56 protein-coding genes and 1 pseudogene (1 of these 57 cut by a window edge) are annotated in these 55,345 nt (G+C 72.8%); 31 read left to right on the top strand and 26 right to left on the bottom strand.

What is annotated here, in order from left to right; genetic code table 11:
* Window positions 1–1,989 carry the 3' portion of an MMPL family transporter gene (locus ABD52_RS07085; RefSeq protein ID WP_047891245.1) on the top strand. It extends 171 nt beyond the left edge of the window, so only the last 1,989 of its 2,160 coding nucleotides appear in the window; its start codon lies beyond the left edge, outside the window; it ends in the stop codon at window positions 1,987–1,989.
* 22 nt (window positions 1,990–2,011) lie between these two features.
* Here the strand turns inward: ABD52_RS07085 and ABD52_RS07080 are convergent, their stop codons facing one another.
* Both ABD52_RS07080 and ABD52_RS07075 read right to left on the bottom strand, forming a co-directional pair.
* A complete protein-coding gene (locus ABD52_RS07080) occupies window positions 2,012–2,674 on the bottom strand; it encodes a response regulator transcription factor (protein WP_030272992.1) in 663 nt (220 codons plus the stop codon).
* Window positions 2,671–3,864: a sensor histidine kinase gene (locus ABD52_RS07075; RefSeq protein ID WP_047891244.1), complete on the bottom strand. Its 1,194-nt coding sequence runs from the start codon at window positions 3,862–3,864 to the stop codon at window positions 2,671–2,673. The genes ABD52_RS07080 and ABD52_RS07075 overlap by 4 nt, the downstream gene beginning before the upstream one ends.
* Window positions 3,865–4,034: 170 nt before the next feature.
* On the opposite strand from ABD52_RS07075, the gene ABD52_RS07070 reads away from it, so the two are divergent.
* Both ABD52_RS07070 and ABD52_RS07065 read left to right on the top strand, forming a co-directional pair.
* Complete coding sequence (locus tag ABD52_RS07070; protein WP_082171235.1) at window positions 4,035–4,607, top strand: DUF1772 domain-containing protein; 573 nt, start codon at window positions 4,035–4,037, stop codon at window positions 4,605–4,607.
* Window positions 4,604–5,056, top strand: coding sequence for a hypothetical protein (locus ABD52_RS07065; RefSeq protein WP_047891242.1), 453 nt, complete (start codon window positions 4,604–4,606; stop codon window positions 5,054–5,056). Before ABD52_RS07070 ends, ABD52_RS07065 begins: the two co-directional genes overlap by 4 nt.
* An 11-nt stretch (window positions 5,057–5,067) precedes the next feature.
* Here the strand turns inward: ABD52_RS07065 and ABD52_RS38125 are convergent, their stop codons facing one another.
* The 4 genes from ABD52_RS38125 to ABD52_RS07050 form a co-directional block, all read right to left on the bottom strand.
* Window positions 5,068–5,985, bottom strand: a complete 918-nt coding sequence (locus ABD52_RS38125; RefSeq protein WP_082171234.1) for an HNH endonuclease — start codon at window positions 5,983–5,985, stop codon at window positions 5,068–5,070.
* A 137-nt stretch (window positions 5,986–6,122) separates the two neighbouring features.
* Complete coding sequence (locus ABD52_RS07060; RefSeq protein ID WP_047891241.1) at window positions 6,123–6,671, bottom strand: GNAT family N-acetyltransferase; 549 nt, start codon at window positions 6,669–6,671, stop codon at window positions 6,123–6,125.
* A 44-nt stretch (window positions 6,672–6,715) separates the two neighbouring features.
* Window positions 6,716–7,615, bottom strand: a complete 900-nt coding sequence (locus ABD52_RS07055) for a phosphotransferase family protein (RefSeq protein ID WP_047891240.1) — start codon at window positions 7,613–7,615, stop codon at window positions 6,716–6,718.
* Window positions 7,612–9,048 (bottom strand): helix-turn-helix domain-containing protein, encoded by a 1,437-nt coding sequence (locus ABD52_RS07050; protein WP_047891239.1) that lies wholly within the window; start codon window positions 9,046–9,048, stop codon window positions 7,612–7,614. The genes ABD52_RS07055 and ABD52_RS07050 overlap by 4 nt, the downstream gene beginning before the upstream one ends.
* Before the next feature lie 310 nt (window positions 9,049–9,358).
* Here ABD52_RS07050 and ABD52_RS07045 point away from each other — a divergent pair, with 310 nt between their 5' ends.
* The 4 genes from ABD52_RS07045 to ABD52_RS07030 all read left to right on the top strand — a co-directional run bounded on the left by ABD52_RS07045 (window position 9,359) and on the right by ABD52_RS07030 (window position 11,039).
* Window positions 9,359–9,589: a hypothetical protein gene (locus ABD52_RS07045; RefSeq protein ID WP_013474174.1), complete on the top strand. Its 231-nt coding sequence runs from the start codon at window positions 9,359–9,361 to the stop codon at window positions 9,587–9,589.
* Window positions 9,586–9,828 carry a DivIVA domain-containing protein gene (locus ABD52_RS07040; RefSeq protein WP_013284289.1) on the top strand — a complete coding sequence of 81 codons (243 nt, stop codon included), beginning with the start codon at window positions 9,586–9,588 and terminating at the stop codon, window positions 9,826–9,828. The genes ABD52_RS07045 and ABD52_RS07040 overlap by 4 nt, the downstream gene beginning before the upstream one ends.
* Window positions 9,821–10,075 carry a hypothetical protein gene (locus tag ABD52_RS07035; protein WP_030272979.1) on the top strand — a complete coding sequence of 85 codons (255 nt, stop codon included), beginning with the start codon at window positions 9,821–9,823 and terminating at the stop codon, window positions 10,073–10,075. Before ABD52_RS07040 ends, ABD52_RS07035 begins: the two co-directional genes overlap by 8 nt.
* Before the next feature lie 136 nt (window positions 10,076–10,211).
* Window positions 10,212–11,039, top strand: coding sequence for an SAM-dependent methyltransferase (locus tag ABD52_RS07030; RefSeq protein ID WP_041784141.1), 828 nt, complete (start codon window positions 10,212–10,214; stop codon window positions 11,037–11,039).
* A 33-nt stretch (window positions 11,040–11,072) separates the two neighbouring features.
* Here ABD52_RS07030 and ABD52_RS07025 read toward each other — a convergent pair whose 3' ends face one another.
* A complete protein-coding gene (locus ABD52_RS07025; protein ID WP_013284292.1) occupies window positions 11,073–11,840 on the bottom strand; it encodes a hypothetical protein in 768 nt (255 codons plus the stop codon).
* A 164-nt stretch (window positions 11,841–12,004) separates the two neighbouring features.
* On the opposite strand from ABD52_RS07025, the gene ABD52_RS07020 reads away from it, so the two are divergent.
* Both ABD52_RS07020 and ABD52_RS07015 read left to right on the top strand, forming a co-directional pair.
* Window positions 12,005–13,321 carry an AAA family ATPase gene (locus ABD52_RS07020; protein ID WP_047891238.1) on the top strand — a complete coding sequence of 439 codons (1,317 nt, stop codon included), beginning with the start codon at window positions 12,005–12,007 and terminating at the stop codon, window positions 13,319–13,321.
* A 213-nt stretch (window positions 13,322–13,534) separates the two neighbouring features.
* A complete protein-coding gene (locus tag ABD52_RS07015; protein WP_013284294.1) occupies window positions 13,535–13,792 on the top strand; it encodes a hypothetical protein in 258 nt (85 codons plus the stop codon).
* Here ABD52_RS07015 and ABD52_RS07010 read toward each other — a convergent pair.
* Together ABD52_RS07010 and ABD52_RS07005 are read right to left on the bottom strand one after the other, a co-directional pair.
* Complete coding sequence (locus tag ABD52_RS07010; RefSeq protein ID WP_047891237.1) at window positions 13,777–14,514, bottom strand: hypothetical protein; 738 nt, start codon at window positions 14,512–14,514, stop codon at window positions 13,777–13,779. The two genes, ABD52_RS07015 and ABD52_RS07010, sit on opposite strands and share 16 nt — an antisense overlap.
* A gap of 8 nt (window positions 14,515–14,522) precedes the next feature.
* Window positions 14,523–15,980 carry an NYN domain-containing protein gene (locus ABD52_RS07005; protein WP_047891254.1) on the bottom strand — a complete coding sequence of 486 codons (1,458 nt, stop codon included), beginning with the start codon at window positions 15,978–15,980 and terminating at the stop codon, window positions 14,523–14,525.
* Window positions 15,981–16,206: 226 nt separating this feature from the next.
* Here ABD52_RS07005 and ABD52_RS07000 point away from each other — a divergent pair, with 226 nt between their 5' ends.
* Genes ABD52_RS07000 through ABD52_RS06980 form a run of 5 tightly spaced genes read left to right on the top strand, consistent with a single transcriptional unit; the run spans window position 16,207 to window position 22,856 of the window.
* A complete protein-coding gene (locus tag ABD52_RS07000) occupies window positions 16,207–17,799 on the top strand; it encodes a nuclease-related domain-containing DEAD/DEAH box helicase (RefSeq protein ID WP_013474179.1) in 1,593 nt (530 codons plus the stop codon).
* Window positions 17,796–20,177 (top strand): pentapeptide repeat-containing protein, encoded by a 2,382-nt coding sequence (locus tag ABD52_RS06995; RefSeq protein WP_047891236.1) that lies wholly within the window; start codon window positions 17,796–17,798, stop codon window positions 20,175–20,177. Before ABD52_RS07000 ends, ABD52_RS06995 begins: the two co-directional genes overlap by 4 nt.
* 50 nt (window positions 20,178–20,227) lie before the next feature.
* A complete protein-coding gene (locus ABD52_RS06990) occupies window positions 20,228–20,533 on the top strand; it encodes a DUF6403 family protein (RefSeq protein WP_030272971.1) in 306 nt (101 codons plus the stop codon).
* A complete protein-coding gene (locus ABD52_RS06985; RefSeq protein ID WP_047891253.1) occupies window positions 20,530–21,879 on the top strand; it encodes a hypothetical protein in 1,350 nt (449 codons plus the stop codon). The genes ABD52_RS06990 and ABD52_RS06985 overlap by 4 nt, the downstream gene beginning before the upstream one ends.
* Complete coding sequence (locus ABD52_RS06980) at window positions 21,876–22,856, top strand: hypothetical protein (protein ID WP_047891235.1); 981 nt, start codon at window positions 21,876–21,878, stop codon at window positions 22,854–22,856. The genes ABD52_RS06985 and ABD52_RS06980 overlap by 4 nt, the downstream gene beginning before the upstream one ends.
* Window positions 22,857–22,883: 27 nt before the next feature.
* Here ABD52_RS06980 and ABD52_RS06975 read toward each other — a convergent pair whose 3' ends face one another.
* Complete coding sequence (locus tag ABD52_RS06975) at window positions 22,884–23,450, bottom strand: snapalysin family zinc-dependent metalloprotease (RefSeq protein WP_047891234.1); 567 nt, start codon at window positions 23,448–23,450, stop codon at window positions 22,884–22,886.
* 116 nt (window positions 23,451–23,566) lie between these two features.
* Here ABD52_RS06975 and ABD52_RS06970 point away from each other — a divergent pair, with 116 nt between their 5' ends.
* The 5 genes from ABD52_RS06970 (at window position 23,567) to ABD52_RS06950 (ending at window position 28,907) form a co-directional block, all read left to right on the top strand.
* The gene (locus ABD52_RS06970) at window positions 23,567–23,956 is read left to right on the top strand and encodes a globin (RefSeq protein ID WP_235437386.1); all 390 of its coding nucleotides are present in this window, start codon (window positions 23,567–23,569) and stop codon (window positions 23,954–23,956) included.
* Between the two features lie 152 nt (window positions 23,957–24,108).
* Window positions 24,109–24,822 (top strand): hypothetical protein, encoded by a 714-nt coding sequence (locus tag ABD52_RS06965; RefSeq protein WP_047891233.1) that lies wholly within the window; start codon window positions 24,109–24,111, stop codon window positions 24,820–24,822.
* Window positions 24,823–24,835: 13 nt separating this feature from the next.
* Entirely contained in the window at window positions 24,836–25,096 is a 261-nt protein-coding gene (locus ABD52_RS06960; RefSeq protein ID WP_013284305.1) for a hypothetical protein, read from the top strand.
* On the top strand, window positions 25,093–25,500 hold the full coding sequence (locus ABD52_RS06955) for a hypothetical protein (RefSeq protein WP_013284306.1): 408 nt from the start codon (window positions 25,093–25,095) through the stop codon (window positions 25,498–25,500). The genes ABD52_RS06960 and ABD52_RS06955 overlap by 4 nt, the downstream gene beginning before the upstream one ends.
* 44 nt (window positions 25,501–25,544) lie before the next feature.
* On the top strand, window positions 25,545–28,907 hold the full coding sequence (locus tag ABD52_RS06950; protein WP_047891232.1) for an AAA family ATPase: 3,363 nt from the start codon (window positions 25,545–25,547) through the stop codon (window positions 28,905–28,907).
* Between the two features lie 45 nt (window positions 28,908–28,952).
* Here the strand turns inward: ABD52_RS06950 and ABD52_RS06945 are convergent, their stop codons facing one another.
* A complete protein-coding gene (locus tag ABD52_RS06945) occupies window positions 28,953–29,807 on the bottom strand; it encodes an ABC transporter permease (protein ID WP_047891231.1) in 855 nt (284 codons plus the stop codon).
* Window positions 29,804–30,817 carry an ATP-binding cassette domain-containing protein gene (locus ABD52_RS06940; RefSeq protein WP_047891230.1) on the bottom strand — a complete coding sequence of 338 codons (1,014 nt, stop codon included), beginning with the start codon at window positions 30,815–30,817 and terminating at the stop codon, window positions 29,804–29,806. The genes ABD52_RS06945 and ABD52_RS06940 overlap by 4 nt, the downstream gene beginning before the upstream one ends.
* 353 nt (window positions 30,818–31,170) lie before the next feature.
* Here ABD52_RS06940 and ABD52_RS06935 point away from each other — a divergent pair, with 353 nt between their 5' ends.
* Window positions 31,171–32,718: a hypothetical protein gene (locus ABD52_RS06935; RefSeq protein ID WP_152748204.1), complete on the top strand. Its 1,548-nt coding sequence runs from the start codon at window positions 31,171–31,173 to the stop codon at window positions 32,716–32,718.
* 45 nt (window positions 32,719–32,763) lie between these two features.
* On the opposite strand, the gene ABD52_RS06930 is transcribed toward ABD52_RS06935, so the two are convergent.
* The 4 genes from ABD52_RS06930 to ABD52_RS06915 form a co-directional block, all read right to left on the bottom strand.
* Window positions 32,764–33,747 (bottom strand): aldo/keto reductase, encoded by a 984-nt coding sequence (locus tag ABD52_RS06930; RefSeq protein WP_047891228.1) that lies wholly within the window; start codon window positions 33,745–33,747, stop codon window positions 32,764–32,766.
* A gap of 107 nt (window positions 33,748–33,854) precedes the next feature.
* Window positions 33,855–34,709, bottom strand: a complete 855-nt coding sequence (locus ABD52_RS06925; protein WP_047891227.1) for an aldo/keto reductase — start codon at window positions 34,707–34,709, stop codon at window positions 33,855–33,857.
* Window positions 34,710–34,826: 117 nt separating this feature from the next.
* The gene (locus ABD52_RS06920) at window positions 34,827–36,002 is read right to left on the bottom strand and encodes an endonuclease (protein ID WP_047891226.1); all 1,176 of its coding nucleotides are present in this window, start codon (window positions 36,000–36,002) and stop codon (window positions 34,827–34,829) included.
* Window positions 36,003–36,042: 40 nt separating this feature from the next.
* The gene (locus tag ABD52_RS06915) at window positions 36,043–37,020 is read right to left on the bottom strand and encodes a LysR substrate-binding domain-containing protein (protein ID WP_013474190.1); all 978 of its coding nucleotides are present in this window, start codon (window positions 37,018–37,020) and stop codon (window positions 36,043–36,045) included.
* A 38-nt stretch (window positions 37,021–37,058) separates the two neighbouring features.
* Here ABD52_RS06915 and ABD52_RS06910 point away from each other — a divergent pair, with 38 nt between their 5' ends.
* Complete coding sequence (locus tag ABD52_RS06910) at window positions 37,059–37,940, top strand: serine hydrolase (RefSeq protein ID WP_013474191.1); 882 nt, start codon at window positions 37,059–37,061, stop codon at window positions 37,938–37,940.
* 140 nt (window positions 37,941–38,080) lie between these two features.
* Complete coding sequence (locus tag ABD52_RS06905) at window positions 38,081–39,082, top strand: MBL fold metallo-hydrolase (protein WP_047891225.1); 1,002 nt, start codon at window positions 38,081–38,083, stop codon at window positions 39,080–39,082.
* A 9-nt stretch (window positions 39,083–39,091) separates the two neighbouring features.
* On the opposite strand, the gene ABD52_RS06900 is transcribed toward ABD52_RS06905, so the two are convergent.
* The 7 genes from ABD52_RS06900 to ABD52_RS06870 all read right to left on the bottom strand — a co-directional run bounded on the left by ABD52_RS06900 (window position 39,092) and on the right by ABD52_RS06870 (window position 45,261).
* Entirely contained in the window at window positions 39,092–39,847 is a 756-nt protein-coding gene (locus ABD52_RS06900; protein WP_047891251.1) for an FkbM family methyltransferase, read from the bottom strand.
* Between the two features lie 13 nt (window positions 39,848–39,860).
* Window positions 39,861–41,702 carry a sulfatase gene (locus tag ABD52_RS06895; protein ID WP_047891250.1) on the bottom strand — a complete coding sequence of 614 codons (1,842 nt, stop codon included), beginning with the start codon at window positions 41,700–41,702 and terminating at the stop codon, window positions 39,861–39,863.
* Complete coding sequence (locus tag ABD52_RS06890) at window positions 41,699–42,520, bottom strand: CDP-alcohol phosphatidyltransferase family protein (RefSeq protein WP_030272941.1); 822 nt, start codon at window positions 42,518–42,520, stop codon at window positions 41,699–41,701. The genes ABD52_RS06895 and ABD52_RS06890 overlap by 4 nt, the downstream gene beginning before the upstream one ends.
* A 124-nt stretch (window positions 42,521–42,644) precedes the next feature.
* Window positions 42,645–42,776 (bottom strand): hypothetical protein, encoded by a 132-nt coding sequence (locus ABD52_RS41385; protein WP_013284321.1) that lies wholly within the window; start codon window positions 42,774–42,776, stop codon window positions 42,645–42,647.
* A gap of 96 nt (window positions 42,777–42,872) precedes the next feature.
* A complete protein-coding gene (locus ABD52_RS06880; RefSeq protein ID WP_047891224.1) occupies window positions 42,873–43,577 on the bottom strand; it encodes a hypothetical protein in 705 nt (234 codons plus the stop codon).
* A gap of 2 nt (window positions 43,578–43,579) precedes the next feature.
* Window positions 43,580–44,365, bottom strand: coding sequence for a hypothetical protein (locus tag ABD52_RS06875; RefSeq protein ID WP_047891223.1), 786 nt, complete (start codon window positions 44,363–44,365; stop codon window positions 43,580–43,582).
* On the bottom strand, window positions 44,362–45,261 hold the full coding sequence (locus tag ABD52_RS06870) for an ABC transporter ATP-binding protein (RefSeq protein ID WP_047891222.1): 900 nt from the start codon (window positions 45,259–45,261) through the stop codon (window positions 44,362–44,364). The genes ABD52_RS06875 and ABD52_RS06870 overlap by 4 nt, the downstream gene beginning before the upstream one ends.
* Window positions 45,262–45,393: 132 nt before the next feature.
* Here ABD52_RS06870 and ABD52_RS06865 point away from each other — a divergent pair, with 132 nt between their 5' ends.
* From ABD52_RS06865 to ABD52_RS06850, 4 genes are read left to right on the top strand one after another with little or no spacing between them, the layout of a single operon-like run.
* Window positions 45,394–46,629: a sensor histidine kinase gene (locus ABD52_RS06865; RefSeq protein WP_047891221.1), complete on the top strand. Its 1,236-nt coding sequence runs from the start codon at window positions 45,394–45,396 to the stop codon at window positions 46,627–46,629.
* Entirely contained in the window at window positions 46,626–47,297 is a 672-nt protein-coding gene (locus tag ABD52_RS06860; protein WP_013284326.1) for a response regulator transcription factor, read from the top strand. The genes ABD52_RS06865 and ABD52_RS06860 overlap by 4 nt, the downstream gene beginning before the upstream one ends.
* Window positions 47,298–47,327: 30 nt before the next feature.
* Window positions 47,328–48,806, top strand: coding sequence for a DUF234 domain-containing protein (locus ABD52_RS06855; RefSeq protein WP_235437385.1), 1,479 nt, complete (start codon window positions 47,328–47,330; stop codon window positions 48,804–48,806).
* Complete coding sequence (locus ABD52_RS06850) at window positions 48,785–49,252, top strand: hypothetical protein (RefSeq protein WP_235437384.1); 468 nt, start codon at window positions 48,785–48,787, stop codon at window positions 49,250–49,252. The genes ABD52_RS06855 and ABD52_RS06850 overlap by 22 nt, the downstream gene beginning before the upstream one ends.
* A 186-nt stretch (window positions 49,253–49,438) precedes the next feature.
* Here ABD52_RS06850 and ABD52_RS06845 read toward each other — a convergent pair whose 3' ends face one another.
* The gene (locus tag ABD52_RS06845; protein WP_013474201.1) at window positions 49,439–50,218 is read right to left on the bottom strand and encodes a D-Ala-D-Ala carboxypeptidase family metallohydrolase; all 780 of its coding nucleotides are present in this window, start codon (window positions 50,216–50,218) and stop codon (window positions 49,439–49,441) included.
* 257 nt (window positions 50,219–50,475) lie between these two features.
* Between ABD52_RS06845 and ABD52_RS06840 the strand changes: the two genes are divergently transcribed.
* Entirely contained in the window at window positions 50,476–51,117 is a 642-nt protein-coding gene (locus ABD52_RS06840) for a hypothetical protein (protein WP_030272928.1), read from the top strand.
* A 32-nt stretch (window positions 51,118–51,149) separates the two neighbouring features.
* Window positions 51,150–51,614 (top strand): PPOX class F420-dependent oxidoreductase, encoded by a 465-nt coding sequence (locus tag ABD52_RS06835; RefSeq protein WP_030272926.1) that lies wholly within the window; start codon window positions 51,150–51,152, stop codon window positions 51,612–51,614.
* 16 nt (window positions 51,615–51,630) lie between these two features.
* Here the strand turns inward: ABD52_RS06835 and ABD52_RS06830 are convergent, their stop codons facing one another.
* Together ABD52_RS06830 and ABD52_RS06825 are read right to left on the bottom strand one after the other, a co-directional pair.
* Window positions 51,631–52,272, bottom strand: a complete 642-nt coding sequence (locus ABD52_RS06830; RefSeq protein ID WP_013284332.1) for an NAD(P)-dependent oxidoreductase — start codon at window positions 52,270–52,272, stop codon at window positions 51,631–51,633.
* A gap of 54 nt (window positions 52,273–52,326) precedes the next feature.
* Window positions 52,327–53,559: a serine hydrolase gene (locus ABD52_RS06825; RefSeq protein ID WP_047891220.1), complete on the bottom strand. Its 1,233-nt coding sequence runs from the start codon at window positions 53,557–53,559 to the stop codon at window positions 52,327–52,329.
* A gap of 56 nt (window positions 53,560–53,615) precedes the next feature.
* Between ABD52_RS06825 and ABD52_RS06820 the strand changes: the two genes are divergently transcribed.
* The 3 genes and pseudogenes from ABD52_RS06820 to ABD52_RS40650 all read left to right on the top strand — a co-directional run.
* Window positions 53,616–54,209, top strand: coding sequence for a pentapeptide repeat-containing protein (locus ABD52_RS06820; RefSeq protein WP_013284334.1), 594 nt, complete (start codon window positions 53,616–53,618; stop codon window positions 54,207–54,209).
* Window positions 54,210–54,263: 54 nt separating this feature from the next.
* Window positions 54,264–54,716: a pyridoxamine 5'-phosphate oxidase family protein gene (locus ABD52_RS06815; RefSeq protein ID WP_047891219.1), complete on the top strand. Its 453-nt coding sequence runs from the start codon at window positions 54,264–54,266 to the stop codon at window positions 54,714–54,716.
* A gap of 324 nt (window positions 54,717–55,040) precedes the next feature.
* Window positions 55,041–55,345, top strand: a pseudogene (locus tag ABD52_RS40650) (hypothetical protein); the annotation flags it as partial.

Below are 55,345 nucleotides of genomic sequence, written 5' to 3'. Positions count from 1 at the left end.
CTGGGCGCGAAGTCGTTCCCGCAGGCCGCCACCGCCACCGCAACGGTCGTCGTCAAACGCAGCGACGGTAGACCGCTGACCGCGGCCGACGAGGCGCGCGTGGGGCAGCTGGCCGCCGCGCTCAAGGCCCGGAACATCCCGCAGACCTCCGGCTACCTCACCGGCCCGCAGGCCGTCGCGCCGGACAAGTCCGTGCAGGTGGTCACCGTCGGTCTCGACGCCGACAGCCCCGACGACCCGGGCCTGCTCGACGCGGTACGCGACCTGCGCGCCGCTCTCGGGCCGGACCTGGCCGGCAGCGGGCTGACCGCCGGAGTGGCAGGCGACGTGGCGAGTTTCGTCGACAACGAGGACACGTTCAACGAGGCGTTCGCCGTCGTCGGCGTCGCCACCATCGTCCTCATCATCGGGCTGATCCTGATCATCTTCCGCAGCCCGATCGCCGCGCTGCTGCCGGTGGTGGTCATCAGCGTCGTCATGTCCGTCACCACCGGGCTGGTCGCCGCCGCCGGCAAGGCGTTCGACCTCAACGTCAGCCAGGACCTCCAGACCATCCTGCTGATCGTGCTGTTCGGCATCGGCACCGACTACATCCTGTTCCTGCTGTTCCGCTACCGCGAGCGGCTGCGCGCCGGAGACGACAAGCGCACCGCCATGGTCGTCTCGGTGCAGCGGGTCGGCGAGGTCATCACCTCCGCCGCCGGTGCGGTCATCGTGGCGTTCCTGGTGCTGCTGCTCGCCTCACTCGGCTTCTTCGGGTCGCTCGGCCCGGCGCTCGCCATCGCCGTCGGCGTCATGCTCGTCACCTCGCTGACCCTGATCCCGGCGCTCGTGTCGCTGCTCGGCCGGTGGGTGTTCTGGCCGTCGAAGGCGTGGCAGCGCCCGCCCAAGGCGACCCTGTCCCGGCGGCTCGGCGCCGTCGTCGGCCGCCGCCCGGCCGTGGTGGCCGCCGCTTCGGGCGCGCTGCTCGTCGCGCTCGCCGCCGGTGTGCTCGGCTACAAGGCCGACTACGACTTCGGCGCGGGCTTCCCGCAGGACACCGAGTCGGCGCGGGCCGCCCAGGACCTCCAGCGCGGGTTCGCCGCCGGGGCGCTCGCGCCCACCGAGGTCTACCTGACCACCGGCAACGGCACCCCGCTCACCGAGCAGCAGGTGAACGACTTCGCCGCCGCGTCGGCGCGTGCACCCGGCGTCGGGCAGGCACAGCCGCCGGAGCGCAGCGCCACCGACCCGAGCGTCGTCCGGATAAGCCTGCTGCTGAACGAGAACCCGATGTCCAACGAGGCGATCACGCTCGTACGCGACGACCTGCGGAAGTCCCTGCACGAGGCGGCTCCGCCGGGCACCAGGGCACTCGTCGGCGGCACCACGGCGATCTTCGCGGACATCAACTCGGCGAACAACAGGGACCTGTCGGTGATCCTGCCGGTGGCCGCACTCCTGATCGCGATCATCCTGGCGCTGCTTCTGCGCAGCCTCGTCGCGCCGGTCTATCTGGTTATCGCCGTGCTGCTCAACTTCGCCGCCACGCTCGGCGCCACCGTCTACGTGTTCCAGGGGCTCCAGGGCAACCCGGGCGTGACGTTCCAGCTGCCGATCATCCTCTACCTGTTCGTGGTGGCGATCGGCACCGACTACAACATCCTGATGATCGCCCGACTACGCGAGGAAGCGCGCGAGGGCCACGAACCGCACCAGGCCGCCGCGATCGGGGTGGAACACGCCGGGCCGACAGTCGCCGCGGCCGGGCTGATCCTGGCCGGCACGTTCGGGGTGCTGATGCTCGCGCCGATCTCGTTCCTCCAGCAGATGGGCTTCGCGGTGGCGATCGGGATCGTGCTGTCCGCGTTCGTCATGTCGATGTTCTTCGTGCCGGCGCTGACCGGGCTGATCGGCCACAAGGCGTGGTGGCCGGGGCACGGCGACGAACGGCGCAACGGCGGCGGCCGGCACGCGGCACCGGCACCTGCGGACGCGGCGTCGACCTGACTGTGACCCGCCCCGGCGCGGCTCAGCCCTCGCCGGGGCGGACCAGCCCGCTCTCGTACGCGATCACGACGAGCTGCGCCCGGTCGCGGGCGTTCAGCTTCTGGAGCAGCCGGCTCACGTAGGTGCGGGCGGTGTCGGGGCTCAGGAACAACGCCTGCCCGATCTCCGCGTTGGACCGCCCGGCGCCCACCTGCGCGAGCACGTCCCGTTCCCGTGCGGTCAGTCCGGCCAGCCGCGCCGGGTCGGCCACCGGTGAACGGGCCGCCGCGGCGAGCACCCGCCGGGTGACGGCGGGGGAGAGCAGCGCGTCGCCACCGGCGACGGTCCGGACCGCGTCCCGCAGCGCGTCGGGCGGGGTGTCCTTGAGCAGGAAACCCGCTGCCCCGGCGCGGATCGCCTCGAACAGGTACTCGTCGTCGTCGAACGTGGTGAGCATGACGACCTGCACGCCGTCCAGCATCGGGTCGGTCAGGATCCGCCGGGTCGCCTCCAGTCCGTCCCCGCCGGGCATCCGGACGTCCATCAGCACGATGTCGGGCCGCTGCTCCCGTACCACCGAGAGGCCGCTGCCGCCGTCGCCGGCCTCGCCCACCACCTCGATGTCCGGCGCCCGGTCGAGCAGCGCGCGCAGGCCGGTACGTACGAGGTGCTGGTCGTCGACGAGCACGACGCGGATCGGGTTCACGCGGCGACTCCCGTCAGTGGCAGGTGGACCGACACCCGGAAGCCGGCGGTGCCGCCCGTGCCGGTTGCGGCGGTTGCTCCGGTGCTGCCGGTTTGGATGGTGCCGGTTTCTACGGTGCCGCCGAGCAGGGCTATCCGCTCGGCCATGCCGCGCAGGCCCTGGCCCGTCCCGTCCCTGCGCCCGGCGGGCGGGCCGCCGCGGCCGTCGTCCACCACCTCCAGCGCGAGCCGGCCGGGCGTGGCGCGGACCGTGACGGTGACCCGGGTGGCATCGGCGTGGCGCAGGACGTTCGTCAACGCCTCCTGCACGACCCGGTAGACGGTGCTGCCCACGACTGCCGGCAGCGTGTCCACCGGACCTTCGATCCGCAGGTCGACAGTCAGCCCACCCCGGCGTACGCCGTCCACGAGCGCCGGGAGCCGGTCGAAGCCGGGGGCCGGTTCCCGTGGACCGGGTTCCCGGCGCAGCGTGCCGAGCGTCGCCCGCAGCTCCGCCATCGCGCTGCCGCTCACCGACCTGATGGCGGCCAGCGCATTCTCCGCCTGCGCCGGATCGCTGTCGGCGAGCGCCTCCCGGGCGACTGCCGACTGCAACGTGATCACCGACATGGTGTGCCCGAGCGTGTCGTGCACCTCCCGGGCGATGCGCAGCCGTTCCGCTTCGACCTGACGGGCCGCCTCCCGGTGGCGCTCCTCGTCGGCCGCGACCGCCTGCCGGACCAGCGCCGCCCGCAGCGACCTGCGGTTGCGTACCGCGTCACCGAGGGCGATGACGGCGAGCAGCAACGCCGCCTCGGAGCCGAGTTCCGTACCGACGACCACCGCGATGTCGTCGCCCTCGGCCAGCCGGGCGACCACGGACACGGCCAGCAGGCTCCCGGCCACCACGGCGGCCGGGACGACACGCCCGCGCTCGGACACCCGGTAGAGGACGGCGGCGGCCGGGGCGGCCACTCCGACGGGCGGCAGGTCCAGCGCGTAGTACCCGAGGATCACGACCGCCGTGGCGACCAGCGCCGGCAGCGGCCACCGCCTGGCGCACAGCACCAGCCCGCCGAGCACCGCGCCGACCACGACGGCGAGCGCCGCGCCGCCGGGCGAGGGCCGGTCGGCCGCCACGGCCACCGCGACCAGGCCGAGCGTGGCCGCCGCGAGCAGCACATCGGTGCGGGTGGGCGAGGTGTCGGGCACGCCTTCGAGCCTAGGTCCGCGCGGACCCTCACCGCTGTCGTCCGCAGGCGTCAGGGACGACCCCGAGGCGTACGCCGAGAAGCGACATCCGGTCGCGCGGCCACGCGGACGACGGCCGGGGACAGCCGACCTAGCGTCGATGGCGTCCCCGAAACGTGAGGAGAACCCTCGTGGTACGCACAAGACTGACCTGGCTCGCCCTTATTGTCATGGTGTGGGCGGCAATGATGTCGTTCGGCGGGGTCGCCGCCGAGACCGTCATGCTCTACCCGAACATCTTCAGCGACGCGCCCGCCTCGCTCGACCGGGCCCGCGAGTTCCTCGTCCACGGCGGCCCGCACGACTACTTCCCGCCGCTCGGCGCGTCGGTGATCCTCAGCAGCGTCGCCGCGACGCTGCTCACCTGGCGCGACCGCCGGCTGCGCTGGTGGGTCGCCGGCGCCACGGCCGTGTTCGTCGTCTGCGAGTTCGTGTTCTCCGCTGTCTTCTTCTGGCCGCGTAACGAGATCATGTTCGTGGACCCGGTGGGAACGCATTCGCCGGAGTACCTGCGCCAGGTCGCGGCCGAATTCGTCGCCGGTCACTGGGTGCGCTTCGCCGGGGGCGCGGTGACGGCCGTACTCGCGTTCGTCGCGCTGCTGAAGTTCGTGCGCTCGACCGCGCCGGGCTCGGCGTCGGCTCCGGTGCCCGCTTCGGCGCCGGCTTCGGCATCCGGCTCCGGGTCGGCGGAGGTGACGCGATGAGCGCCGGTCGCCGTACCCTCGGGTTCGCCTGGCCGGCGTTGGTAGCGCTCGCCGCGCTTGCCGCCCCGCGCGTGGCGCTGCACGACCTGGACGTCGTGCCGGAGGGCACGGTCGTGGCTGCGCTGCTGGCGGTCGGGCCGCCGCTGTGCTCGGTGGCCGCCGTGCTGTGGCGGCGGCCACCGCGCCCGTTCCTGACGATCGTGGTGATCGGGGCGCTGTACGGGGTGTTCCTGGCGGCCGGTCACCAGGTGTTCTGGGACTCGTCGCTGGGGATGGATGCGCCGGGGCTGGCCGGGCTGGAGCCGGGGGCGCGGGAGGCGTTGTTGCGGGGTGCGGCGGTGATGTCGAGCCTGGTCACCGGGACGATGGTCGGGGTGGTCGCGGGTGGGGCGGCGGTGCTGCTGGGCCGGGTGCTGCCAGCGCCAGCCCGGCCGACAGAGCCCAGTTAACAGGCGGTCTTCTAGGCAGCCGCCCGAAATTTCTCGTAGCGTGCCTCAAGCCTTTGACGATGGGGATGAGCAGAGCGCTCCCTAGGCAGCGCAATGTGGCATCCATGCATCTCCTGGATTCCATGACGCAGCATCGGTCCATCGACTTCCTTCAGGATGTCGGGACGCACCTCGACTCGGTGGTCGGGTCGGATTCCGATGATGTTCTGATCGAACGCCGCGTGATGAATCTTGCAGAGGGCTAGGCCGTTGGGCACGATCGGATCGCCCGCCGGTTGGCCGTCAGGGATGATGTGGGCAGCATCCAGCAGCGACCGGTGGCGTAGCCGGCAGATCGCGCAGGGCGTCCCATAGGCCTGTATCACCCTAGCCCGGAAAACCGGCTGGTGAAGACGTAGCTTCGTCAGACGTTCGACGTACCTTCGCCTATCCGTATCGACTGCGCTTCCCGGTGGGATCAATCGCTGTGCTTCGTCAAGCGCAACCGCGAACTGCAGTTGTTCTGGCTCGTCCGCGATCAACCACACCGGATACCGCGGCAGGTAGAGAGCAGGTGCGATGCCAACGAACCAGATCAGTGGTAGACGGTGTTCGTATGCGCGGCGCAACGCGACATTCTCATGGTGGTTGGGGTCGTTTCCACGGTACTTGTATCGGAGGAGCCCGTCCGGTCCCTCTCGGTCCTCGTAGGGCGGTGGGTGGCCCGGCGGGGTGAACGTTGTGCGGATGGACAGCGCTGCATCAAGAAACGCAGGCTTACGGATACCGCGCTGTGGATCCAGGAGAGCGACTCGTCGGCCTTCAAAGGCGAACTGCGCTAGCTCTGCCTTCGTCGCCAGTTCCTGCTGGCGTTGTGCTCGTTCGGTCAGCCAAGCAGCAGCTGCTTTGCGAAGGCGGAGATCGAGAGCCGCATCTGCCATGATCGACATACTGTCATGCCAATCACGGCCCTCCTTCCACTGAACGGCTAGTGATCGGGAACCACGTAGGTCCGACCGGACCGCGGCGACTTATGGCATGGCGTCGCAGGCTGGAAGAAGGCTCTGCGGCTTGTGCTCTGAGGGCTCTAGGAACTCAATGTGAGTTCCTTCGTGCGGACTTCGAACAGACGCGCGCCCTCGCGCGTCGGCTGGAGCCACCCGGCCGGTCGCCAACCCCAGGAGTCATACGCCTGCTGAGCGGCGGCGTTGTCAGGCCGTACGAGCAGCGTCGCCCTCTCTTCCCGCCGGGTGCTCAGGAGCCGGTCGTGGAGCGCCCGCGCGATACCCCGGCGCTGCCACGATCGCCGCACCAGCAATTCGCAGACTGCGAAAGTCCGGCGGCCGTTCTCGTCCGTGAAGCCGTCCTGCACCGGCTCGTGGATGCCGTCCCACCAACGCGTATCGGCTCCGAGCGGGAAGCCGTAGACGTAACCGACCAGCTCGTCATCGACGCGGGCCGTCACCAGCTCCCAGCGTTCCTGGGGCATGTGCGCCGCGAGCTGCCGTTCGTACCGCTCGGCCGTGTAGCGCGGACCGTCGTCGGCGTGCGCGTCGAGGTACACGTCTAAAAGCTGGTCCATCAGGCTCTCGGCCTCTGCTGCGGTCTGGCGGCGTAGTCGCAGATTCTCCCGCACGAGACCAGCATCCCACCGAGCCGCAGCCACTCGGTGAAGGGCGATCAGACGAGATCAGCGAATGGCTTCCAACGCAGACCGTGATCGCTTTGTGTGACCGACTTCAATCGGTTGGCGAATTCGGCCGCCACGCTCGCCGAACTTGCGAGAAGCGGCGTAGCAGCAGCGATCATCTTGAGCTCGCGGGCCTCGCGCAGTAGTGGCCAGTCGCGGTCGGACGTCACGTCGTACCCGTACGCATCGGCGAGCGCCCGATGCTCCCCAGCCTTCCCGAAGCGGGCCTCGCCCACGGCGACCGCTGCCAGGTCCACCTGCCAAGGTCCGAGACAAGTGGCGTCGAAGTCGCAGAACAGGATGCCGCCCGACGCATCCCGGAGCAGGTTGCCGACGTGCGCGTCCCCGTGGATGAGCGAGTGGGACGCCCTCTGGTTGAGGTCGGCGATCTGGGGCTCCAAGCGGTCGCACCACTCCACCAGATAGTCGTAGTCGTGGGCGCTCAGCCCGTCGGCATCCGCCAGGCGTCGACGCGCATCCCCGATCGGATCCCAGACGGCCAGCGGGAAGGGCGGGGGTCCGAGCGCATGAAACCGCCGCAGCGCCGAGCCGAGGTCATCCACCGTCGGAGTAGGCCCAGTGGGTGGCACGTAGGCCCATACCGAGGCGGCCAAGTCACCGACCGCAACCGGCTGCGCCACGCCAGGCGCCAGCCGGATCGTGGGCGCGTCCAGCTCGGCGAACCATCGCGCGAGCTGAACGACCTTCGTCACCCGATCCCGGAGCCGGTGCGTCCGCGCGATGCGGATGACGAGCCCGGAATCCGGCAACGCGAACACGGCGTTGTTCGTCAGCCGCAGGAGGCGGGCATCCTCGGTCTGAACCTCAAGCCCGCTGGCGATCTCCCGCATGGCGCGGGTCATCGCTTCTTCCGAGAACCGTCCGCTCATACCGTGGCCGCAGCTCGTGCGGTGAGTGTCCGATCGAATTCGGCAACGACAGGAAGGTGGCGGTGCCGTCCGAGATCGCGCCGCAGGTTGAGCACTCGATCAACCACTCGACTGGAACTCAGCGCACGCGACTGCTCGACCACGCGCGTGCCGACAGCGACCGCCCGCTCGGGCTCATCGGCGAGGAAGAGCGCACTACACAAGCCGACCTCGTTCAGGACCATGCTGCGGACGTTCGCCGGGCCGAAGGCGACGATCGCCTCTTCGACGCTCCGCACCGCCTGTGCCGCGTGCGTGCCGGTCTGCCGGGCCATGTCGCGGTACACGCGGCCGTACTGGGCTAGCAGTTCGCCACGGTCGTAGAAGGCCATCCAGGTCGGCTCGCGTTCGGGATCTACACGCTCGAACTGATCACTCGCGCGACCGAGGAGGGTCAGCGCGCTTCGGTGGTCGCCGAGTGCGGCTGTCGAGGCGGCCTCCGCGCCCCAGAGCAGCGCCCTCACCGCCGGGGTCGCCCGCGATCCCAGCTCTGAGTGGGCCAGCCTCAGCGCGGCCAGAGCATCGTGGTTGTGCCGAAGGTGTTGTAGCTGCTTGGCTTGCGAGTAGCGGATCAGGGCCGCCAGCGGGGCATCGTCAGCGGACATCGCGGCCCGCTCGCCGGCGGCGAAATGCCGCTGAGCGTCCGCGTGCCAGCCGGCGTCCAGCGCGGTCCAGCCGGCCAACTGACGCGCCGCCGCGACCGCCGCGACGAGGCGGGGTGTCAGCCCGGGCGCGTGTGACCAGTCGAGCATCCCGTACACCGACTCCGCGAACCGCGCGACCTCCCGATAGAGCAGGCCGCCACCGCATTCGTAGTCGACCGACCGGTAGAGCTCCAAGACCGCGTTCAGCCGAGAGACGTCCGCACTGCCGATAGGCCGGGGCCGGGGCTGCTCGGCGACCCCGACCAGCCCGGCTCCTGCCGACACCGCGGCGATGCCGGCCAGGAGGGTTCGCCGACCCAGGTCTGGTGTTGCGCCGATCCCGTCGGCCGGAGCGCTGGCCGGGGAGTCTGGACCGACTGAGAACCAGAGAGACACCGGCGGGATGCGGAGCACGGTCGCCCAATGCGTCAACCGGTCGAGATGCACCAGGGCTGGCCCGTTCTCGATCCGGCTCAACTGCGCCTGCGTGATCCCCAGCCACCCCGCGACGACGCTCTGCGGCAGCGGGCTCCGCCCGTGGTACGGGTGGTGGCGGTACGCCCGGATCACCTGCCCGAGATGCCGCCGGGCCAGCGCCGTTCGTACCGGTTCATGGTCCCAGAACGAATCGGGTACGGCGGGCGGCGTGCTGAGGCGGTCGCGTTCGGCGGCCTGGCAGGGCGCGCAGCGTCCCGTGCCGTTGTCGCGCGCCAGGCGGCCGCCGCAACGGGGGCAGTTCGCAGGTGTCACCGGCAACCTCGCCGTTCGCGGAGAACCTGTGTCCGAAGTCGAGCCTAACCATTCAACCCGTTCCGGAGCGGCCCGGTATACGCACCGTGCATATCGCCCTACGTCTCGGATGGTGACCGAGCGTATGCAGTGTGTGTATGGCGGCCACGATCAGCAGGGCATGCGTCTCCTGCCGAGGAGGACTGAGGGTCAGCACATGGCCCGGGGCGGGTGCCGGGCTCCGGTGGCACCGCGTCCCCCGATCGCGGCTCCGCCGTCTCCGCCCGCCCCGGCGCCACTCCACGAGACCCCGACCCGGAGGCGCCCGCCGATGTCCGCCGTACTCGCCGACTTCCCCGTCCTCACCCCTGTCACCGACGAGGAACTACTCGTCGCCGCGCTGGCCGTGCGCGTACACGTGCCCGAGCACTGGCCGCAGGGACCGCTGTGCCGCAGCGAGCGCGTCCCGTACCCCTGCCGGCTGGCCCGGTGGGGGAGGGCGACGCTCGCCGCGGCCGGGCTGCCCGACGAGGCCGTGGTGGTCGGGGCGGTGACATCGTGATCTACGTGACCGGGGAGCGGGTGCAGGCGTACCAGGTGCGCAGCGCATTCTTCGACACCCGCTGGCGTGGGCTGGACCCGGCGCAGGTGCACGACTACCTGTGCCGGGTCGCCGACGAGATGGACCGCCTGCACCGGGAGCTCACCACGGCGCGCACCGAGTCGGAGCGGATTCGCCAGGCGCTGCGGCAGTGGCAGTCCCGGCACAACGGCTGCCGGCGGCGCGGCCACGATGACTGAGCCGCGCTGGATAATCCACCTGCCGACCACGCTGACGTGCCGGGACGCCGCCGTCGAGCTGGCAGCCGCGCTCGCGCGGTCTCTCGGGCACCTGCCTGCCGTCGACTTCGGCGAGACGACGCTCAGCGAGGAGGACGCCCAGCACCTGCGGTACCGGGTCTGGTGTGACGTGCGGCTGCCCGGCGGCGGGCGCTGCGGACACCGGGATGGTCACGACGGGTGGTGCGGGGCGGCGGAGCTGCGATGACCTCGGCGTGTCGATGAACGCCCTGGTGACGGGCCGGACCGGTGGGAGCGATCCCAGACGGGGCGACCATCCACCCTGTACGGTCGCTACACTCCCCGAAAACGCCCGGAACCGCCCACGGACTCTGGAGAAGCCTGTGACCCGCGACAAGGCCGCACCGCCCGGAATCGACGTCACCGTTCCCAGCGTGGCCCGGGTCTACGACTACTTCCTGGGCGGCAAGGACAACTTCGAGGTCGACCGGAAGGTCGCCGAGCACGCCCTGCGGATCACGCCGGACGGGCCGGCCGCCGGTCAGGCGAACCGGGCGTTCCTTCGCCGGGTGATCCGCCACCTCGTGACCGAGGCGGGCATCGACCAGTTCCTCGACATCGGGTCGGGGCTGCCCACCCAGGGCAACGTGCACGAGGTCGCGATCGAGCACAACCCGGCTGCCCGTGTCGTGTACGTGGACAACGACCCGATCGTCCTGGCGCACGGGCGGGCGCTGCTCGCCGCGGAGGGCACCGCGACGGTGATCCAGGCCGACATCCGCGAGCCGGAGGAGATCCTCAACGACCCGGACGTCCGCCGGTTCCTCGACTTCGACCGCCCGATCGGGCTGCTGCTGTTCGCGATCCTGCACCACATCGGCGACGACGAGGACCCGCGATCGGTGGCGGCGGCGTTGATCGACGCGCTGCCGTCCGGCAGTTACGTCGCGATCTCGCACTTCCGTGACCCGGGTGAGCGGGATCCGGAGGGTTCCCGCAAGGCCCGCGAGGTCGAGCGGGTGTTCAACGAGTCGCTCGGCACCGGTCGTTGGCGTACCGACGAGGAGATCCTCGCCTTCGCCGACGGGCTGACGCCGCTGGAGCCGGGCCTGGTGCCGCTGGCCGAGTGGCGTCCGGACCCGGACGCGCCGGCCCCGCAGCAGACCGACACCTACCACACCTTCGTCGGGCTACTCGCCCGCAAACCATAGGCGGTACGAGGCGGTAAGTGGGGTGCGGACACGTCAACCGGACTCCTCCTCGCCCTCCTCGAAACGTCCCAACGCGGCGGACAGGTCCCGCAGGAACGCGTCGACCCGGACGCGGTCGTAACCGTGCGCGACGAGCGGCAACTCGGCCAGGGCGAGTTCCACCTCTGCCTTCGCCCCCAGCCGCCCCAGGAAATCCTCCGACCGCAGCGCCTCCCGGCCCTTCTGCACGAGGGCGTCGACGGCAGCCCGGTCGTATCCGCGCGCTTCGACCGGGAAGCGGGCTGAGTCGAAACGCTGCCGGACGAGCTGGCGGTGGTCGGTGAAACGGCTGCCGCCGTACCGGGCGAGGGCGTCGGCCACCTGGTCCGTCTTCTCCCGGACGTCGTGCACTTCGAGCAGGAGCAGGCAGGGCCGGTCGTCCAACGGGCTGCGGTGGGTCAGCGGGACGTCGAGGGTCGACCCGGGTGCGGGTACGAGCAGCAGCAACGGCGACGGCATCCGCTTGCCGGCCAGCACCGGAGGTGGCTGGTACAGGACCAGGTGGTCGATCTCCGCCCAGGGCAGCAGCCGGTTCAGCTCGGCCGTCCGGACGGTCAATCCTTCGAGGCTGATGTGGAACCGGAACGGCCGGACCGCCTCGACGACGCCCGCGACGCCGGCGAGCATGACGAGTCCGCCGAGGATCAGCCCGCCGATCAGTCGAAGGGTGCTCCCGCCCAGCCCGAACAGCACCATGCAGAGACCGAACGGCAGCAGGACGAAAGCGATGACACAACCGATGCGACTGCGGTGAAGGTCCATCGTCTCACCTGCGATTCCCCCGTCGTCCCTGACGGCGAGTGTGGCAGCCGGGTGCAAGGTGATCGATGGGTGATGAACTCCCTGGCGTCGCCGCGCAGTCCTATCCCGTGGCGTGTTAAGAAGGGGCCCCGCCTCTACCGGAGACGTTAAAAGGGGGCCCTTCCTTGCACGAAGCCGAGCAGGTGATCCAGCGTGTGCTGCGGGATCTGCGCGACGGCACGCACCGCGGCGTCGTCGTGGACTCGCCACCCGGCGCCGGGAAGTCCACCCTCGTCGTCCGCGCCGCCGTCGAGACCGCTGCCACCGGCGATCCGCTGATGATCGTGGCGCAGACCAACGAGCAGGTGGACGACCTTATCGACCGGCTCGGCCGCAGGGCGCCGGAGCTGCGCGTCGGGCGGCTCTCCGCCACCGACTACCGGCCCACCGAGCGGGTCACCGCCCATCCGGCGGTCCGGGTCGCGGCGAAGGTCGCCGACCTGGGCGGCCCGGCGGTCACCATCGGTACGGCGGCCAAGTGGGCCACTGTCACCGAGGGGAGCTGGCCGTGGGCGATCGTGGACGAGGCGTATCAGATGCGCGCGGACGCGCTGCTGCGCGTGGCGGGGCGGTTCGAGCGGGCGCTGTTCGTCGGCGACCCCGGTCAGCTCGATCCGTTCAGCACCGTGGAGACGTTCCGCTGGACCGGTCTGACCTGGGATCCGATGCAGTCGGCGGTGGCCACGCTGCTGCGGCACAACCCGGAGCTGCCGGTGCACCGGCTGCCGGTGTCGTGGCGGCTGCCCGACTCGGCCGCCCCGGTGGTGTCCGCCGCGTTCTACCCGTTCACCGGGTTCCGCGCCGGGACCGGGCCGTCCGACCGGGCGCTGACGTTCACCGAAGCGGGTGCGGGTGACGCCTACGACGCCTCGGTCGAGGTGGCCGCCGCCACCGGCTGGGCGTTGCACGAGCTGCCCGCCCGGCACACCGTGCGTACCGATGGAGAAGCCGCCGCGGCTTGCGCGGAGCTGGCGTTGCGGGTGCTGCGGCGCGGCGCGGTCGCGGTGAGCGAGGCCGCGCCGGGCGGCGCGCCGGTCACCGCGGACCGGATCGCCGTCGGGGCCGCGCACCGCGACCAGGTCGCGGCCATCCGGTCCCGGCTGGGCGCGGCCGGGGCGGGCATCACCGTCGACACCGCCAACCGGCTCCAGGGCCGGGAGTACGACGTGACGATCGTGCTGCACCCGCTCTCCGGCCGGCGCGACGCCACCGCGTTCCACCTGGAGTCGGGGCGGCTGTGCGTGCTGGCGTCACGGCACCGGCACGCGTGCGTGGTGGTGGCGCGGGCCGGGATCGGTGAGCTGCTCGACGCGTATCCGTCGACCGAGCGGGTGCACCTGGACGTGCCGGTGAAGTTCCCGGACGGCTGGGAGGCCAACCAGACGGTGCTGACCCACCTCGATGCCCACCGGGCCGGACGAGGGGTTGTTCGGATGGCATGATCGGCGTCCCAACTCGTACGGGTGACCGAGTTGACGCTTGCGGAGGGTGACCCTAACCTTGCTCATAGGGGAGATGGTGGCTGGCGACGATGAGCTGACATGTAGTCGTTGTCCGAGCCGTCTCAATACCCGGCCCCAGCCTCGTGCTGGGGCTTTCCCCTTTCCGGCCGTTCGGGTGTTCCGGCGATTGCGGTCGGTGGGCACGATGGCCGGATGCACCCTCACGACCCGTACTACCAGGATCCGTACCAGCCGGATCCGTACCAGCAGCAGGCGCACTACCCGCCGCCGCAGTACCCGCCGCAGGCGTTCGTGCAGCCGCCGCCGGCCCAGGAGAACGGCAGGTGGGCGATAGTCCTCTGGGTCGCGGTGCCGGCGCTGCTGGTGATCCTGTGTTGTGCCGGATGTGTCCTCTCCGGGTTCGCGGGCGGGTTCGTGGAGGGCTTCAACGAGGGCTATTCGTCGTCGTAGGAGTGCTGCCACGCGCCGCGTCCCCGCGGGTCGAACAGTGCGGTCGTCCGGCGGGCGTTGGCGAAGACGTCGACGTAGTGCAGGTCGAGCTGGTAGGCGATGGCCGGCCCGGTGTCCCGCGCCACCATCGCCCGCAACCGCTCCGGTGTCGGCCGCCCGTCGTGGCTCAGCACGGCCGCCAGCACGCCGCTCCGGCCCGCGCCGAGCGCGGACACCCCGGTGACCGGGCCGCTGCGGCCGTCCGAGCACCACAGCGTCCCGCTGACCCGCAGCGCCGGCCCCTCGCCGACGTTCTCCACCGGGACGACCAGGTGGTTCTTCGTGATCGCGAGGAATGCGTACGCCGGCTCCGGCGCCGAGGCGAGCGCGAACCGGTCCTCGGCGGGCGGGTGGTGCGTCACCATGCCGCCGGAGTCCGGAAAGGCCACCGCCTGGTGTACCGGGAGCAGCAGCGGGTACCGGCTCAGCACCAGTGAGCGGCGGGTCTCCTCCAGCTGCCGGTCGGTGCGGGCCAGCGCCTGCCGGGAGAGGTGGATCGCCGCGAGCGCGCCGACCGTGGAGGCGATGACGGCGAAGGAGCCGACGATCGGGGCGGCCCGCTGACCGGGGCCGGCGACCGCCACCACCACGGCGGCCACTGCGGCGCAGGTCGCCACCGCCCCGGCGAACACCAGCCCGTGGCGTCCGACGGCGTTGAGGCGGGCCCGGACCCGGCGGAGCACGACGGCCCCTAGGCGAACGACGATCCGGCGTCGCCCCATCGGGTACGCGGAACGGTGACCTTCTCGTCCCGCCAGGTGAGCGCCCGGGACTGGGCGAGAACCCGCAGGATCCGGTGCCGGTCGCGGGAGTCGTAGCCGAACACCGGCTCCGCCCGGGTCCGGTCCCGCACCGTCATGAACTCCAGGATCTCGTTCTCCGGCACCGGGCTCGGGCCGCGATCGGCGAACGCGCGGTACAGCTCGTGGTAGGCGTTCTCGATCGGCCGGACGAACGCCGAGTCGGTGGCGATCGCGTGACGGTCGCCGTCGACCGCGACCGCGTCGATCACGCCGGCCGTGGCGGCGTACCGGATGGCCTGGCTGACCGCGCCGGCGGCGCGTCGGTTCGGCCCCTGTCCGACACCGCCGGCGCCGATCAGCCCGGACAGCTTCCGGTACGGGATGGAACGCCGCTGCTGCCGGAAGGACTCCATGGTCAGGGCCGCGTGCACCCGCCACAGCGGCTCCAGATAGCCCAGTGCGAGATCGTCGGTGGTCACCGAGTACGTGTCGTCGGCGCCCCTGCGCACCAGCCGCACGGCGGTGAGCGCGTCGAGCACGCGCAGCAGCCGCGATCCGTCGTCGGACTGGAACGGCCCGCTGCGGAGCTGGGTGGCGGTCAGCCCTTTCGGCCGGGCCGCCAGGCGCCGCACGGCGTAGTCGACGGCGACGAGATCGGTGAACCGGCCGGCGTTCAGGTCGACGTAGACGCGGGTCATCGGGCGGGGCAGGAAACCGTCCTTGGCGCGTACCGCCGCGTCGGTGCGGGTGACCTTCTGCCCGATGGACTCGATGAGCGCCCAGTACCGCAGTTCGTCCTCGTCGGGCAGGACGCCCCACTGCGCCAGCGTCGCGGTGCGCTCGGCCTGTTCCCGTCCGCCCAGGATGACACCGCGTCGTTGCAGTTCGACCAGGCCGAGCAGGGCCTTGCAGCCGGCGGCGGGCGGCTGCCGGAGCGAGTAGATGTCGTCGATGCAGATCGAGTCGAGCCCCGGCAGCGTGAGGATGCTCCGGAACTGCGGGGAGAGCCGGTCCGGATCGCCGTAGACGACCGTCACCCGGCAGCCGTCCCGCAGCAGGCGGCGGATCAACGGGATGAAGTCCTGGTCACCGGTGACCAGCACGAACTGACCGCAGCCCTGGTGGAGGTAGTCCATGGCGAGCACGGTGAGGTGGATGTCGGCCTGTTCCTTCAGGCTGACCACCACCTCGGCGTCGATGAGGTGCTCCGTCATGGCGGTGGTGATGCTGCCGTCGAACCGCACCGCCGCCATGTGCTTGTACTGGAGGTGGCCACCGCACCTGGTGGTCGCGTCGCTCCAGAGCGCGTCGACGATGCCCCGCTCGACCAGGTGGCCACGACCGATGACGGCGCCGGCCAGGTTGTCCCAGTCGACGAGCAGGACGCCCGTGTTCCCGACCGGCATGCGCATTCCTCCCCGAGCTGATCGAGGTGCTTGTATCCGAATTCTGGCCCCCCGTCCTGCCGTTGCCGCTTCATCCGTTCGGGCACGATGCCTGTCAGTTCGGTGTGCGGTGCGTGACCTCCAGGTGACCGATCGTCTACAGAAGACGGTAATTCAGGTGGTGGAATGCCTGGCTGCCGCCCATCGACAATGAGGTTTCCTGTTCGTCTTCCGCCCGGAGGCGGTCTTGGCGCGCTTCTTCCCGCGGCATCAGCGAACGAACGCCACGCGCGGCGAGCGGGTCGTCTTCGAGCGTCTCCGCTCCCTGAACGACTCGTGGTGCGTGCTGCACAACCTGGCGTACGTCGACTCCGGCCAGGCCCGGCTCCGGATCGGTGAGACCGACTTCGTCCTGCTCCATCCCCGGCACGGGCTGCTGATCATGGAGGTCAAGGACGGCGGCTACCGGGTCACCGACCGGCAGTGGTTCGCCTCCCGGCGCGGCGCCGACGTGCCGCTCGGCGATCCGTTCGACCAGGCGGTGCGCAACAGGTACGCGCTGGCCAACTGGCTGCGCCGCAGCACCGGTATCCGGCAGGTGCCGGCCGGGCACTGCGTCGTGTTCACCGACGGGCGGCCGTCGGGCAACCTCGGTCCGCACGCCCCGGACACGATCGTGCTGACCGCAGCCTCGCTGGAGCATGCGCCGGTCCTGGTGGAACGCGTCATGGCCCACTGGGACCAGCGCGGATGGACCAGCCGGTCGGACTTCGAGCAGGCGTTGGCGGCGCTGGCGCCGAGCGCCGTGGTCGCGCGCACCCTGCGCTACGACGTCGACCTGGCCGCTGACGACCTGGACCGCCTGACCCGGCGCCAGATCCAGCTCACCGGGCGGCAGTTGGAGGTGCTGGCGGGCACGTCCCGCCGCCCGGCGTCGCTCGTACTCGGCGCGGCGGGCACCGGCAAGACCCTGCTGGCACAGGAACGCGCGCGGGAGCTGGCGGCCCGCGGGCTGCGCGTGGCGGTGATCGGGCAGCAGCGTGACCTGCGCCTGGAGATCCGCCGCCAGTTGCGGGTACCGGGGGTGAGCTCCGGCGATCCGCAGGACGTCCTGTGCGACCTGTTCGGGGCCGACCGGATCGGCGGGTACGAGGGCGAGCCGTTGTGGGCCACCGTGCTGAGCCTGGTCGAGGCGTACGGGCGACCGCTGGACTGCCTCATCGTGGACGAGGCGCAGAGCCACGACGAGGACCTGCTGGTGGCGTTGCGCGAACTCGTCCGGCCGGACGGCTCGGTCGTGCTGTTCGCCGACCCGTACCAGCGGGACCGGTCCGGCACGTGGCGTCCGGACGGGGCGTTCAACGAGTTCTGGCTGACCGAGAACTGCCGCAACACGCTGCCTATCGCCAAGTTGGTGGCACGCGTCTCCGGGGCGCACACGCCGTTCACCGGCCCGGACGGCCGGCGGCCCCGGTTCACCGACGGCACGGCGGATCTCGTCGGGGCCTGCGTGGACGCGGTCGTGGAGATCGTGAAGGACCTGGCGACCAGCCAGGCGGTCCTGGTGACCGCGACGCAGGGCAGCCATGCCGCGATCCGCCGGGCGCTGGCCGGCCAGGGCGTGCGGGTCAGCCCCGGACTGCGCGGTGACGGCCTGGCGGTGTGCACGGTGCGTCAGTTCCACGGGTGCGAGGCACCGGCCGTTGTCTACGCCGACGACGGGGACGAGGACTGGACGACCAGCTACATCGCGGTCAGCCGGGCCTGCGCGTTCCTGCACGTCGTCGGCGGTCACGACAGATGGGAACCCTTCCGATTCCTGATGGAGGATGATCGATGACGCTCTACGACGAGGCGGTGACGTTCCTCGAGTCGGAGGGGTGGTCGGTTCCCGTGCAGACGCGGGCCGAGGTGGTCCGGGCCCGCCGTGCGGCGTACGCGGACAACAGCGAGCACATGACCGTCTGGTGCCCCGCGGTCCCGGACGCCGACGACCTGCACCGGCGGGAGGCGAGCCTTCTGCAACGCTTCGCCGAGGAGGCTCGTACGCCGGGGGCGAAGTTCCTGCTCGTGGAGTCCACCCAGGGCCTGTCGACGGAGTTCCGCAGGCTTGCCAAGCACGAGTTCAACGTGGACATCCGGGTGCCGATCCAGTTTTTCGACGCCCGGTTCAAGTGGGACGACTCACCGATGTCGGCGATGGCCGGCACCGCCGCGCAGCAACTGTCCCGGGACGGGGAGTCGGCGGCCCGCCGGCGGACACCGCAGCCCTTCCGGGCGGTGGGTACCGGCGCGGTCGGCGACGACCTGATGACCGAGCTGGCCCGCAGGTTCGACAGCCAGAGCGGATGGGACCGCCCGATCGTCCTGGTGACCGCGCCCGCCGGTTTCGGCAAGAGCGTGCTGTTCCAGTCGCTGTTCGCGACGCTCTACACCAACTTCCAGAAGGCGAAGAAGCAGCTCCGCCGTGCCTACCGGCCGTTGCCGCTGCTGCCCGACTACGCCGCGCTGGCGAGCGCGCCGGCGTTGGGCCCGATGGTCGACGCCCTGTTGCAGACCGAGGTCGCCCGCCCGGTCAAGCAGCCCACCTTCCAGTGGATGCTCACCCGGGGCTTCGCGAGCTGGCTGCTGGACGGGCTGGACGAGGTCATCGCCCAGGACCCCGACTTCTTCGAGTACATCCGTGAGATCGTGGCCCGGCCGGACAACCCGACCACGCCGCGCATCCTGCTCTGCGTCCGGGACTCGCTGCTCAGCTCCAACCAGGCACTGCGTGACTTCCTCGCGGTGGCGCACGAGTACGTCGAGGAGTTCCGCCTTTTGCCCTGGCGGCCCGAGTCGATCCGCACGTTCGCGCGGATCCGCCTTCAGGACGACGACCACCGCCTGCTCGACATCGTCGACGCGAAGCCGCAGCTGATGCGGCTCTGCGGTACCCCGTACTACGCCGAACTGCTGGCCGAGCGGGTCGCGCTCGGCCAGACCGACGGCATCCCGGACGACTACTCGGAGATGGACCTGGTCCACGACGCGGTGGACGCGATCATGGACCGGGAGTACAAGAAGGAGCAGTTGCAGGAGAACGTCGTCAACCGGGCGGATCTCCTCGACATCATCAGCGACGTCGCGGTCGCCGAGCTGGAGAACGACAACCGGGGTGTGCCGGTCCACGAGATCGGCGAACTCGCCGCCTTCGTGCTCCCGGCTGACCTCTCCGACGTGGAGCGGGAACGCTGCACCGACGCCATCTGCCGCCTGCCGGTCTTCCGTGCCGCGTCGGAGCGGCAGCGGGTGCGCTTCGCCCAGGACGTCATCTTCGAGCATCAGATCGGCGACCGGGCCGCCCGGTACTTCGCGGTGAACCCGGTGCGATTCGCGCAACTGCTGGACTGCCGGCCCTTCCCGCCGGACTCCTTCGCCATCCGCGTGTTGTGCGCGCGGATCAGGGAACTCGCCGCCGGCGAGGAACTGCTCACCCGGCTGGCGAGCGCGACCACGGCGCCGACCGCGTTCCGCAACATGCTCCAGGTGCTGCTCGGGCTTCCCGACTGCGACCGGCTGCTGCCGCACGCTCCGCTGGAACGGCAGAACCTGTCCGGGCTGACCTTCGCGAACCTGTCGCTGGCCGAGGTCAGCTTCCGCGGCGCGAACCTGGAGTCGACCCGCTTCCAGAACTGCGAGATGGCCGGTTGTGACCTGTCCGACGCGACGCTGCACGGCACTCGCTTCGACGCCTGCCTGCCGAGTCTGGCCGAGGCCGACTTCGGGCAGCTCACCGGCTTCGTCTCGGTCGAGATCGACAGCCGTCCGGCGATCGAGGACGTCAACGACTTCGTCCGCCTGCTCGGCGGTGACGGCCGCCGGGAGCGCCACTTCGTCGGTCCCTGCCCCACCGCGCTGCAACTGCGGTTCCTGTTCCTGAAGTTCGTCCGGCCGGACGGGCACTACCGGCGCGATTCGCTCGACGAGAAGGGCCTGCTGTCGGGCCGTCGCATCGTCGACCCGGCCTCGGTGCTCAACGGCGCGGTGCGGGCCGGTTTCCTCACCGCCATCCCGAAGCGTCGCCGCTACGAGCGCACCCACAACCAGCTCTACGCGGACATGGTGGGCTTTGCGCAGAACCTGCGGGTGACGCCGGCCATCCGCGCGTTGCTGGAGGACACCTGCCGGGTGGAGGGGTGCCCGCACGTGGTCCACGAGAACACGGGCGCCGGCTGAGCCGCCGCCCTCGGCGCGCGGCGCTGGCGGCGGTGCGTTAGACAGGGATCATGACCGCGAGCGTGCTGCCCTGGCTGGGCGGGGGAGTGGTGGCGGTGGCCGCCGGTTTCCTCGCCGTGTCGCTGCCCCGGCGCCGCGTCCGGGCCGAGGGCCGGCGGGTCGCCTGGTCGTCGGCGCGGGCGGCGATCCACGACGCCACAGTCAGCCGGGACGCGTCTTCGACGACGGTGCCGGAGGCCGAGCGGCTGCTGGCCCACGCCGAGATGCTCGCCGCCGCCCGCGGCGGCGCCGACGCGGCCCGCGCGGCGGCCGAGCACGCCCGCCGCGCCGACGAGCTGTGGCGGGCCGGGCGGTGACGAGGGTACGCAGGGAGCTGTTGCGCTGGTCGCTGCTGGCCGCCGCGGCGGCGGTGCTCGTGGTGTTCCTGGTGGCGCAGCGGCAGAGCGTGGAGGTCAGCTACGGGCGTTCCCCGTCGACGGCCGCGCTGCCCGAGGGCTCGGCCGGGGAGTTGAGCGACGCGAGCGTGCCCTCGGTCGAGGAGATGACCGCGCTGGTCGCCGCCGATCCGGTGGTCCGGCTGCCGGGCGCGGTCGCGCGCTGGGACGAGCAGCGGGTCCGGGCCGCCGTCGGTGACCGGGGCACCCGCATCCTGGTCGCCCCGCCCGGTCTGGACGAGGCCGAACGCCGGCGGGTGAAGGACGTGGAGAACGCCGAGATCCGGATCGTCGGCACCGAGGTCAGCGGTGGCCTCTACGTGGCCTCGCCGGACGACCTGCCGGGCTGGCGGGCCCGGTTCGCCACCGGCGACGTGACCGGCTCGGTGCTCGCGCTGCTGGCCGCGCTGCACGACCAGCCGACCCCGCCGGACGGCGACGACCTGCGCTGGCGGGAGCCGACCGGCCCGGACCTGGCCCCGGTGGTCGCGGCGCTGCGCGCCACCGGCCGGTACGTGGGCCCCGGCGCCACGCTGCCCGAGCTGCCGGAGAAGGCGGCGAGCGCCGCGTTCCCGGACGGCGCCTGGTTCGTGGTGCTGCCCGCCCAGCCGTACGGCGAGCCGTTGCCCGCGTACGGGCCGGCGCTGCACCGGCTCGCCCCGGACCAGCCGCTGGTGGTGATGTACGGCGACTGGATCGAGTACCACGGTCCGGGTGCGGCGTCGTTCGCCGAGGTGGCGGGCGCGAGCTTCTACGCCCAGTTCGGCGGGCGGCTCGGCCGTTACGCCTATCCCCAGCAGAACGTGCTCGGCGCGTATCTGGCCCAGGTCACCGACGTGCGGTACGCGGGGCTGTTCGACCGCCCGCTGCCGTACCGGCCGTTCGACCCGCTGCGGGTGGCGTTGCCGGCACTGCCCTGGATCTTCGCCGGGTGCGTGGCGGGTTTCGTGGTGCTGTCGATCCGTACCGTGCGGGGGTCCGGCCGCCGTCCCGCCGACGTCGGTCCGGGTGGCACGCCGGCCCGGCTGGCCGGGCTCTCCGCGCTGGCTGTGGAGTTGTCGCTGCTCACCGATGCGCGCAGCGACCCGGCGCTGGTCCGGGGGGTCGGCCGGTTGCGGGCGGCCCGGGACGCGTTCGACGAGGGGTTGCCCGACCGGCACGTACGCGAACTGCTCGCCGACGCGGCGGCCGAGCTGGACGACGTGGCCCGGGACGTGCGGATGCCCGGCTACCGGCCGGACGTCTACCTGCGGGCGAGGCTGTCGTGAGCCGCGTCGCGGCCCGTCCCGAGCGGACGGCGACCCGTCGTGGCGTGGCGGCGACCGGCCCGCGCCGGCTGCTCGGCCGCCTGGTCGGCACCGCGTTCGGCCGGGCGGTGCTCGCCTGCCTGGCGCTGGCCGGCTGGGCGCTGTGGACCGGAGGCATCCTGGACGGTCCGGCCGCCCGGCAGGTACGCGGCTCCTCGGTCTACGCGGCGCCCGGAGTGGACCTGGACCGGGCCGCCGCCGAACGGGTCATCGGCAACCGGCGGCTGGTGGTGCTGATCATGGAGCCGGGCGCCGACCTGCGGGAGGCGTGCGACGACACCGAACGCGCCACCCAGGGCACGCTGGTGCTGGCGATGAGCCGCGACGGCGAGGACTGGGACACGTACGGCTGCTCCCGCCTCGGCGGCGACGGCCCGCGTGACCTCGGGCGGGCCATGGTCGCCGAGACCACGATCAGCCGGGGCGCCGATGCGTTCGTGGACCGGCCGGTCGAGGCGCTGAAGGTGATCGTGCTCAACTACGACCGGCTGGTCCGGGCCGGTCTGGTGCCTGACGGCGCCCGTACCATCAGCCCGTCGCTGCCCCGGTATCTGCTGGCCGGCGGCGCGGTGGCCGGGGTCGTGGCAGGTGCGGCGGTGCTCTGGCTGGGCGGCCGGCGGGCCGGACGCCTGGCCGACGCGCGCCGGGCCGGGCGGGACGCACGCGCCGACGAGCGGGCCGCGCTCGGTGCCGCCACCGCGGTTCTCGCCCAGCAGATCATCGACCTGGACCGGTACGTCGGGCCGGTCGCCCCGGCGCACCGGCGGCTGGCCGCCGACTACGTCGGCCTGCTCGACGAGGTGTCCGACGTGGACGGGAACGCCGAGGCGCTGCGCCGGCTCCGGGAGCGGGTCGAAGGGCTGAGCCGCCGCGCGGCGGATCTCGCCGACGACGCCGCGTCGGGTCGGCGCGGGACGCGCGGACGGGGCCGGCGGTGACCCGCCGACCCCGTCGTCACTGCGTCGTCAGCGCTGGGCGCCCACCGTCGAGGCGGCCGGCCAGCTGCCGGTGAAGACCTGGGCGGGCGTCGCGCTGCGGGCGGCGAAGCCGAACAGCGAGTCGACCCGGGCGGCCTCGGTGGAGCTGGGGTACGGGTTGGTGCAGCTCGTGCCGGCGCTGCCACCGGACATCAGGATGGCGCAGTTGCCGTTGTAGTTGTCCGGCAGGCCGAGGATGTGGCCGATCTCGTGCGTCATGATGCGCAGCGCCGAGTACTGCTGGGCCTGGTAGTAGTCGATCACCACGCGGCCGTTGCCGAGGCTGGTGCGCTGGGCGTACGAGCCGCCGCCGTAGGTGTAGGTGATCCGCAGGTTGGACCCGCACTGGGCCATGTTGATGTTGTTCGTGTAGTTGTTCCAGATCGCCGCCGCCTGCACCGCCGTGTTGGCGAACGGGCCGGCCTGGCTGATGTTGTAGCAGACGTTGCGGACGGCGGCGGAGGCCGGAGCCGGGTTGACGGCTACCGCGCCGAGCGCTGCCAGCGTCGCGGCCGCGAGGGTGGCGAGGATCCGGGACAGCTTGGGCTTACGCATGGTTCACACTCCTTGGGATGGGGGGTGAGCGGAACGCCGCAAGCCTATAGATAGGTATTCATCGATATCAAGGGTTGCGGTGAACTGACCGGACTCGATCATCCGTACCCCTGGTCGTGCGGACCACGGAGGTGGCGACCTGTTCCCGCGAGCCCCGCGACCGGCTCGGCCCGGTCGCCGTGCGCGCGGCGGTGCACCGCTGGCTGCGGCTGATCGCGGCCGACGCGGAGTTGGCGCCGTACCTGATCGGGGTGGACCGCCAGCGGCTCGCCGCGCTGTTCACCGCCCGGCTGGGCGCGGCTCTCGGCGGGGCGCGGCGGGGTTCGGACGGCGACCCCGCGGACGTCGGCGGACCGGCCCTCGGTGGATCGCGGCGCCCGCCGCTGACCGGGGAGCAGCGCTGGCGCGTCCTGGACTACCTGGCCGCCGCGCTCTGGGCGCTCGATCTGCCGGCGGCGACGGTAGTCGACGCGCAGCGGGCCGTCGCCGGGTTGCTCCGGGCCTGAGCGACGGCGGGTCGCGTGAATGCGGCACAGGAACAGTCGTTCACGCCGCCGGGTATCCCCGGCTTTCCTGTCGACCTCCCGTCACACAGGGTGTTTTCCTGATCGCTTCCGGTCGATAACGTCGGGCCACTGCCGTCGACGAAGGGCCGACGATGAACGACAACGGACACCTATTCGACCGTCGGCGGCTGCTCGCCGGCGCGGCGGCGGCCTCGGCGGTCACAGTGACCGGCCTGGCCGTCGCCTCCACCACCGGCGCCGCGGCGGCCGCTCCGAGCCGCCCCGCGACGCCGCTCATCACCAGGGACCGCATCGCCACCGCCGCGCTGCGCGCGCCCGACGGGTCCGCGCTCGCGGTCGCCGTCCAGGCCGACTTCCACGCCCGGCTCGCCGCCTGGCTGGCGTTCTGGTCGGCGAACTCGCCGTCGGCCTGGAGCGTGCCGGTGCAGGTGGTCGCCCGGATCGAGGCGGCCGGCGACGCGCTGGTGCTGCACGGGATCCGGCACCGCCGCGACGACGAGCTGCGCGCCGGCTTCGCCGCCGGCCGGCGGGACGCCACCCACCTGGCCACGCTGGCCAGCCTGCACCACCACTTCCCGAGCGTGCGGGTCCGCCCGGACGGCACGATCCGGGTCGCCGACGGACCCGCCGGGTTCACCGGCGCGCCGGAACAGGTCGCCTTCGCGGTCGCGGCCTGCCGCGAACTGTGGGGCGACGCGGCGGCGACCGTCCACCGCTGGGCGGAGCACGCCGCCCGGGTGCTCGCCCGCGCCGGGCACCGCACCGACGCCGCCTCGCACGCCGGCTGGGCGGCCTTCACCCGCACCAGCCTGCGTCGCGGGCTGGGCACCGAATCGTACGAGTGACCGGAGGTAGCACATGGCCCGCAACGAGTTCCGCTTCGTGGTCGACGGCGTCGATCTGAGCCCCGAGCAGCAGACCCTGATCGCCGCGGAGATCCAGAAGGCCGGCCTGGCCGCCCTGCGTACCGCCGACGCCAAGCTGACCAACCCGCTGACCGTCGGTCACGGCAACATCAAGCTGCGTCCCGAGTGGTACGGCCTCTGGGTCATCGACGGCCCGTTCGCCCAGGACCTCGGGCAGAAGATCAACGACATCGGGTTCTGGATCCAGCGGTGACCGACGCCGCCCGGCCGGCCGGCACGCCGGAGCGGATGTGCCCGAGCACCCCGGCGTCGAACGCCACCGTGTTCCTCGGCATGATCACTCCGGCGGGCCGGGTGGCCTACGTGACTCCGGCCGTACCGGCCGAGGTGGCGCTCGCCGGGCTCGGTGACTCCGACGAGCCGATCGAGTCGCGGGCCCGGCTCGCCGGCCCGTGCGTCACCTCGTCCTGCGGCTTCTGGACCGGCTCGCACTGCGGGCTGGGCGCCCGGATGGCCGCCTCGTACGCCGAGACCGCCCCGCCCGCGGAGGAGACGCTGCCGAAGTGCGCGATCCGGCGTACCTGCCGGTGGTTCGCCGAACAGGGACCGGCCGCCTGTCCGGCGTGCGCGCACGTCGTCACCGACGCGCGGATCTGAACGCTCCCCGGTTTGTCGGACCCTTCGACTAGCGTCGTGAGGTCATGGAGCCGAGGTTCGGCCAACACATCATCGGGCGGGAGCATCCCGCTGCGCTGCTGCGCGCCGAGGTGGCCCGGCTGGTCGACAGCCACGGCGGTCTCGTCCTGGTCACCGGCGAGCCGGGCATCGGCAAGACCACACTGGTCTCGGCCGCCGCCGACGAGGCCCGTCGCAGCGGGGCGCTGGTGCTCGGTGCCGCCTGCTGGGACTCCGACACCGCACCCGACTACTGGCCATGGGTGCAGGTCCTGCGGCGGCTGGCCCGGTCCGCCGACGACCGGCGCGGGGTGCGGGAGGCGGCCGACGCGGGCCTGGCGGCACTGCTCGGCGAGCGGGCGGCGGGTGACACCGCGGAGGCGACCGAGCCGGGCGACCCGACCGAGCCCGGCGACACGCACGTGGCCGAGCCGGGCGACGCGGGCCGGGCCGAGTTCGACAGGCACGACGCGGTGACCGCCGCCCTGGTCGCCGTCGCCCAGCACCGCCCGGTCGCCGTGGTCTTCGACGACCTGCACTGGGCCGACCCGGCGTCGCTGCGGCTGCTCCAGTTCGTCACCCAGCACGCCTGGTTCGAGCGGTTGCTGCTGATCGGTACCTACCGGGACGCCGAAGTCGAATCCGTCGAGCACCCGCTGCGGCCGTGGCTGCTGCCGCTCACCGCCAAGGCGACCACAGTCACGCTCGCCGGGCTCGATCGCGCCGAGGTGGCCGCGCTGATGGCCCGCACCGCCGGCCGGGAGCCCGACGCGAGCCTGGTCGCCGAGGTGCACCGGCGCACCGGCGGGAACCCGTTCTTCGTGGAGCAGACCGCCCGGCTCTGGCACACCCACGGCCTCACCGACACCGTCGCCCCCGGCGTACGGGAGGTGGTGCGCCGCCGGCTCGACCAGCTGCCCGCCCCGGTGGTCGAGGCGCTCACGGTGGCCGCGGTGCTCGGCCGCGAGTTCGACAGGCTGACGCTCGCCGCCTGCGTACCCGCCCCGGTCGCGCAGGTCGACCGGTTGCTCGGCCGCGCCGCCGCGGCCCGGCTGGTGCTGCCCCGGAGCGACGGACGCTTCGTCTTCGTGCACGACCTGGTCCGCGAGACGCTCTACGACGGGCTGGCCGACGACGATCGGCGGGCCCGGCACGCGGCTGTGGTCCGGGCCGTCGACCGGTCGGACGCGCTCGCCGGCGTGCTCAGCCCGGCCCACCTGGCCCGGCACGCCTGGCTGGCCGGCGCCGAGCTGGAGCCGGAACGCGCCGGTGACCTGCTGCTGGCCGCCGCCCGCGACGCCGGGGGCCGGATCGCTGTGGACGAGTCGGTACGGCACTACCGGCGCGCGCTGGAACTGACCGGCGAGCCCGGCCGGCGGGTCCGGGTGCTGCTGGAACTGGCCGGGCTGTTGCACCACGCCGGCCCACCGGCCGAGGTCGAGCGGCTGCTGGCCGAGGCCGCCGCGCTGGCCCGGGAACTGCCCGATCCCGGCGTGCTGACCCGGGTGGCGCTCATCGCGCACCGGCAGCACTCCGCCACCCGCCGCAGGCTCGACGCCGCCGAGCTGGTCCGGGAGGCGTACCGGCGGTTGATCGCGGAACCGGAGCCGGAGCGGCCGGTACGCGCGCTGGTCACCGACCTGATCACGGCCACCGAGACCCTCGCCCGGCACGGCCGCGACGACGAGGCGCTCACCTTCAGCCTGTGGGCCCGCCACGACACCACCTGGGGGCTCGGCACCGCGCACGAACGAGCCGTGGTGACCGCTGAGATCCGCGAGGTGGCCCGTCGTAGCGGCGACCGGGAGACCGAGCTGTGGGCCACGGCGCTGCGCTGGGTCGCGTTGCTGGAGCTGGGCGATCCGGGCTACCGGCACGAGCTGACCGCGTTCGTGACCGGCGCGCGACGCGGCGACGTGGCCCGGCAGCGGGTGGCGGCGACCGCGGACAGCGCGATCATCGCCGCGTTCCGGGGTGACCTCGCCACCGCCGAGGCGTGCTTCGCCGAGGCGGAGAGCTACCGCGAGTCGGCGCACTCCGACCACGCGTTCATGACGCACCACATGCGCTGGTCGGTGCTGCTGCTGTACGGCCGCCTCACCGAGGCCGAGGCGGTGCTCGACCGGGTGGGCGCCGCGCACCCGCAGGCCGAGCTGCTCCGGGCGATCACCGCCGCCGAGCGCGGCGACGCGGCCACCGTGCTTCGGCTCACCGCCGCGATCGAGGCCGCGGGCACCGCGTACCCCCGGTCGGTGTCGCCGCTGTGGCTGCGCCTGCGGGCGCAGGCGGCGGCCGTGGACGGCGACCCGGCCCGGTGCGCGGAGGTGCGGGCCGCCCTGGCCCCGCACCGCGGGCAGTGGACGGCGGCGCTGTTCGGGTGCGACATCGGTGGCCCGGTCGACCTGTGGCTGGCCATGGCGGACGCGGCCGAGGGCCGGTGGGACGACGCGATCGACTGTTACCGGGCGGCCCGGGACGCCGCGGACCGGCTGGGCGCCCGGCCCTGGTCGGTGCTGGCCCGGGCCGGGCTGGTGGGCGCGCTCGCCGGGCGCGACGGGCCGGGCGACGCGGCCGAGGCGTGGCGGCTGCGGGCCGAGACGGTGGCCGAGGCGCGGACGCTGGGCATGGTCCAGGTGGTGGACCGGCTGGGCGCGACGGCTCCCGCCCCGGCGGCGGCCTCCGCCGTGGTCGCGCCGGTGGCGGTCCGGCTCGGCGCGGGCGCCCCGGCTCTGGTCGCGTCGTCGTCGCCCGGCCGCCGCGCCGCGTCGGGTCTGTCCCGGGCGGGTGCCGTCCACGGCAACGCACGGCCGCCCGACCCCGGCGCGGGCGGCGCGGACGTGATCCGGCCCGAGTTCCGGCCGGACGGGCCCGTGTGGCGCCTCGCGTACGACGGCGTCGTGGTGCACCTGCCCGACGCCAAAGGGCTGCACGACCTGCGGCTGCTGCTGAGCCGGCCCGGCACGGACGTGCCCGCCGTCGAACTGCTCGACCCGGCGGCCGGCCCGGAACTCGCCGCCGCGCGCCGCCTCGGCGCCGATCCGGTGCTCGACGACGAGGCGAAGGCCCGCTACCGACGGCACCTGCGGCGGCTCGACGACGAGATCGACCGGGCTGCGACGCGCGACGACGGGCGGCGGCTGGCCGAGCTGGACGCCGAGCGCGCGGCGCTGCTCGACCAGTTGCGTGCCGCCGCCGGGCTGGCCGGGCGCAGCCGGCGTCTCGGTGACCAGGCGGAACGGGCGCGCAAGGCGGTGACCGGGCGGATCCGGGACACCCTGCGCCGCATCGGCGAGCGGCATCCGGCGCTCGCCGCCCACCTGCGCGAGTCGATCACCACCGGCGGCGCCTGCCGGTACCAGCCGGCCGAGCCGGTGCCCTGGCGGCTCTGACCCGCGAGGTGGCGGGGCCGTGTGGACCCCGCCACCGGTGTCACGTCAGCGACGGTTGTAGCGGTACATCGTCAGCGTGCCGAACACGACCACGAAGAGGGCGCTCCAGAGCAGCATCCACATGGTGCTCGGGCCGTCCATCGAGCCGGCCATCGCCGCTCGGACCGAGGTGACGAGCTGGGTGATCGGGTTGACCTTGACGAACGCCTGCAGCCAACCGGGCATGGTGGACGGGTCGACGAACACGTTGCTCAGGAACGTCAGCGGGAACAGCACCATCATGCTGGTCCCCATCACCGACTTCTCGCTGCGCAGCACCAGGCCGAAGAACGTCCACACCCAGGAGAACGCGAACGAGAAGACCACCAGCAGCCCGATTCCGGCCAGCACCCCGAGCAGCCCGCCGTCGGGACGGAAGCCGAGCACCATGCCCACGGTGAGGATGACCACGGCGGCCAGGACGTAGCGCAGCACGTCGCCGAAGATCATCCCGACGAGCGCCGACGGCCGCCAGACCGGCAGCGTACGGATCCGGTCGAAGACGCCCTTCTCGATGTCGCTGTTGAGCCCGATCCCGGTGTACATGGTGATCATCACGACGCTCGTGACCATGATGCCGGGCAGGAAGAACTGGAGGTACGCACGCGGGCTGTCGGCGAGCGCGCCACCGAACAGGTACGTGAACATCAGCACCATGATGATCGGGAACGCGGTCACGTCGAACAGCTGCTCGGGCACGTGCTTGATCTTCAGCAGCGCGCGCCAGCCGAACGTCAGCGACGCCGACAGCGCGCCGGGCCGGGCCGGCCGCTCGGCCGGGGCGAGCACAGTGGCCAGCGCCTCGGCGGACGGCATGTAGACGGACGGCGCCCGCCCGGTGGTGATCGCGGTGTCGCTCATCGCGCCGTCTCCAGTTCGTCGTCCCGCTCGTCCGCCGGGACGGCCGGGTGGTCGGTCAGGGCCAGGAAGACCTCGTCCAGGCTGGGCTGGCCGAGGGAGAAGTCGTCCACCACGATGCCGGCGGCGGCCAGCTCGCCGAGCGCCCGCGCCGCCTGCGTACCCGCCTCCAGGTCGGTGCCGTGCTCGCCGACGCGGGCGGTCAGCGCCGCCGGGTCCGCGGCGAGCTGCACCGGTACGCCGAGCGACGCCCGCAGCACCTGCTCGGCCTGCGGCCGCTGCCCCGGATCGCGCAGCCGGATGTGGACGCTGCCCGCGCCGATCGACGCCTTCAACTCGCCCGGGGTGCCCTCCGCGATCACCCGGCCGTGGTCGACCACAGCGATCCGGCCGGCGAGCTGGTCCGCCTCGTCCAGGTACTGCGTGGTCAGCAGCACCGTCGTGCCGTACGCCACCACAGCCCGCACGATCGCCCACACCTGGTTGCGGCTGCGCGGGTCCAGCCCGGTGGTCGGCTCGTCGAGGAACAGCAGGTCCGGGGTGTTGAGGATGCTCGCGGCGATGTCGATGCGCCGCCGCATCCCGCCGGAGTACTTCTTCACCTGCCGCCCCGCCGCCTCGGTCAGCCCGAACGCGGCGAGCAGCTGCTCGGCCCGGTCCCGGGCGCCGGACCGGCCCAGCCCGAGCAGCCGGCCCAGCAGGACCAGGTTCTCCGCCCCGGTCAGGTCCTCGTCCAGCGAGGCGTACTGGCCGGTCAGGCTCACCCGGGAGCGCACCGCGTCGGCGTCACGCACCACGTCGTGTCCGAAGACCCGGGCCGCGCCGCCGTCCGGGCGCAACAGCGTCGCCAGCACCCGTACGGCGGTGGTCTTCCCGGCGCCGTTCGGGCCCAGCACTCCGTAGACGGTGCCGGCGGGAACCCGCAGGTCCAGCCCGTCGAGTGCCCGGGTCGAACCGAAGGACCGGACCAGGCCCTCGGCCTCGACGGCCAGGCCGGTGTTCCGGTTGCTCATGAATCGCTACCTCTCCTCGTCGGTGTTCTCGACAGCCGTACGGGTGTGCCGCCCGACCGATCGCCTGTTTCAACGAGGCCGGGAAGCTGTGGTGTTGTGCCGGCCTCACCCCGAAGGCGCCAGACGGCCCGCCAGATCCGATCTGGCGGTGGCGATTCCCGGCCGACGACGGCCGGTACGGGAGGAAGGCGGGGTTATGACCGTTCCCGCAGCAGCCCGCCGGATGACCGATCGTGGACAGTGCTTGATCGATCGCCTGCCATATGCTGCGCCGGCATCCGACGCACGGGGGCGCGTCCCGGTTGTGGTTACGCGGGCGCCTCTCTGCGCATTGAAACCGAGAGGGGTCCACCGTGTCCATCGTCCGAAGAGTGCTCGGCGCACTCGCCGTGGCGGCCCTGGCCGTCACCGCCGCACCCACCGCCGCCGGTGCGGCGGCGGATCCGGCAGGCGTGCTCCACCTGACCGTCAGCAGGCTCGACGGCAGCCCGGCCGCCGGTAACGTCGCCGTGACGGCCGCCGACAGCAGCTACGACAAGGACCTCCTGCCGCTGGACGAGTCCGGGCAGCTCAGCGTGGAGGTGCCGGCCGGCGACTACAAGATCGCTGTCACCCCGGTGTACAGCGACGGCCAGGACGACGAGGTACTCAGGCAGTGGGTGCCGGGCCGGACCAGCTGGGCGCAGGCCGGAACGGTCCGGGTGTCCGCGGGGGACACGACGGAGGTCTCCGAGCGCCTGCTCGCGCCCAGCGGGTCGACTCTGCGGGCGCTCGACGCGGTCACCGGCGCCGCGGTCGACGGGCTGTGCGTGTTCCTCGACCACCGGCGCAATCCGTGCGGCGACACCCGGGTGACCGTCCCGCCGCTGATCCCCGGCCCGCAGGAGGTGTGGGTCTATACCCGCGACGACACCCACCTGCCCCGCTACGCCACGGTGAACGTCCTGGCCGACGGCAGCGGCACCGCCGTGGTCGTCCTGACCCCGGCCGCGAACGTGGTCTCCCGGGTGGTCGACGCGGCGACCGGCGCGCCCGTCGCCGGGGCCTGTGTGACGCCGGCGCCCGCCGGTACCGGCGAGCTCCCCGACAGCCCGGGACGGTACTGCTCCGACGCCTCCGGGAACGTCCGCGTCGGCCTGGTCGCGGCCGGCTCCTGGAACCTGTTCGTCCGTCCCGCCGGCGGATCGGCGTACGGCGCGCAGTGGGTCGGGGCGACCGGCGGCACCGGCGACGCGAAGCAGGCCCGGGTGGTCACTCTCCGGGCCGGGCAGACGGTCACCGTGCCCCCGATCCGGCTCGACCGCGCCGGTCTCGTCACCGGCACCGTGACCAGCGCGGCCACCGGCAGGCCGGCGACCTCCGGCGCCGTGACGCTCGCGCCCGAGTCGGGCTTCTTCCTGGACTGGGGTGTGAAGCTGGACGCGCAGGGCCGCTACCGGATCGACTGGCTCGGCCCGTACGCCTGGCCGCTGCTGTTCACCACCGCCGACAACGCCGCCCAGTGGTCCGGCGGGTTCGCCCTGCGGGGCAAGGCCGTGCCGGTCACGGTCCGGGCCGGCGCCACCACCGTCTACAACCTCGCCGTGCGGCGTGGCGTCCTGGTCACCGGCCGGCTCGTCGACCCGGAGGGCCGCCCGGTGGTCGCCGAGCTGACGGTGCGCAACGCCCGTACCCGTGAGGTCGTCGGCTATTCGTTGGATCTGGATCGCGACGGCGAGTACGCGCTGCGCGTGCTCGGCCCCCAGCCGGTCACCGTGGCGTGGCTGTGGACGCCGCCCTACGTCCTGTACGCCGGCTGGTACGACGGCGCGGCCCGCCCGGCCGACGCCACCGAGGTGACCCTGCCGGGCACCGGCACCCTGCGGCTCGACGTCGCTGTCGACCGGTTCCCCGCCGCTTGAGCGGCACGGGCCGGGTGGCGTGCGAGCCACCCGGCCCGGCGCCGGTCAGCGCACCGAGTCCAGCCGGGTCCGCTGCTCGGCGGTCAGCTCCAGGTCGACGGCGGCAAGGCTCTCCTCCAACTGCGCCACCGAGGAGAAACCGACGAGCGGGATCGACGGGATGTCCCCGCCCGTCAGCCAGGCCAGCACCACCTGGCTGACTGTGGCGCCGGTCTCGGCGGCCACCGCCCGCAACGCCGCCAGCCGGGCCGGGGTGGCGGGCACCACGTACTCCTCGCCGAGCCGCTCCGGCCGGACGTACGCGCCCTTCAGCAGCGGCGAGTACGCGACCAGCGTGAGCTGCGGCTCCGTGCGCAGGTAGCTGAGCAGGTCGGGGCCGACCCAGCCGACGTCGCCGTCCGGGTCCAGCTCGCTCGGCACGTCCAGCCGCCGGGGCAGGTAGCTGCGGTGGTACTGGAGCACCTCGTACCCGGGCAGGCCGGCCGCGGCGGCGAGCGCACGGGCCCGCTCGACCCGCCAGGCGCGGTGGTTGCTGGCGCCCAGCAGCCCCACCGTGCCCTCGGCGACCAGCTCGGCGAAGCCCTCCACGGTCTCCCGCATCGGGATCGTCCGGTCCTCGATGTGGGCGTAGAGCAGGTCGATCCGCTCGACGCCGAGGCGCTCCCGGCTGCGCTCGGCGGACTCGCGGATCACCTTGGCCGACAGCCCTTCCGGGTTGTCCACATAGCTGGTGCCGGGCGCGAGCGGCCGCGCGCCGAGCTTCGTGGCGATGACCACCTCGCCGCCGATTCCGCGGCTGCGCCGCCAGCGGCCGAGCAGCTCCTCGCTCTCGCCACCCTGGCCCCCGTTGTGCCAGAAGGCGTAGTTGTCCGAGGTGTCGATGAAGGTGCCGCCCGCCTCGACGTACCGGTCGAGGATGGCGAACGAGGTGGCCTCGTCGGTGGCGGTGCCGAACAGCATCGCGCCGAGGCTCAGCACACTGACCTCGCGACGCGTGGCCGGGTCCGTGCCGATGGTGCGGTAGCGCATGTCTTCCTCCCCGTCGGAGCTCTGCCGGTCACCCTGCCCCTTCGAGTGCGCGCGAAGTCAACAACGGAGGGGCCCCGGGATTCCGGGGCCCCTCCGACGCGTGACGCTCAGCTCGGGATGTAGTCGAACTCGTCCGGGTTCGGGCCCGTCCGGCCGGCCTCGCCCCGGTCCAGCGAGGTGAGCCGCTCCATCGCGGTGTCGTCGAGCGTGAAGTCGAAGATCGCGAAGTTCTCCTCGATCCGCTTCGGCGTGGTCGACTTCGGAAAGACGATGTCGCCGCGCTGCACGTGCCAGCGCAGCACCACCTGGGCCGGGGTCCGGCCGACCTGCTCGGCCACGTCGACGACTGTCGGGTCGTCGAGCACCTTGCCCTGCGCGATCGGCGACCACGCCTCGGTGAGGATGCCGTGCGCCCTGTCGTACGCCCGCACCTCCTCGTTGCCGAGGTAGGGGTGCGCCTCGATCTGGTTGACCGCCGGCACCACGTCCGCCTCGGCGGCCAGCCGCTCCAGGTGGGCGACCTGGAAGTTGGACACGCCGATCGACCGGACCGTGCCCGCGTCACGCAGCTCCTCCAGCACCTTCCAGGTGGAGACGAAGTCGCCGTCGTAGCGGGTGGGCAGCGGCCAGTGGATCAGGAACAGGTCGAGGTAGTCGAACTTCAGCTCCCGCAGCGACTGCTCGAACGCCTTGCGGGCGTCGTCCGGGCGGTGGAAGCCGTTGTTCAGCTTGCTGGTGACGAAGACCTCGCCGCGGTCCAGCCCGGAGGCACGCAGCGCCTGACCCACCTCGGCCTCGTTGCCGTACATCTGGGCGGTGTCGATGTGCCGGTAGCCGACCTCCAGCGCGGTGCCGACGGCCCGGACGGTGTCCTTCGGCTCGATCTGGAAGACGCCGAAGCCGAGCTGCGGGATGGTGTTGCCGTCGTTGAGTGCGATGTCCGGAATGTCGTTCTGGGCCATGAGAGCCTCATCTCCGATCGTGCGGTGCCCGGGGGCGCGTCCGTGCCGACCGCCCCCGGCCGTGCCAACCGGATGTCTCTACCCGCTCGCGACGCTTCCTCACATCGGGGACGAGCGTCAACCCCAGATCGACCGTGCCCACTCGGGGTGGTCGACGAACGGGTTGCGGTTGCCCTGCCAGCGCTCGTAGATGCGCTGGTTGCGGCGCTTCTCGAAGGCGTCGGGCGGATCCTGGTCGTTCCAGGCCAGCAGCTTCGACAGCCGCCCGAGGCGGGGCGCGGAGCCGTTGGAGACCGAGTCGTTCGGTTCCAGGTCCGGCCAGCCGTCGCCACCCTCGTACCGGATCGCCATGTAGAGGATCATGCGGGCCACGTCGCCCTTGACCGCGTCGCGCGGCTCGAACGAGTCGGCGTCGGTGTAGCAGCCGGGCGCCTCGGCCACCGTGCCGCCGCCCGAGTCGAAGTCCTTGTTGCCGCGCGACGAGTTGACCGACACGTCCTCCGGGCGCAGGTGGTGCACGTCGGTGCCGGGCCCGGTGGCGGTGCCGAAGTCGCCGTGCGACTTGGCCCAGACGTGCTCCCGGTTCCAGTCGTTCGCGCCGCCGCCGTTGCTCGTCTTGCTCTGCGACCGTCCGCTGTAGAGCAGGACCACGTTCGCCGGGTTGGCCGGATCCTGGTCGGTGTCCTTGAGCGCGTCCCACACCTGGTCGTAGCTGAGCTTCGTCTGCACCTTGATGATGCCGTGCAGCGCGGTGCGCAGCGCCGGCCCGCTCTTGCCGGCCGCGCTCGCGTAGTACGCGTCCGGCACGGTGGTGCCGGTCGGGCTCGGGGTCGGCGTGGGACTCGGCGTGGCGCCGCCGCCGAGGCTCATCGCGGTCGGGTTCTTCAGCCCGCCGTGGCTGAAGTACGCGGTGAGCGCGCCGGTCGCTGTCACCTGCCGCTCTCGCAGCGACGGGTTGGTGAGCAGCCCGAAGGTGCTCCGCCAGGCGGCCGTCACCTGCACGTACAGCATCCGGCCGGTGCCGGTCTCGCCGGCCTGGTCGGCGAGGGCGATCGCGGTGTCGGCGGTGAAGCCGGACGTGAGCACCGTGTTGGTGGCGGTGGGCTGGCCGATGACGTAGCCGGTGACGGTGGCCGTCCGGCCGTCCTGGGCGGCGAGCGCCTGCGCCACGGTCAGGGGTGTCGCGGCCGACGCGGCGCCGGTCACGCCGAGCGGGATACCGACCGCGACGGCGAGCACGACCGCCGCGATCAACCGCCCGGGTCGCGAGCGGGTGACACGCTTCATATTCATGATCAGCGATGTTAGTCGGATCGAGGTGAACTGCGGGAGGTCAGCGGGCCAACTTTTCGTCCCGGCCGGCCTCGAACAGCACCGGCCACGGCCGGGCCGCCGGGGCGAGGAGCGCCGGCCCGCCCGGTTCGTCGGGCGCGGCGAGCGTCTCGGTGGCGAGGTGGCCGAACATCGGCGCGGCCGGGTGCGCCGCCCGGATCGGCCAGGCCGCGGAGATCCGCCGGACCAGCGGCGTACCGGTGATCGGTCGCCACGCGACACGTGGTTCCCGGCGGGCCAGCGCGGCGGGCTCGACGGCGACCGCACCGCCGGCCAGGAGCAGACCGAACAGGAACTCCGGGTTGCGCGCGGGGCGGACCCGGGCCGGGGCGAAACCGTGCTGCCGGCACACGGTCAGCAGATGCTCGTGCCAGCCGGGCGCGGTGACCGGTGGCGCGGTGACCAGATCCATGCCGGCCAGATCGGCGAGCGCGATCTCCCGCGGCCGGGCCAGCGGCGAGGCCCGGGGCAGCAGCACACCCACCGGTACGTCCACCGGCTCACCGAAGCGCAGCCCGGCCCCGTCGACCGGATGGTGCAGCAGGCCGACGTCCAGCCGCCCGTCCGCGAGCATCCGGTGCTGCTCGGCGCTCGTCAGTTCGTGCAGGTCGAGGGCGAGCCCGGGCGCGCGGGCCGCGAGCGCGTCGAGCAGCGCGCGCAACGTCACGGCCGGGGTCTCCGGGGGTACGCCGGCGCGCAGCACCCCGAGCGCGCCCCGGCGGACCCGATCGGCGAGGTGACGCAGCCGGCGTTCACCGGCCAGCAGCTCGTCGGCCTCGCCGAGCAGCAACTGGCCGGCCGTGGTGAGGCCGACCTGGCGCTGTGACCTGTCGAACAGGGTGACGCCCAGCTCCCGCTCCAACCGCTGGATCGACTGGCTCAGCGGCGGCTGTGCCATGCCGAGCGTCTCGGCGGCCCGGCCGAAGTGCAGCTCCCGGGCGACCACCACGAAATGCCGCAGGTGCCGCAGCAGATCCATCCGGGCACCCTAGCGTCGCCGCTGGTTACCGTGTCGGCGTGGATGTGGCGGAACGGATCGGGGAGATCTTCGGGCGGGCCGGGGTGCGGGGTTGCCTGCACGTCGTGGACGTGGACGACCCGGCCGGCGGTGAGGTGGCGCTGCGCGCCGACGAGCAGATCGTCATCGCCTCCATCTTCAAGATCATGGTGGTGCTGGAGTTCGCCCGGCAGGCGGCCGCCGGCCAGCTCGACCCGACCGAACGGGTGCTCGTCGGTGCCGCCGACCGGCTCGGCGGCTGGGGTGTGGCCGGCTGTGCCGACGACGTGGAGGTCTCCCTGCGCGACCTCGCGTACCTGGCCATGTCGGTGAGTGACAACACGGCGGCCGACCTGCTCCTGCGCCGGATCGGGGCGGACGTGCTGCCGATGCTGGCCGCGGAGCTGGACCTGCCGCGTACCCGGATCGTCGGCGGCCCCCGGCAACTCGTCGAGACGATGCTCTCCGACGTGGGCGCACGCACCGAGGCGGACTTCGCGCGGATCTTCCCCACCCTGTCGCCCGAACGGGTCCGCGCGATGCGGGTCTTCGACCCCGAGCACACCAGCTCCAGCACCGCCCGCGAGCTGACCCGGCTGCTCCGTCTGGTGTGGCGGGACGAGGCCGGCCCGGCGCCCGCGTGCGCCATGGTCCGGGAGCTGATGGCACGGCAGCTCTTCTGGACCCGGCTGGCCGCCGGCTTCCCACCCGGGGTCCGGGTCGCCGGGAAGACCGGCACCCTGCCGGGACTGCACCTCGAAGCCGGCGTCGCGGAGTACCCCGACGGCCGCAGGTACGCGATCGCGGTGGCGGTACGCACCGAACGGCTGGCCGCCCGCCGGATCGACGTGGACCTGGCGATGGGGGAGGCGGCCCGGACCGCCGTCGATTCATTGCGTTGATCCGGACCGGGCCACCGGCCTGGCCTGCGGTGATATCGGTCCGGATATCGGTCGTTGCGCTCGTCGATCTTGGACATCGACGCCGGCGGGGTGGTGGTCTGGGCCTACCGATCACCGATCCCGAACGGGGAGGACGACACATGCCCGAGAACCGGCCGTCCGGCTACGCCCGCCGTCGACTGCTACGCGACACAGCGGTCGGCGCCGCCGCCGTCACCACCGCCGGACTCGTCGCCGGCGCCCCGGCCCGCGCCGCCGGGCCGAGCCCGGTCGCCGCGCCGAGCCGCGCCGCCGGCGGTACGCGACGCGGCGGCGCGGTGAGCTTCCGCTGGTGGGGGACCTCCGGCTGGCGGATCGACATCGGGGACCGGACGGTGCTCGTCGACCCGTACCTGAGCCGGTACGACACCGGGCTGTTCCGGAAGCCGTTCAACCCCGACACCCGGCTGACAGTGGCCGCCGACGTGGTCGACCGGCTCGCCGACCGGGCGGAGAACATCTTCGTCACCCACACCCACTGGGACCACTTCAACGACGTGCCGCACATCGCCACCCGGACCGGTGCCCGGGTCTTCGGCACGCTCACCGCGTATCACCTCGGCCTGGCGTACGGGCTGCCGACCGGGCAACTGGCCCCGGTCAAGGGCGGCGAGGTGCTCGACTTCGACGGGTACACGGTGGAGGTGGCCGGCTCGCTGCACAGCCGGAACCCCACCTGGTCGATGGCCTTCCCCGGGGTACGGATCAGCCGGCCGCCCCGTCCGGAGACGATCGCCGACCTGCCCGAGGGCGACACGCTGGCGTACCAGATCCGGATCGACGGCGGCCCGGCCGTGTTCTTCATGGGTGCCAGCGACTTCGACGAGCGCAAGCTCAGCGGTCTCGCCCCGGACGTCGCGATGGTCGCCTCCGCCGCCACCACGGCGACCGCCGACTACGTGCCCCGGCTGATGGCCGCGCTGGACCGTCCGAAGGTCGTGGTTCCGGTGCACTGGGACAACTTCGAGACGCCGCTCACCAACCCGCCGACTGTCGCCGACAGCGACCGGGAACGCCTCGACGCCCTCGTCGCCGAGGTGCGCCGGGTCTCGCCGCGCAGCCGCGTGCTGGTGCCGGAGTACCACACCGCGTACCGATTCTGACGGCGCCGCTCAGGAGGCCGCCAGCCGGGCGTAGACGTCGCCGGAGCGACCGGCCGGGCGGTACGTCTCCAGCAGGCGTACCAGCCCGGCCGCGTCCAGCCACCGGTCGCCGGCGAACCGCATGGTCTCCACCGGCGAGTAGTTGTAGCGGTAGCCGCCCGCCGTCGCGCCCAGCCGTTCCACCAGCTCCAACGCGGCCAGCGCGGCGTCGTGCGCGGGCGGCAGGTACTCGAAGGACAGCCCGCGCACCGGACGACTCAGCCCGGCCAGCACGTCGACCTCGAAGCCCTCGACGTCGACCTTGCAGAACGCCGGTACGCCGTGCCGCGCGATCAGGTCGTCCAGCGTCACCACAGGCACCTCGACCCACCGGTCCCAGCGGACCCCGGCGAAGCTCGGATCGGCTGTGACCGACTCGATCCACGACGACGACATGGTGGACACCGTCGGCGTCGCGCTGGACAGCTCCAGCCGCGCGCTGCCGGACCGCGCACCGACCGCCGTCGGCTCGATCGTCACGTCGGCGTCCCGCCCGAAGCCCAGGCGCAGCACCCGCAGGCAGTCCGGCTGCGGCTCCACGGCGACCACCCGCGCGCCCAGCCGCCGCCAGGTACGCACCCGGCCGCCGACGTGGGCGCCGATGTCGAAGCCGAGGTCGCCGGGGGAGAGGAACTGCCCGTAGAGCTGCCGGGCACGCCGGTGCTTGGCCGGCTGACCGTGGTAGACGGCCAGGGAACGGGTGATCCCCCAGGCCCGCGCGAGCATCGTCACGACATCCCTAACTGTGAGTGGTGGACTTCGGTCCGAACGCGTGCAGGAACCGGTCACGGAACGACTCCATCGGCCAGACCGGGGCCTGCGGGTCGGGGTTGAGGCCGTCCTGCCAGCCCCACCCGGCGATGCGGTCGAGCACTGCCGGGTCCTTGGCGACGACTGTGATCGGCACGTCCTTGCCGGCGCCCTCACCGGTGACCGCCCGGGCCGGCTGGTGGTCGCCGAGGAACACGAGCACCAGGTTCTCGTCACCGTACCGCTGCACGTAGGAGATGAGCGTGCGCAGCGTGTAGACCACCGACTGCCGGTACGCCTCCCGGGTGCCCTCCTTGGCGCGGTCGGCGCGCGCGGTCCCCTTGTACACCGAGCCGTCGCCGACGTCGTCCCAGTCCACCAGCGGCGGCACCGGCGTCCACGGGATGTGGCTGGACAGCAACGGGATCTCGGCCATCACGGGTGCGTGCCCGGGTCCGCGCTCGCGGCGCTGGAACGTCGACAGCGTGTACTGGTCCGGCGGTGAGGAGAAGCTGAACAGCGGCCCCCGGTAGCCGAGTTCCTTCACGCCGTACACCTGGTCGGGGGAGAAGAAGTCGGCCTCCGGCCAGGCCCGGGTGAGCGCCGGCATGACCAGCGTGGTGCGCCAGCCGGCGCGCTTGAACGCGCCGTTGAGGGTCAGGTGGTCGCTGCGCACCAGGTTGGTGTAGCGCAACTGGTTGTCCGCCCGGATGCCGCTCATCAGCGTGGCGTGCGCGAGCCAGCTCCCGCCGCCGGTGGTGGACGAGGTGAGGAACGCGCTGCGGCTGCCGTATCCGGCCGCCCGCAACTGGCGGGTTCCCTCGTCCAGGACGGCGTCCACCTCCGGTGCGAGGTCCGGGTCCTCCAGCGCGACCCGGCCGTAGCTCTCGACGAACGTGAACAGCACGTCCTTGCCGCGCAGCGCGGTCAGCAGCTCGTCGCCCGGCACGTTCTGGAACGGGTCGCCGGCGAGCTGCGTGTTCAGCGTCTCCTGGTCGTTGAGGCCCGCCCGTACCTGCCGGGCACGGTCGTAGAGACCGGCCGCCACCGTGTCTGCGGCGACCGGGACGCCCGGCACGATCTGCGCGCCGAGCACGGCGCAGACCACCCAGGCGGCGGCGAGCGCGGTGGTCGCGCGCGCGGAGACCATCCGGTGGCCGGCCACGACCCGGGCCAGCCGCCGTGCCGACAGCGTCACCAGCAGCGGTACGGCGAGAACGGCGACCACTGCCAGCGCCACCGCACCCACCTCGGCGGCCGGGCCGTACGACTCGGACAGGAACTCCGCGCCCGCGCCGAGGAACGTCCAGTCGGCGATCAGGTCGAAGGGGCGGTCCAGGACCAGCGAGAACCCGAGGTCGGCGACCTTGAGGACGAGGACCAGGCCGAGCAGCGCGCCGAGGATCGTGGCCACCACCCGGCGCGGACGTGCCGGCAGGACCAGCAGCAGGGCGACGGCGACCAGCCCTTCCACCGGGATGCGCAGGAACGCGCCCGGGCTGAACCCGTTGACGTCGCTCGGCGCGACGAGCGCCACCAGCACGAGTGCGGCGGCCAGCGCGGTGACCGTCGCGGCGAGCAGCCGCCGGGCGCGCGGTCGGCCGGGCGTCGCGACGCCGTCGTCCCCGGCCCCTGTGTGGCCGGGGGTGCGGTCGACCGGGCCGGCGTCGGACGCGGCACCGTCGCCCGGGTCGCTCGTGGCGCGGTCGCTCTCGGCCGTCGTGCCGTCGGTCGTGATGCCGTTGTTCGCGGTGCCGTCGGTCGTGGTGCCGTTGTTCGTCGTGCCGTTCGGGGCGTCGTCGCCGTCCGCCCGGCGGGACAGGTCGGTCACGGGCGCCGCCCGCCGACCTCGGCGGGCTCGCGCGCGATCCGCGCGCCCGGCGTCCACTCGGAGCGGTGACCGGCGGGCGCGGGGGACACCGGCGCGGCCGGGAGCGCCACCGGGCGCCGCCGCGACGGTACGCGGTGCCGCCACAACCAGGCGACGTCCCGGCCGAACGACTCGACGAGCATCGCGAGCGCGCCGAGAAGCACCGCGACGGCCGGCAGCCGGGGCAGGACGCCAGCCGCCACCACCGCCAGCGCGATGCCCTGCGTGGCGGCGACCACCTTGCGCCAGTAGCGCGGAGGCAGCGAGCCGCGCATCCACGGCAGCACCCAGCCGGCGGCGACGAAGACGTACCGCATCGCGCCGATCACCAGCACCCAGGCACCGACCTGGTCGGCGACGTACCCGCAGAGGACCAGGACCAGGAAGGAGTCGACCTCCATGTCGAACCGTGCGCCCAGCGCGCTCACCGTGCCGGTACGCCGGGCCACCTGCCCGTCGACCCAGTCCAGCGACAGCGCCACCGCGCTCAGGACGACGAGCACCGGCACCACGATCGGCTCGCGGAACGAGTCGACTGTCAGCGCGGCAACCCCGCCGGTGAGCGTCGCCCGGGTGAGCGTCACCCAGTCGGCCGGGCCGAGCCGGTCCGCGCCCGAGCGGCGCAGCCCGTATCCGAGCGCCGCGACCGTCACCACCCCGAAGAGCAGACCGGCAAGCCAGCCGTACGCGCTCAGGCCGACCGTGCCGGCCAGGGCCGCGAGTACGCCGACCTGGAGAATCGCCCCCGCGAATGGATCAGTTCGAAGTGCGGACACCATGCCTCCGAGGTAGACGTCACGAACCACACGTGTGTACGGAGAACATGCCCGAACAGTTCGTTCTGATGCCGGAAACGCGCCAGCGGATGTGGCATGTCACGTCGGCCGGCGGGGCGGCGCGCGGTCAGCGCGCCCGGTCGGCGGTGTCCTCGTCGCGCCGCGCCAGCGCCGAACGGCGGTAGCCGTACAGCGCGTAGACGAGCGCGCCGAGCAGGAACCAGGCGCCGAACCGCCATGCCGGTCCCTCCCGTCGCACCGACGTACTCCGGCCGGGCCGCCGCCGTCCGGCGAGCCGCACCCGCATGGACGAACGTAAATCCTCGGCGCGAAGATCGCAGCCCGGCGGCGGCGGTCACCCCGGCGGCGGGCCGGCGACCAGCCGCCAGTACTGCCGCTTGCCCTCGTCGCGGACCACCACGCCGAGCCGGGCCAGTTCCCCGTGCAGCTCCCGGGTCTCGGCGTCGTGGCCGCCGTCGAGCGCCCGCTGCCGGGCGCGCAGCAGGGCGTCCGCGCCGGACGGCAGGCCGGGCAGTCCTTCCACCCACCGCCGGTACGCGTCCCGGTGCGGGTCCTGCCCGGTCCACGGCCAGCCCTGCCGGGTGAACGCCTCCCGCAGCCGCTCGGCGTCCAGGTCGGACTTCTCCCGGGCCAGCTCGCCACCGGCGGTGTCCAGCAGCACCAGCGCCTTGCCGTCGACGAACACCCCCGCAACGTCGGCGCGCGCCAGATCCCGCCCGTGCCCGTCGCGGTGCAGCCGTACCGTCCGGTGCCCGACCGTGACGGTCAGCCGCTCGCGGACCGCCACCACCGCCAGGAACAGGCCGCCGAGCAGGCCCACCCCGGCCCCGATCGGGTACGCCCGATCGTCCGGCCACCGGTCGAGCAACTCGAACAGGCCCTGGAACGGGAACCAGGCCAGCCCGGCGATCCAGCCGGACACCGCGGTCAGCCCGGCGCCCAGCCCCGCCCCGAGCAGCGGGAACCCCGCCCACATCAGCACCAGCTCGCCGCGTCCGCCGTCGACCACGACGTCCTCGCCGGGTTGCCGTGCGGTCACTGTCAGGACACCTCCCGGCGCATGGTGCGGACCAGGCCGGCGACCAGTGGCAGGAGCACCCAGACGGCGAGTGAGACGCCGAGCCGGCCCCACTGCCCGCCGTTCATCTCGGCGCCGAGCAGCGGCTCCATCGTGTACGAGGTGTCCAGCCAGCGGGCCGGCTCACGCAGCGCGGAGATCATCGCGGCGAGCAGGCTCCACACGGTGGGCAGCAGCAGGTAGGTGACGATCGCCAGCGGCGTGTTCAGCAGCAGCAGGCCGAAGGCGGCGCCCATCAGCACGCTCGCCACCTGGAACACGGCCGCGTGCGGCAGCAGTTGCCAGTCGAACGTCCAGGCGCCCGCCCCGCCGCTGGCGCGGGCGGCGAGCGTGCCGGCGGCGGCGACGGCCAGGCTGACGAGCACCGAGGCGAGCGCGGCGAGCACCACCGCTGCGAGTTTGGCGACGATCACCCGCTCGCGGCGGGGCACCAGCGCGAACGTGGTGAGCGCGCTGCGCTGCGACCACTCGCCGGTGATGGAGAGGATGCCGAGCACCGGCAGCAGCAGCCCGACCGGCAGCAGCGACGGCGTGAAGAAGGCGGTGAACGTCTGGTCCGGCGCGTCGACGACGAACAGTTGCACCACCACGATCGCGGCGGCGATCAGCCCGATCGTGATCAGCAGCCAGCGTCCGGCCCGGGTGTCGGCGAGCTTGCGCAGCTCCACGGCGGTCAGCCGGGCCAGCGAGGGACCGGCGACGGCCGGCTCGTGCCGCGGCCGGGCGGTCGGAACGGCAGTCGTGGTCATCGGACGGCCTCCTTGGTCGACGCGCCGGCGGTGAGGGTGAGGAAGAGCTGCTCCAGGCCGCCGCTGCCGGCCGGGCGCAGTTCGGTGAGGACCAGTCCGGCGTCCGCCGCGGCCTGACCGACCTGGCCCGGCTCGGCCCGGACCACGAAGCCGCCGTCGGTGCCGGCGGTGGCGGGCAGCGCGGCCCGGTCCAGCGTCAGGCGCAGGGCGTGCGGGTCGCGGGCGCGCACGAGCGTGCCGGCACCGGCGAGCAGTTCGTCCTTGCCGCCCTGGGCGACCACCCGGCCGCCGCCGATCACCACCAGCCGGTCGGCCACCGCCTCCACCTCGCGCAGCAGGTGCGAGGAGAGCAGCACCGTGCCGCCCCGGTCGGCGAAGTCGCGCAGCAGGCCGCGCATCCAGAAGATCCCCTCCGGGTCGAGGCCGTTGGCCGGCTCGTCCAGGATCAGGACCCGGGGGTCGCCCAGCAGCGCCAGAGCCAGGCCGAGCCGCTGCCGCATGCCCAGGGAGTACGCGCCGACGCGGCGCCGGGCCGCGGTGTCGTTCAGCCCGACCTGGTCGAGTACCGCCGCCACCCGCCCCCGGTCCACGCCCATGGTCCGGGCGGCGAGCGTGAGCGTCTCCCGCCCGGTGCGCCCGCCGTGCTGCGCCGAGGCGTCGAGCAGCACGCCGATCTCCCGTCCCGGGTTGGGCAGGTGCCGGTACGGGCGTCCGCCGACTGTGGCGCCGCCCGAGGTGGGCGGCGTCATCCCGCAGATCATCCGCATCGTGGTGGACTTCCCGGCGCCGTTCGGCCCGAGGAAACCGGTCACGGAACCCGGTTCGCACCGGAACGTGACGTCCTCGACGGCTGTGTGCGGACCGTACCGCTTGGTGAGCTGGTCGACTTCGATCATGCCGTCGAGCCTGCCGGGGCCACCCGGTCACGCGCTGCGGCCGGCGGTCTGCGCCGCCGTCGACCTCGGTTCACCGCAGGCGTCGACTTTGGTAGCTGGTAGCCGGTCCGGAGGGCTTCCTAGCATGGACGGGTGACCAGTGCCGCCGTACCCGATCATCCCTGGCTCCTGCCGGGCTCCCTGGTGCCCGCCCGAGCCGCCCGGCGGACGCCGCGGGACTGGTTCGTGGACGGCGTGCTGTTCGTGGCCTCGCTGCTCTGGGTGCTGATCGCGCACGGCGACGTGACCAGCGCCACCCCGGAGTTCGGCCTCAACGCCGGTCCGGCCTGGCTGGAGGAGGTCGACCTGCTCGTCGGCCTGCTCGTCAGCGGCGCGCTCTGGCTGCGCCGGCGCTGGCCGGTCGGGCTCGCGGTGGCGACCGCGCCGCTGGCGCTCTTCTCGGTCACCGGCGGTGTCGCGCTGCTGGTCATCGTGTTCACCGTGCTGGTGCACCGGCCGCTGCCGGTGGGCCTGGCGCTGGTGGCCTGGCAACTGTTGAGCCTGCCGGTCTACCTCGCGGTCCGGCCCGACCCGACGCTGCCGGTCTGGGCCTCCGCCGTGTGGACCGGGCTGTTCATCTGCGTGGTGGTGGCGTGGGCGTTGTTCGTCCGCGCCCGCCGCCAGCTCGTGCTGTCCCTGCGGGACCGGGCCGAGCGGGCCGAGGCCGAGCAGCAGCTCCGGCTCGACCAGGCCCGGCAGCTCGAACGCGGCCGGATCGCCCGGGAGATGCACGACGTGCTCGCCCACCGGATCTCCCTGCTCAGCCTGCACGCGGGCGCGCTGGAGTTCCGGCCGGACGCGTCGCCGGAGGAGGTGGCGCGGGCGGCCGGGGTGATCCGGGCCAGCGCGCACGCCGCGCTCCAGGACCTGCGCGAGGTGATCGGCGTGCTGCGGGCCGAGGTCGGCTCCGAGGCCACGCCGGAACGGCCGCAGCCCACGCTGGCCGACGTGCCCGCGCTGGTCGCCGAGAGCCGCGACGCCGGGGTACGGGTCACCGTGGTCGACGAGGTGATCGAGCCGGAGGCGGTGCCCGCGGCGATCGGGCGCAGCGCGTACCGGATCGTGCAGGAAGGGCTGACCAACGCCCGCAAGCACGCGCCCGGCGCGGTGGTCACGGTCCGGCTGGCGGGCGGCCCGGGGGACGGGCTGGCGGTGGAGATCCACAACCCGTGGCCGGTCGGCGCGTCGCCCACCGCCATTCCCGGCGCCGGCACCGGGCTGGTCGGGATCGCGGAACGGGTCACGCTCGCCGGTGGCCGCCTCGAACACGGGCGGGACGCCGACGGCGGTTTCCGGCTGACCGCCTGGCTGCCCTGGGCGGCCCGGTGAGCGCGCCGGTGCGGGTGCTGATCGTCGACGACGATCCGCTGGTCCGCGGCGCGCTGTCGATGATCCTCGGCGGCGTACCCGACCTGGCGGTGGTCGGCGAGGCCACCGACGGCGCCGAGGTGCCGGCGGCGGTCGCCGCGTACGCCCCGGACGTGGTGCTGATGGACATCCGCATGCCCCGGGTCGACGGGCTGGCCGCCACCGAGGCGCTGCGGGCCACCCCGGAACCGCCCGAGGTGCTGGTGCTCACCACGTTCGACGCCGACGAGCAGGTGCTGCGGGCGCTGCGTGCCGGGGCGAGCGGCTTCCTGCTCAAGGACACCCCGCCGGCCGAGATCGTGGCGGCGGTACGCCGGGTCGCGGCGGGGGAGGCGACGCTGTCCCCGGCGGTGACCCGCAAGCTCATCGCGCACGTCACCGGCACCGCGCCGGTGGCGAGCCCGGACCCGAAGCGGGAGCGGGCGGTACGGCTGCTCGACGGCCTCTCCGAGCGGGAGCGGGAGGTCGCGGTGCTGCTCGGCCGGGGCCGGACCAACGCGGAGATCTCCGCCGAGTTGTTCATGAGCGTGGCGACCGTGAAGGCGTACGTGTCGCGCCTGCTGACGAAGCTCGACCTGAACAACCGCGTGCAGGTGGCCCTGCTGGTCCAGGACGCCGGCCTGGTCTGACGCGCAGGACGGCCCGGACGAGCAGTGCTCATGCGAGGACGTCGCCGGGTGGGCAAGTCCCGCCTCGTGGAGGAGTTCGTCGAGCGTACGGGCGTACCTCACCTCTTCTTCACCGCCTCGGCGCAACCCACACCCGCCGCCGACCTGCGGCTCTTCGTTGCGGCGGCGGCCGGCTCGACACTTCCCGGAGCGGGTCTGTTCGCCGGGCAGGCACCGGCCACCTGGGACGCGGCACTCACCCTCCTCGCCGCCGCGCTGCCCGCGGACCAGACCAGCGTCGTCGTGCTCGACGAGATGCCCTACCTCATCGCCACCGATCCAGGTTTCGAGGGCACCCTCCAGAAGGTCTTCGACCGGGAGTTGTCCCGTAGGCCGGTCCTGCTGATCTGCGTCGGCTCGGACCTGGCGATGATGGAGGCGCTCAACGACTACGGTCGGCCGTTCCACCAACGCGCGACCGAAATGGTCGTGCCGCCGCTGAGCCCCGGCGACGTGGGCGAGATGCTCCAGCTGCCGTCGGCGGATGCCATCGATGCGTACCTCGTCACCGGCGGCCTGCCGCTCGTCCTCGACGACTGGGCCCCCGGCGAGACCGTGGGCGACTACCTCGCCAAGGCTGTCCCGGATCCCACGTCCGCACTGATCGTCAGCGGGGAACGGGCCTTCGCTGCCGAGTTTCCGCCGCAGTCCCAGCCGGGCGTGGTGCTGCGCGCCATCGGCTCCGGGGAGCGCACCGCCTCCTCCATCGCGCGGGCCGCCGGCGGAATCCCGCAGGCTTCGCTGCACCGCGCGCTCCGACTGCTGGCTGACAAACGGATCGTGGAGGCCACCCTCCCGCTGTCCACCCGTCCTTCGCGCGAGACCCGGTACGTGGTCGCCGATCCGTTTCTCCGCTTCTGGCTCGCCTTCCTCGATCCCTACCTCGCCGAGATCGAGCGCGGCAGAGGGGATCTGACCCTCGCCCGCATCCACTCGTCCTGGACCTCATGGCGGGGACGTGCGGTCGAGCCGGTGATCCGGGAGTCGCTGCGCCGGCTGCCGCCGGGGCACCTGCCGTTCGAGACGGCGGTGGTGGGCGGGTACTGGACGCGTATCAACGGTCCCGAGATCGACCTGGTCGGCGGTGACCGTAGCCCGGTGGCCAAGCGGATCACGTTCGTGGGCTCGGTCAAGTGGCTGGAGAACGGCGCGTTCGACGGTCACGACCTGGCCCGGCTGCTTCACCACCGCGCCCAGCTACCGGGCGCCGACGACCAGACGCCGGTCGTCGCGGTGTGCGCAGTGGCCGTGCGGTTGACGGTGTCACGGCGATCGGGCCGGCCGAACTGCTCGCCGCGTGGCGGGATTGAACTGCTGCCGTTTCCCGGCCGTACCAGTGGTCGAGGATGTGGTGCGGCCGTTCCGCCGCACCGCTGCCGAGCTGCGGGAGGCCTGCCGTGCGAGTTGGTGAGCAGTCGACGGATCCCATCGACCAGATCCTGGGCGAGGTGCCGGTACCGGCACCGTTGACCCCCGAGGACGTCCGCCTCGCGGTCAGGGCGGTGGTGGTGCACGCCGCCGAGGAGTGGCCCGCGGGGCCGAAGTGCCGCAACGACGGCTCGTCGTTCCCCTGCCGGTTGCATCGCTGGGGCCGGCGCGTGTTGGAGACACACGGTCTCAACGACCGTCAGATCGACGCGCTGATCCGGCACGGCAACCCGTTCGTGCACGTACCCTTCCCGTTCGTGCTGACCGGCCCGTCCGGCGCCCGTCCGGCCGCCGGCCAGGCCGGACGTCCGGTGCCGGGACAGCCGGCGCGGGCGGTGCCGGGTCAGGCCGTCCGCCCGGCCGCCGCGGCTCAGGCGGCGCGCGGTCCGGTCCCGCGGGTCGCCGCGCCGCCGGTCCGGCCCGGTCTGCGGCCCGTCGCCGCCCGGTCGGCTCCCACCGCCCGGCCCCGCTGGCCCCGGGCGAGCTGACTCCCACCGCCCGGTTCCGGGCGGACCGCCTGCCTCCGGGCCACCGGCCCGGGGTGAGCTGACGCCCGGCGCCCGGTTCCGGTCGCGTCCACGCCCCGTCGCGGAGCGGCGTCGGTCGTGCCGGAGCATGCCGACGGCGGCCCGGCCGGGGAGCCCCCACCCCCGTGCCGGGCCGCCGTCACCGCGTTACTCGACCCCGCAGTCCGGGGCGGACCAGTCCCTGGTGTTGGGCACCTTGTCCCGGTTGTTCTCCCGCCGCGAGTCCACGTGCGTGTGGTCGTCGTGGTCCGGGTAGCCGGGGCCGTAGATGCCGCTGAAGCCCTGGTCGCGGGCGGAACGGGCGATGTCGCAGAGGCTGCGGTGCTTGGCGATCAGGTCGGCCGCGTTGCCGTAGAGGTGCTGGCTGTCCGCGGCGCCGCCGACCTGCCGGTTGCAGGCGATGCTGCGGAAACCGCTGGTCACGTAGAGCGGCTTGTCGCCGAGGCTGCGCCGCAGCGCCTCCAGCTTCCACATGGTGCGCAGCGCGTTCTCCCGGGTGGCCGACGACGAGAGCGGGCCACCGGCCCACCCGCCCTTGCCGCAGCCGTTGTCCAGCTCGGCGTAGCTGAAGTGCTTCGGCGTGCAGTCGCTGTCCTTCTGCAGGTCGTAGATCTTGGCGAACGTCTTCGGTCCGGCCACGCCGTCGGCCCGCAGCCCGTACGCGGCCTGGAAGCGCTTGACAGCGGCGGCCGTCTCCGGGCCGTACACGCCGTCGACCCGGACGATGCCGCCGTACGCGGCCCAGCCGGCCACCCGGATCTGGAGCTGCCGTACGTCGGAGCCGGACTGTCCCTGGGACAGCATGCGGTTCCAGGTGTAGCAGCCGTCGGCGTGGGCCGGTGGCGCGGCCACGACGGTCGCCACGGCGGCCCCGGGCAGGGCCAGCGCGAACGCGACCGCCGCCCGCTTCAGGGTGTTGACGCGCACAGAGTCCTCCCGATGTCAGAGCGGAACTGGGGTTGGACGGGCACATCGACCGGTACGTCCCGTCTCTCTCACCGTGACAGGTGAGAGGATTCTTCGTGGTGATTAGCCGAAATTGTTCTCACATCGGGCGGTTGCTGGATATCGGCTGTGAATAGTGCCTGTTTGCGAACGCGCCGCCGGGTGTCGCCCGTCGGAGGTGGGCGGTAACGTCTGCTCCCGGACCCGGGCGGCGACCTCGACGGGCGGGGAGGTGGGCGTTGGCGCGTGGCGGCGTGTTCTGCGTCGAGGGGCAGTGGCACCGCGACCTCAACGAACGAGGATCCGTCCTGCCCACGCTCGACCTGCTCGAACGGCTCGGCCGCATCCGCTACATCCACAAGGACGCGGCCACCCGCGACGAGCTGTTCTACTTCGTCGACAGGTGGCTGCTCAAGCAGTACGCGGATCACCGGGTGGGCTTCTTCGCCATGCACGGCGAGCCGAGCCGGCTCTGCCTCACCGACTGGGACTCGGTCGAGCTGTCGGACGTGGCCGAGCGGATGGCCGGCCGCTGCGAGGGCCGCCGCCTCTACTTCGGCAGCTGCTCGGTGCTGCGCGCCTCCGACGCCACGCTGCGCGAGTTCCTCGACGTCACCGGCGCGGCGCTGATCTGCGGCTTCACCCGCGAGGTCGACTGGGTCGAGTCGGCCGCCTTCGAGACGGTGCTGCTCGACGTGCTCGCCAACGGTCAGCGCCACAACGCCGCCGAGGTGCGGATGCGCTCGGCACACTGGGCGCCGCTCGCCGCGTACCTCGGTTTCCGGGTGATCTACGCCAACGGCCGTGCCTGGCGGCCCTCGGCCCGCCCGCGCGTGCCGGAGCAGGTCCCGGCGCAGCGGGCCGCCGGGCGTCCGCGCTGAGATCGACCGGCCGGCCTGGTAGAACCGAGGGCATGGCACGCAGCATCGCGAAGAACACCCGGGTCGACCGGGACGCCCTGATCGAGTTCCTCCGCCCCCGCCACCACGTCGTGCTCATGACCACCCGCTCCGACGGGCGCCCGCAGTCCTCCCCGGTGGCGTGCGGCGTGGACGCCGAGGGCCGCCTGGTCATCTCCACCTATCCCGAACGCGCCAAGGTCGCCAACATCCGCCGCGACCCGCGCGTCTCCGCGTGCGTGCTCTCCGACGACTGGAACGGCCCGTGGGTGCAGGTCGACGGCGTGGCCGAGGTGCTCGACCTGCCCGAGGCGCTGGAGCCGCTCGTCGAGTACTTCCGCAGCATCTCCGGCGAGCACCCGGACTGGGACGAGTACCGGTCGGCGATGGTCGCCCAGGGCAAGTCACTGATCCGCGTCACGATCGAGTCCTGGGGTCCGATCGCCACCGGCGGCTTCCCCGCCCGGCTGGCCGACTGAAGCAGTACGCGCCGGATCAGTACGCGACGGTGAAGCGGGCGTTGCCGAACCGGGGATTCTCGATCTCGTCGACGATCGCCACCGCCAGGTCCTCGTAGGTGAGCACCGACCGGCCCTGCGCGTCGGTCACCGGCTGGTCGGTGCCGGTGCGGTAGTGCCCGGTCCGCTCACCCGGGTGGAACTCCAGCGGCGGCGGCGAGACGTACGTCCAGGTCACCCCGTCCGCGCTGGTGCGGTAGAACTCCAGCGCGTCGGCCTGGCCGTGCGCCGAGTCCCGGTACTCCTCCGGGAAGTCCGGCTCGTCCAGGTAACGGGTGCCCTTCGGCGTGAGCAGCGTCGAGCCGCCGCCGACATGGATCACCCGAGGTGGGTCGGGCAACTCACGCAGCGTGTCGACCAGCGTCCGCGCGGCGTCGCGCCACAACTCGCGCTCGCCGCCGCCGATGGCCACCACCAGCACGTCCGCATCCTCGGCCAATTCGCGTACGCTCCGCGCCGAGGTGGCGTCGCCGGTCACCGTGCGTACGCCGGGGGGTAGATAGCCGACCGCCTCCGGACGCCGCACCGCCGCTGTCACCCGATGCCCCCGCTCGACCGCCTCAGCCGCGATCCGCGAGCCCGCCGTCCCGCCGGCGCCGAACACGACGATGTCGCTCATGCCTCACAGGCTAGGCAGCCCACAGGCGGGCGGCGGGAGTTCCGCCGAACCGGCTCAGTCGACGATCGCCGAGTAGACGAGCTGGCGCAACTGGCTGCGCAGCGGGTACGTGCTCGACGGCATCAGCTGGGTGAACAGCAGCGCGGTGACCTCCTCCACCGGGTCCACCCAGAACGCGGTGCTGGCCAGGCCGCCCCAGTAGAACTCGCCGACGCTGCTCGGCACCCGCGACGGCACCGGGTCCAGCACCACCGCGAAGCCCAGCCCGAAGCCGATCCCGTCGAGGATCGTCTCGGCGAAGCCCTCCGGCGAGAACGAGGCCAGATCCCGGTTGCCCGGCAGATGGTTGCGGGTCATGAAGCGCACCGTGCGCGGGCCGAGCAGGCGGACCCCGTCCAGCTCGCCGCCGCGCAGCAGGAACTGGGTGAACCGGTGGTAGTCGGCCGCCGTGGAGACCAGCCCGCCGCCGCCGGAGTGCCAGGTCGGCTCCGCCAGCGCGGCCCGGCCCACTACGTCGGCGCGTACCGCCTGGCCGGTGGCCGGGTGCGGGGCGTAGAGGGCGGCCAGGCGCTTGGAGTCCGCCGCGTCCACCCACCAGCGGGTGTCCGTCATGCCCAGCGGGCCCAGGATGCGCTCGGCGAAGAACGCGTCCAGCGACTGCCCGGAGATCACCTCGACCAGGCGGCCCAGCACGTCGGTGGAGACGCCGTAGTTCCAGCTCGTGCCCGGCTGGAACAGCAGCGGCAGCCGGGCCAGCCCGGCCGAGGCCGCCGCCAGGTCCGCGCCCGCCGGCACGCCCAGGTCGAAGCCGGCCGCCCGGTACAGGCCGTCGACCACCGAGACCTGGGCGAAGCCGTACGTCAGGCCGGCCGTGTGGGTGAGCAGGTGCCAGATCCGGATCGGCTCGACCGCCGGCACGGTGTACGGCTTGAGCACCGAACCCCGGTCGTAGACGCGTACGTCGGCGAACTCCGGCAGCCAGCGGCTGACCGGGTCGTTCAGCTCGAACCGGCCCTCCTCCCAGAGCATCATCGCCGCGACCGAGGTGATCGGCTTGGTCATCGAGTAGATGCGCCACAGCGTGTCCGCCTCGACCGGCGTACCGGCCTCCCGGTCCCGCAGCCCGTACGTCGAGGAGTGGGCGACCTCGCCCCGGCGGCTGACGACGATCTGCCAGCCGGCGAGCCGGCCGTCGTCGACGTACCGGGCGAAGTGCTCGTCGATCCGCCCCAGCCGGGCGGAATCGAAGCCGACGTGGCCGGGATCGGTGCTCACCGTGACACTCACGACGCGAACCTACCCGCAGGTACCTCGGCCCCGGAAGTGTCATTAGGGTCGGTGGCATGCCCGAGCCGGTCGAGGACGTCACCTACCGCCAGCAGGACTGGTACGCCGAGGAGCTGGCCGACCGGCACTTCGTGCGATGCGAGTTCTTCCACGTCGACCTGACCGAGGCGGTCAGCCGGGGCGCTGTCTTCACCGACTGCGTGTTCGGCAACGTGGCGTTCAACGCCTCCCGGCACACCGACTCGGCGTTCACCAGGTGCTCGTTCAGCAAGTGCAACCTCTTCGAGGCCGAGTTCACCGGCTGCAAGCTGGTCGGCAGCACGTTCGACCGCTGCGACCTGCGCCCGCTGCGGGTCGACCGGGGCGACTGGTCCTTCGTCACGCTCGCCGGCGCCGACCTGCGCGGGGCGCGGATCACCGACGTACGGATGCGGGAGGTCGACCTGACCGGCGCCGACCTGACCGGCGCGACGCTGACCGGCGTGGACCTCTCCGGCGCCCAGTTGCACGCCGCCAAGCTGATCCGGGCCGACCTGCGCGGCAGCGACCTGTCCGCGCTCGACCCGACGGCGGTGCAGCGTTCCGGCGCGCGGATCGACGCCGAGCAGGCGGTGATGCTGGCCCAGGCGCTCGGTTTCCAGGTGGGCTGAGTCCGCTGGGAAATGTGCCGCGGGTTGTCAGGTTTTCCGGACACACTCGGGCGTATGACATGGTGGTCCGACCTGGTGGCGGCCGAGCCCGAGTTCGCGACGCGGGTACGCGCCCGCTTCGCGGTCCGCAAGCACGGCACGATGGCGACACTGCGGCGGGACGGCTCGCCGCGGATCAGCGGCACCGAGTTCGACTTCGGTGACGACGGGCAGTTGCGGCTGGGCAGCATGGCCGGCGCGGTCAAGGCGCTCGACCTGCGACGCGATCCCCGGGTGGCGCTGCACAGCCCGACCGAGGACGCCCCGCCGGACGACCCGTCCACCTGGGACGGAGACGCGAAGATCGCCGGCCGGGCGCACGAGGAGCCGCCCGCCGAGGACGGCTCGCACAGTTTCCGGATCGAGCTGACCGAGGTGGTGCTCACCCGGGTGGGCGACCCACCCGACCACCTCGTGATCGAGAGCTGGCACCCCACCCGAGGCCTCGAACGCCGCACCCGCCGCTGACCCGCCGCCCCGCCGGCCCGCTGACACGCGTCGATCATGAAGTTAGCGGCCTTGGATGCCCGTTTTGCCGCCGCCAACTTCATGATCGACCCGACGGTCTCGGGTGGGCGCGGTCCGCCGTGGCTGGGTACGGGAGATCTTGGCACGGAATGGCCCCTGTGGGGGCGGAAATCCTCCAAGATCTGTCCTGCTGGGATGGTCGGCGCCGGGCAGGCGTGGGAATTGCGAGGGCTGATGCCTTCTGCAAGATCGCGTTCTGTGTCATCCTCCCTACGGCGAGCCACGGGGCCGGGCCGCTCGCCGCCGGTGGCCGAGGGAGGGTCGGTGGCTGAGGACGACATCGCGCGTACCGGGATCCGGGTCGGGGGCTGGCTGCCCACACCGGACGACGGGGTCGACGCGCCGGAGCGCCCCGCCGGTCCACGCCGCCTCCCTGGGGACACGGATCCCGCCACGCCCCGGACGGTGAACCCGCCGGACGGCGAGCACCCAGCGGCCGACGCGGACGATCGGGTTTCCGTGGGGGACCTGGAACCGCCGGGTACCGCTGTCTGGCCGCCTCCGCGTACCGGCGGCCCGCCGACTCCCGATCTTCCCGCCGCGGGCCCGCTTCCAGCCAACATGCCCGC

Source organism: Micromonospora sp. RV43, from assembly GCF_001029515.1.
Taxonomy (GTDB): Bacteria; Actinomycetota; Actinomycetes; order Mycobacteriales; family Micromonosporaceae; genus Micromonospora; species Micromonospora aurantiaca.
The sequence above is the reverse complement of the archived record's forward strand: the minus strand, read 5'-3'. Positions and strand labels throughout refer to the sequence as shown.

Excerpts from the sequence above, each read along its gene's own strand:
- ABD52_RS07065 (WP_047891242.1), top strand. The coding sequence starts at position 4,604 with ATGAGCGCCGGTCGCCGTACCCTCGGGTTCGCCTGGCCGGCGTTGGTA.
- ABD52_RS38125 (WP_082171234.1), bottom strand. The coding sequence starts at position 5,985 with ATGTCGATCATGGCAGATGCGGCTCTCGATCTCCGCCTTCGCAAAGCA.
- ABD52_RS07055 (WP_047891240.1), bottom strand. The coding sequence starts at position 7,615 with ATGAGCGGACGGTTCTCGGAAGAAGCGATGACCCGCGCCATGCGGGAG.
- ABD52_RS07045 (WP_013474174.1), top strand. The coding sequence starts at position 9,359 with ATGTCCGCCGTACTCGCCGACTTCCCCGTCCTCACCCCTGTCACCGAC.
- ABD52_RS07035 (WP_030272979.1), top strand. The coding sequence starts at position 9,821 with ATGACTGAGCCGCGCTGGATAATCCACCTGCCGACCACGCTGACGTGC.
- ABD52_RS07025 (WP_013284292.1), bottom strand. The coding sequence starts at position 11,840 with ATGGACCTTCACCGCAGTCGCATCGGTTGTGTCATCGCTTTCGTCCTG.
- ABD52_RS07015 (WP_013284294.1), top strand. The coding sequence starts at position 13,535 with ATGCACCCTCACGACCCGTACTACCAGGATCCGTACCAGCCGGATCCG.
- ABD52_RS07005 (WP_047891254.1), bottom strand. The coding sequence starts at position 15,980 with ATGCCGGTCGGGAACACGGGCGTCCTGCTCGTCGACTGGGACAACCTG.
- ABD52_RS06995 (WP_047891236.1), top strand. The coding sequence starts at position 17,796 with ATGACGCTCTACGACGAGGCGGTGACGTTCCTCGAGTCGGAGGGGTGG.
- ABD52_RS06990 (WP_030272971.1), top strand. The coding sequence starts at position 20,228 with ATGACCGCGAGCGTGCTGCCCTGGCTGGGCGGGGGAGTGGTGGCGGTG.
- ABD52_RS06975 (WP_047891234.1), bottom strand. The coding sequence starts at position 23,450 with ATGCGTAAGCCCAAGCTGTCCCGGATCCTCGCCACCCTCGCGGCCGCG.
- ABD52_RS06965 (WP_047891233.1), top strand. The coding sequence starts at position 24,109 with ATGAACGACAACGGACACCTATTCGACCGTCGGCGGCTGCTCGCCGGC.
- ABD52_RS06960 (WP_013284305.1), top strand. The coding sequence starts at position 24,836 with ATGGCCCGCAACGAGTTCCGCTTCGTGGTCGACGGCGTCGATCTGAGC.
- ABD52_RS06950 (WP_047891232.1), top strand. The coding sequence starts at position 25,545 with ATGGAGCCGAGGTTCGGCCAACACATCATCGGGCGGGAGCATCCCGCT.
- ABD52_RS06945 (WP_047891231.1), bottom strand. The coding sequence starts at position 29,807 with ATGAGCGACACCGCGATCACCACCGGGCGGGCGCCGTCCGTCTACATG.
- ABD52_RS06940 (WP_047891230.1), bottom strand. The coding sequence starts at position 30,817 with ATGAGCAACCGGAACACCGGCCTGGCCGTCGAGGCCGAGGGCCTGGTC.
- ABD52_RS06930 (WP_047891228.1), bottom strand. The coding sequence starts at position 33,747 with ATGCGCTACCGCACCATCGGCACGGACCCGGCCACGCGTCGCGAGGTC.
- ABD52_RS06925 (WP_047891227.1), bottom strand. The coding sequence starts at position 34,709 with ATGGCCCAGAACGACATTCCGGACATCGCACTCAACGACGGCAACACC.
- ABD52_RS06920 (WP_047891226.1), bottom strand. The coding sequence starts at position 36,002 with ATGAATATGAAGCGTGTCACCCGCTCGCGACCCGGGCGGTTGATCGCG.
- ABD52_RS06915 (WP_013474190.1), bottom strand. The coding sequence starts at position 37,020 with ATGGATCTGCTGCGGCACCTGCGGCATTTCGTGGTGGTCGCCCGGGAG.
- ABD52_RS06905 (WP_047891225.1), top strand. The coding sequence starts at position 38,081 with ATGCCCGAGAACCGGCCGTCCGGCTACGCCCGCCGTCGACTGCTACGC.
- ABD52_RS06900 (WP_047891251.1), bottom strand. The coding sequence starts at position 39,847 with ATGCTCGCGCGGGCCTGGGGGATCACCCGTTCCCTGGCCGTCTACCAC.
- ABD52_RS06890 (WP_030272941.1), bottom strand. The coding sequence starts at position 42,520 with ATGGTGTCCGCACTTCGAACTGATCCATTCGCGGGGGCGATTCTCCAG.
- ABD52_RS06875 (WP_047891223.1), bottom strand. The coding sequence starts at position 44,365 with ATGACCACGACTGCCGTTCCGACCGCCCGGCCGCGGCACGAGCCGGCC.
- ABD52_RS06870 (WP_047891222.1), bottom strand. The coding sequence starts at position 45,261 with ATGATCGAAGTCGACCAGCTCACCAAGCGGTACGGTCCGCACACAGCC.
- ABD52_RS06855 (WP_235437385.1), top strand. The coding sequence starts at position 47,328 with ATGCGAGGACGTCGCCGGGTGGGCAAGTCCCGCCTCGTGGAGGAGTTC.
- ABD52_RS06835 (WP_030272926.1), top strand. The coding sequence starts at position 51,150 with ATGGCACGCAGCATCGCGAAGAACACCCGGGTCGACCGGGACGCCCTG.
- ABD52_RS06830 (WP_013284332.1), bottom strand. The coding sequence starts at position 52,272 with ATGAGCGACATCGTCGTGTTCGGCGCCGGCGGGACGGCGGGCTCGCGG.
- ABD52_RS06820 (WP_013284334.1), top strand. The coding sequence starts at position 53,616 with ATGCCCGAGCCGGTCGAGGACGTCACCTACCGCCAGCAGGACTGGTAC.
- ABD52_RS06815 (WP_047891219.1), top strand. The coding sequence starts at position 54,264 with ATGACATGGTGGTCCGACCTGGTGGCGGCCGAGCCCGAGTTCGCGACG.